This window comes from Methylocaldum gracile, from assembly GCF_053646815.1.
On sequence record NZ_CM132196.1, the window covers coordinates 1 to 56,651 of the forward strand.

51 protein-coding genes and 1 riboswitch are annotated in these 56,651 nt (G+C 58.6%); of the genes, 22 read left to right on the forward strand and 29 right to left on the reverse strand.

The window, feature by feature from the left end; genetic code table 11:
* From dnaA to thyA, 6 genes are all read left to right on the forward strand, one after another.
* On the forward strand, window positions 1-1,326 hold the full coding sequence (gene dnaA, locus ACWJJK_RS00005; protein WP_086134437.1) for a chromosomal replication initiator protein DnaA: 1,326 nt from the start codon (window positions 1-3) through the stop codon (window positions 1,324-1,326).
* A gap of 73 nt (window positions 1,327-1,399) precedes the next feature.
* Window positions 1,400-2,503: a DNA polymerase III subunit beta gene (gene dnaN / locus ACWJJK_RS00010; RefSeq protein ID WP_156879928.1), complete on the forward strand. Its 1,104-nt coding sequence runs from the start codon at window positions 1,400-1,402 to the stop codon at window positions 2,501-2,503.
* An 81-nt stretch (window positions 2,504-2,584) separates the two neighbouring features.
* Window positions 2,585-3,655 (forward strand): DNA replication/repair protein RecF, encoded by a 1,071-nt coding sequence (gene recF, locus ACWJJK_RS00015; RefSeq protein WP_156879929.1) that lies wholly within the window; start codon window positions 2,585-2,587, stop codon window positions 3,653-3,655.
* A 14-nt stretch (window positions 3,656-3,669) separates the two neighbouring features.
* Window positions 3,670-6,087: a DNA topoisomerase (ATP-hydrolyzing) subunit B gene (gene gyrB / locus ACWJJK_RS00020; RefSeq protein WP_077728344.1), complete on the forward strand. Its 2,418-nt coding sequence runs from the start codon at window positions 3,670-3,672 to the stop codon at window positions 6,085-6,087.
* Window positions 6,088-6,404: 317 nt separating this feature from the next.
* A complete protein-coding gene (gene lgt / locus ACWJJK_RS00025) occupies window positions 6,405-7,214 on the forward strand; it encodes a prolipoprotein diacylglyceryl transferase (protein WP_086134434.1) in 810 nt (269 codons plus the stop codon).
* Window positions 7,215-7,271: 57 nt separating this feature from the next.
* The gene (gene thyA, locus ACWJJK_RS00030; RefSeq protein WP_077728208.1) at window positions 7,272-8,168 is read left to right on the forward strand and encodes a thymidylate synthase; all 897 of its coding nucleotides are present in this window, start codon (window positions 7,272-7,274) and stop codon (window positions 8,166-8,168) included.
* A 45-nt stretch (window positions 8,169-8,213) separates the two neighbouring features.
* Here the strand turns inward: thyA and ACWJJK_RS00035 are convergent, their stop codons facing one another.
* Window positions 8,214-10,064, reverse strand: coding sequence for a PAS domain S-box protein (locus ACWJJK_RS00035; protein ID WP_168183835.1), 1,851 nt, complete (start codon window positions 10,062-10,064; stop codon window positions 8,214-8,216).
* Between the two features lie 141 nt (window positions 10,065-10,205).
* On the opposite strand from ACWJJK_RS00035, the gene ACWJJK_RS00040 reads away from it, so the two are divergent.
* Entirely contained in the window at window positions 10,206-10,463 is a 258-nt protein-coding gene (locus tag ACWJJK_RS00040; protein WP_166642461.1) for a hypothetical protein, read from the forward strand.
* Window positions 10,464-10,472: 9 nt separating this feature from the next.
* Here ACWJJK_RS00040 and ACWJJK_RS00045 read toward each other — a convergent pair whose 3' ends face one another.
* Complete coding sequence (locus ACWJJK_RS00045; RefSeq protein WP_077728206.1) at window positions 10,473-11,108, reverse strand: MEDS domain-containing protein; 636 nt, start codon at window positions 11,106-11,108, stop codon at window positions 10,473-10,475.
* A gap of 211 nt (window positions 11,109-11,319) precedes the next feature.
* Between ACWJJK_RS00045 and ACWJJK_RS00050 the strand changes: the two genes are divergently transcribed.
* Both ACWJJK_RS00050 and ACWJJK_RS00055 read left to right on the forward strand, forming a co-directional pair.
* A complete protein-coding gene (locus ACWJJK_RS00050) occupies window positions 11,320-12,483 on the forward strand; it encodes an alkene reductase (protein WP_156879930.1) in 1,164 nt (387 codons plus the stop codon).
* A gap of 3 nt (window positions 12,484-12,486) precedes the next feature.
* Window positions 12,487-12,975 (forward strand): dihydrofolate reductase, encoded by a 489-nt coding sequence (locus tag ACWJJK_RS00055; RefSeq protein WP_077728204.1) that lies wholly within the window; start codon window positions 12,487-12,489, stop codon window positions 12,973-12,975.
* A 69-nt stretch (window positions 12,976-13,044) separates the two neighbouring features.
* On the opposite strand, the gene moaC is transcribed toward ACWJJK_RS00055, so the two are convergent.
* Window positions 13,045-13,527, reverse strand: a complete 483-nt coding sequence (moaC, locus tag ACWJJK_RS00060; RefSeq protein WP_133716383.1) for a cyclic pyranopterin monophosphate synthase MoaC — start codon at window positions 13,525-13,527, stop codon at window positions 13,045-13,047.
* A gap of 74 nt (window positions 13,528-13,601) precedes the next feature.
* Between moaC and ACWJJK_RS00065 the strand changes: the two genes are divergently transcribed.
* Window positions 13,602-14,099, forward strand: a complete 498-nt coding sequence (locus tag ACWJJK_RS00065; protein WP_454128522.1) for a flavin reductase family protein — start codon at window positions 13,602-13,604, stop codon at window positions 14,097-14,099.
* 22 nt (window positions 14,100-14,121) lie between these two features.
* Here the strand turns inward: ACWJJK_RS00065 and ACWJJK_RS00070 are convergent, their stop codons facing one another.
* Together ACWJJK_RS00070 and ACWJJK_RS00075 are read right to left on the reverse strand one after the other, a co-directional pair.
* Window positions 14,122-14,835: a DUF2490 domain-containing protein gene (locus ACWJJK_RS00070; RefSeq protein ID WP_454128523.1), complete on the reverse strand. Its 714-nt coding sequence runs from the start codon at window positions 14,833-14,835 to the stop codon at window positions 14,122-14,124.
* A 77-nt stretch (window positions 14,836-14,912) separates the two neighbouring features.
* Window positions 14,913-15,806, reverse strand: a complete 894-nt coding sequence (locus tag ACWJJK_RS00075; RefSeq protein WP_077728343.1) for a phosphoribosylaminoimidazolesuccinocarboxamide synthase — start codon at window positions 15,804-15,806, stop codon at window positions 14,913-14,915.
* Window positions 15,807-15,971: 165 nt separating this feature from the next.
* Between ACWJJK_RS00075 and djlA the strand changes: the two genes are divergently transcribed.
* Together djlA and ACWJJK_RS00085 are read left to right on the forward strand one after the other, a co-directional pair.
* Window positions 15,972-16,799 carry a co-chaperone DjlA gene (djlA, locus tag ACWJJK_RS00080; protein WP_156879933.1) on the forward strand — a complete coding sequence of 276 codons (828 nt, stop codon included), beginning with the start codon at window positions 15,972-15,974 and terminating at the stop codon, window positions 16,797-16,799.
* Window positions 16,800-16,841: 42 nt separating this feature from the next.
* On the forward strand, window positions 16,842-17,324 hold the full coding sequence (locus ACWJJK_RS00085; RefSeq protein WP_156879934.1) for a YajQ family cyclic di-GMP-binding protein: 483 nt from the start codon (window positions 16,842-16,844) through the stop codon (window positions 17,322-17,324).
* A gap of 172 nt (window positions 17,325-17,496) precedes the next feature.
* Here the strand turns inward: ACWJJK_RS00085 and ACWJJK_RS00090 are convergent, their stop codons facing one another.
* Complete coding sequence (locus ACWJJK_RS00090) at window positions 17,497-19,785, reverse strand: nitric-oxide reductase large subunit (protein WP_454128524.1); 2,289 nt, start codon at window positions 19,783-19,785, stop codon at window positions 17,497-17,499.
* Window positions 19,778-20,455: a hemerythrin domain-containing protein gene (locus tag ACWJJK_RS00095; protein ID WP_454128525.1), complete on the reverse strand. Its 678-nt coding sequence runs from the start codon at window positions 20,453-20,455 to the stop codon at window positions 19,778-19,780. The genes ACWJJK_RS00090 and ACWJJK_RS00095 overlap by 8 nt, the downstream gene beginning before the upstream one ends.
* 146 nt (window positions 20,456-20,601) lie before the next feature.
* Here ACWJJK_RS00095 and norR (ACWJJK_RS00100) point away from each other — a divergent pair, with 146 nt between their 5' ends.
* Complete coding sequence (gene norR / locus ACWJJK_RS00100; RefSeq protein WP_454128526.1) at window positions 20,602-22,167, forward strand: nitric oxide reductase transcriptional regulator NorR; 1,566 nt, start codon at window positions 20,602-20,604, stop codon at window positions 22,165-22,167.
* On the opposite strand, the gene ACWJJK_RS00105 is transcribed toward norR (ACWJJK_RS00100), so the two are convergent.
* Together ACWJJK_RS00105 and ACWJJK_RS00110 are read right to left on the reverse strand one after the other, a co-directional pair.
* Entirely contained in the window at window positions 22,153-22,548 is a 396-nt protein-coding gene (locus tag ACWJJK_RS00105; protein ID WP_077728196.1) for a hypothetical protein, read from the reverse strand. The two genes, norR (ACWJJK_RS00100) and ACWJJK_RS00105, sit on opposite strands and share 15 nt — an antisense overlap.
* Before the next feature lie 350 nt (window positions 22,549-22,898).
* Window positions 22,899-24,473: an efflux transporter outer membrane subunit gene (locus tag ACWJJK_RS00110; RefSeq protein ID WP_156879939.1), complete on the reverse strand. Its 1,575-nt coding sequence runs from the start codon at window positions 24,471-24,473 to the stop codon at window positions 22,899-22,901.
* A gap of 506 nt (window positions 24,474-24,979) precedes the next feature.
* Here ACWJJK_RS00110 and norR (ACWJJK_RS00115) point away from each other — a divergent pair.
* Window positions 24,980-26,530: a nitric oxide reductase transcriptional regulator NorR gene (norR, locus tag ACWJJK_RS00115; RefSeq protein ID WP_077728194.1), complete on the forward strand. Its 1,551-nt coding sequence runs from the start codon at window positions 24,980-24,982 to the stop codon at window positions 26,528-26,530.
* 143 nt (window positions 26,531-26,673) lie between these two features.
* Here the strand turns inward: norR (ACWJJK_RS00115) and ACWJJK_RS00120 are convergent, their stop codons facing one another.
* Together ACWJJK_RS00120 and ACWJJK_RS00125 are read right to left on the reverse strand one after the other, a co-directional pair.
* The gene (locus tag ACWJJK_RS00120) at window positions 26,674-27,402 is read right to left on the reverse strand and encodes a 16S rRNA (uracil(1498)-N(3))-methyltransferase (RefSeq protein ID WP_454128527.1); all 729 of its coding nucleotides are present in this window, start codon (window positions 27,400-27,402) and stop codon (window positions 26,674-26,676) included.
* Between the two features lie 2 nt (window positions 27,403-27,404).
* Complete coding sequence (locus ACWJJK_RS00125; protein ID WP_347257683.1) at window positions 27,405-28,751, reverse strand: adenosylmethionine--8-amino-7-oxononanoate transaminase; 1,347 nt, start codon at window positions 28,749-28,751, stop codon at window positions 27,405-27,407.
* A 75-nt stretch (window positions 28,752-28,826) separates the two neighbouring features.
* Between ACWJJK_RS00125 and ACWJJK_RS00130 the strand changes: the two genes are divergently transcribed.
* Window positions 28,827-29,369, forward strand: coding sequence for a Uma2 family endonuclease (locus ACWJJK_RS00130; RefSeq protein ID WP_077728191.1), 543 nt, complete (start codon window positions 28,827-28,829; stop codon window positions 29,367-29,369).
* 3 nt (window positions 29,370-29,372) lie between these two features.
* Here ACWJJK_RS00130 and metF read toward each other — a convergent pair whose 3' ends face one another.
* From metF to ACWJJK_RS00150, 4 genes are all read right to left on the reverse strand, one after another.
* Entirely contained in the window at window positions 29,373-30,230 is an 858-nt protein-coding gene (metF, locus tag ACWJJK_RS00135) for a methylenetetrahydrofolate reductase [NAD(P)H] (RefSeq protein WP_077728190.1), read from the reverse strand.
* A 113-nt stretch (window positions 30,231-30,343) separates the two neighbouring features.
* Window positions 30,344-31,762 (reverse strand): adenosylhomocysteinase, encoded by a 1,419-nt coding sequence (gene ahcY, locus ACWJJK_RS00140; protein WP_077728189.1) that lies wholly within the window; start codon window positions 31,760-31,762, stop codon window positions 30,344-30,346.
* Between the two features lie 71 nt (window positions 31,763-31,833).
* Window positions 31,834-31,910: riboswitch (S-adenosyl-L-homocysteine riboswitch) on the reverse strand.
* Between the two features lie 35 nt (window positions 31,911-31,945).
* Complete coding sequence (metK, locus tag ACWJJK_RS00145) at window positions 31,946-33,115, reverse strand: methionine adenosyltransferase (protein ID WP_086134422.1); 1,170 nt, start codon at window positions 33,113-33,115, stop codon at window positions 31,946-31,948.
* A 118-nt stretch (window positions 33,116-33,233) separates the two neighbouring features.
* A complete protein-coding gene (locus ACWJJK_RS00150; RefSeq protein WP_156879943.1) occupies window positions 33,234-33,719 on the reverse strand; it encodes a hypothetical protein in 486 nt (161 codons plus the stop codon).
* A gap of 166 nt (window positions 33,720-33,885) precedes the next feature.
* Here ACWJJK_RS00150 and ppa point away from each other — a divergent pair, with 166 nt between their 5' ends.
* Both ppa and ACWJJK_RS00160 read left to right on the forward strand, forming a co-directional pair.
* A complete protein-coding gene (gene ppa, locus ACWJJK_RS00155; protein WP_077728186.1) occupies window positions 33,886-34,434 on the forward strand; it encodes an inorganic diphosphatase in 549 nt (182 codons plus the stop codon).
* 46 nt (window positions 34,435-34,480) lie between these two features.
* Window positions 34,481-35,323, forward strand: coding sequence for a 23S rRNA (adenine(2030)-N(6))-methyltransferase RlmJ (locus tag ACWJJK_RS00160; RefSeq protein WP_156879944.1), 843 nt, complete (start codon window positions 34,481-34,483; stop codon window positions 35,321-35,323).
* A gap of 117 nt (window positions 35,324-35,440) precedes the next feature.
* Here ACWJJK_RS00160 and ACWJJK_RS00165 read toward each other — a convergent pair whose 3' ends face one another.
* Complete coding sequence (locus ACWJJK_RS00165) at window positions 35,441-35,746, reverse strand: HigA family addiction module antitoxin (protein WP_077728184.1); 306 nt, start codon at window positions 35,744-35,746, stop codon at window positions 35,441-35,443.
* Window positions 35,747-35,756: 10 nt separating this feature from the next.
* Window positions 35,757-36,035, reverse strand: coding sequence for a type II toxin-antitoxin system RelE/ParE family toxin (locus tag ACWJJK_RS00170; protein ID WP_156879945.1), 279 nt, complete (start codon window positions 36,033-36,035; stop codon window positions 35,757-35,759).
* Between the two features lie 214 nt (window positions 36,036-36,249).
* On the opposite strand from ACWJJK_RS00170, the gene ACWJJK_RS00175 reads away from it, so the two are divergent.
* Window positions 36,250-36,414 (forward strand): class I SAM-dependent methyltransferase, encoded by a 165-nt coding sequence (locus ACWJJK_RS00175; protein WP_156879946.1) that lies wholly within the window; start codon window positions 36,250-36,252, stop codon window positions 36,412-36,414.
* 257 nt (window positions 36,415-36,671) lie between these two features.
* Here the strand turns inward: ACWJJK_RS00175 and ACWJJK_RS00180 are convergent, their stop codons facing one another.
* Entirely contained in the window at window positions 36,672-37,289 is a 618-nt protein-coding gene (locus ACWJJK_RS00180; protein WP_454129063.1) for an FRG domain-containing protein, read from the reverse strand.
* Here ACWJJK_RS00180 and ACWJJK_RS00185 point away from each other — a divergent pair.
* Window positions 37,242-37,388: a hypothetical protein gene (locus ACWJJK_RS00185; RefSeq protein ID WP_454129066.1), complete on the forward strand. Its 147-nt coding sequence runs from the start codon at window positions 37,242-37,244 to the stop codon at window positions 37,386-37,388. The genes ACWJJK_RS00180 and ACWJJK_RS00185 overlap by 48 nt on opposite strands.
* A gap of 729 nt (window positions 37,389-38,117) precedes the next feature.
* On the opposite strand, the gene ACWJJK_RS00190 is transcribed toward ACWJJK_RS00185, so the two are convergent.
* Window positions 38,118-39,338: a PilT/PilU family type 4a pilus ATPase gene (locus tag ACWJJK_RS00190; RefSeq protein ID WP_156879948.1), complete on the reverse strand. Its 1,221-nt coding sequence runs from the start codon at window positions 39,336-39,338 to the stop codon at window positions 38,118-38,120.
* Window positions 39,339-39,853: 515 nt separating this feature from the next.
* Here ACWJJK_RS00190 and ACWJJK_RS00195 point away from each other — a divergent pair.
* Complete coding sequence (locus ACWJJK_RS00195) at window positions 39,854-40,090, forward strand: hypothetical protein (protein ID WP_077728179.1); 237 nt, start codon at window positions 39,854-39,856, stop codon at window positions 40,088-40,090.
* Window positions 40,091-40,137: 47 nt separating this feature from the next.
* Here the strand turns inward: ACWJJK_RS00195 and ACWJJK_RS00200 are convergent, their stop codons facing one another.
* From ACWJJK_RS00200 to ACWJJK_RS00245, 10 genes are all read right to left on the reverse strand, one after another.
* A complete protein-coding gene (locus tag ACWJJK_RS00200) occupies window positions 40,138-44,256 on the reverse strand; it encodes a chemotaxis protein CheB (RefSeq protein WP_143735038.1) in 4,119 nt (1,372 codons plus the stop codon).
* A gap of 74 nt (window positions 44,257-44,330) precedes the next feature.
* A complete protein-coding gene (locus ACWJJK_RS00205) occupies window positions 44,331-46,145 on the reverse strand; it encodes a BatD family protein (protein WP_454128528.1) in 1,815 nt (604 codons plus the stop codon).
* Entirely contained in the window at window positions 46,142-48,019 is a 1,878-nt protein-coding gene (locus ACWJJK_RS00210) for a VWA domain-containing protein (RefSeq protein WP_156879950.1), read from the reverse strand. The genes ACWJJK_RS00205 and ACWJJK_RS00210 overlap by 4 nt, the downstream gene beginning before the upstream one ends.
* A 62-nt stretch (window positions 48,020-48,081) precedes the next feature.
* Complete coding sequence (locus tag ACWJJK_RS00215; protein ID WP_156879951.1) at window positions 48,082-49,062, reverse strand: vWA domain-containing protein; 981 nt, start codon at window positions 49,060-49,062, stop codon at window positions 48,082-48,084.
* A complete protein-coding gene (locus ACWJJK_RS00220) occupies window positions 49,059-49,568 on the reverse strand; it encodes a DUF4381 domain-containing protein (protein WP_156879952.1) in 510 nt (169 codons plus the stop codon). Before ACWJJK_RS00220 ends, ACWJJK_RS00215 begins: the two co-directional genes overlap by 4 nt.
* A 2-nt stretch (window positions 49,569-49,570) precedes the next feature.
* Complete coding sequence (locus ACWJJK_RS00225; RefSeq protein ID WP_156879953.1) at window positions 49,571-50,521, reverse strand: DUF58 domain-containing protein; 951 nt, start codon at window positions 50,519-50,521, stop codon at window positions 49,571-49,573.
* Window positions 50,522-50,533: 12 nt separating this feature from the next.
* Window positions 50,534-51,682 (reverse strand): radical SAM family heme chaperone HemW, encoded by a 1,149-nt coding sequence (gene hemW / locus ACWJJK_RS00230; RefSeq protein ID WP_086134412.1) that lies wholly within the window; start codon window positions 51,680-51,682, stop codon window positions 50,534-50,536.
* A gap of 90 nt (window positions 51,683-51,772) precedes the next feature.
* Window positions 51,773-52,108, reverse strand: a complete 336-nt coding sequence (locus ACWJJK_RS00235; RefSeq protein WP_077728171.1) for a hypothetical protein — start codon at window positions 52,106-52,108, stop codon at window positions 51,773-51,775.
* A gap of 91 nt (window positions 52,109-52,199) precedes the next feature.
* The gene (locus tag ACWJJK_RS00240) at window positions 52,200-52,724 is read right to left on the reverse strand and encodes a gluconokinase (RefSeq protein WP_086134411.1); all 525 of its coding nucleotides are present in this window, start codon (window positions 52,722-52,724) and stop codon (window positions 52,200-52,202) included.
* A gap of 75 nt (window positions 52,725-52,799) precedes the next feature.
* Window positions 52,800-54,143, reverse strand: a complete 1,344-nt coding sequence (locus ACWJJK_RS00245) for a DUF2254 domain-containing protein (protein ID WP_077728169.1) — start codon at window positions 54,141-54,143, stop codon at window positions 52,800-52,802.
* Window positions 54,144-54,422: 279 nt separating this feature from the next.
* Here ACWJJK_RS00245 and ACWJJK_RS00250 point away from each other — a divergent pair, with 279 nt between their 5' ends.
* Entirely contained in the window at window positions 54,423-55,160 is a 738-nt protein-coding gene (locus ACWJJK_RS00250) for a tetratricopeptide repeat protein (RefSeq protein WP_077728168.1), read from the forward strand.
* 272 nt (window positions 55,161-55,432) lie between these two features.
* Complete coding sequence (locus ACWJJK_RS00255) at window positions 55,433-56,362, forward strand: restriction endonuclease (protein ID WP_086134409.1); 930 nt, start codon at window positions 55,433-55,435, stop codon at window positions 56,360-56,362.
* Window positions 56,363-56,651 lie beyond the last annotated feature (289 nt).

The window sequence follows — 56,651 nt, forward strand, 5'->3', positions numbered from 1 at the left end:
ATGAGCGCGCTGTGGAATCAGTGCATGAGCAAGCTGGAAGGAGAATTGCCCCCGCAGCAGTTCAATACCTGGATCAGACCCCTGCAAGCCGTCGAAAATGGTTCGGAGTTGAAACTCTTGGCTCCCAACCGTTTTGTGCTCGATTGGGTAAAGCAGCATTTTATCGGCAAGATCGAAGAAGTTCTATCTGACCAAAAGATCCAGCCGCCACCCCATGTCGTTCTGGAAATCGGCACGCGAAAGCAGCAGGAAGCGTCTCCCGTCGCGCCGGCGATCAAGAGGCCGGCCGGTGTCAAGAAAGGCCTTCCCAACAATCTCAACACGGCTTTTACCTTCGATAATTTCGTCGAGGGCAAATCCAACCAGTTGGCCAAGGCCGCGTCGATTCAAGTGGCGCAGAACGTCGGACGGGCCTACAACCCCCTCTTTATTTACGGCGGTGTGGGTCTGGGGAAGACCCATCTTATGCACGCTATCGGAAATGAAATTCTAAGGGCGAACTCCTCGGCAAACATCGTCTATTTGCATTCGGAGCGCTTCGTTTCCGACATGGTCAAGGCCTTGCAGCATAATGCGATCGGCGCCTTCAAGGAGTATTACCGGACGGTCGATGCCTTGTTGATCGACGATATTCAGTTTTTTGCCGGCAAGGAACGCTCCCAGGAGGAGTTCTTTCACACATTTAACAGCCTTCTGGAAAACAAGCATCAGGTGGTCCTGACCTGCGACCGCTATCCCAAGGAAATCAAAGGCCTAGAGGAACGGTTAAAGTCGCGTTTCGGGTGGGGGCTTCCGGTGGCCATCGAGCCGCCGGATCTGGAAACCCGCGTGGCCATCCTGATGAGCAAAGCGCAGCACGCCGGCGCCGATCTGTCGCCGGAAGTGGCTTTCTTCATCGGTAAGCGAATTCGCTCGAACATTCGCGAACTGGAAGGCGCTTTGCGGCGCGTCATCGCCAATGCTCACTTCACCGGTAAGCCGATTACGCTGGAGTTTGCGAAAGAGGCCTTGCGCGATTTAATCGCGCTTCAGGACCGGATGATCAACGTCGAGAACATCCAGAAGACGGTTGCGGAATACTACAAGATCCGGGTGGCCGATCTCTTGGCCAACAAACGCACCCGCTCGGTGACGCGTCCTCGTCAAATCGCCATGGCATTGGCCAAGGAGCTGACCAATCACAGTTTGCCGGAAATCGGGCAGCAGTTCGGCGGACGGGACCACACCACGGTCTTGCACGCCTGCCGCAAGGTTCAGGAGTTAAAGGAAAGCGACAGCAAATTCGCCGAAGACTACTCGAATCTCATGCGCACATTATCGAACTAGACTTGATGGATCGGCAGTTTGAGAAGTCGGCTTTTTTCGTTCAACGAGTTCCGCATCAACATATGACCTTACTATGAAGTTCACCATAAGCCGGGAGAATTTGCTGACGCCCTTGCAACAGGTTGTCGGCGTCATCGAGCGACGCCAAACCTTGCCCATTCTGTCCAACGTTCTTTTGAAGCTGTCCGATGAGGCTTTGGAGTTGACGGGCACGGATTTGGAAGTGCAGTTGGTCACCAAGGCCGTGGTTGAAGGCAGCGATTCGGGTTCGGTTACGGTGCCGGCGCGTAAGTTCTTGGATATTTGCCGCCTTTTACCGGAAAAAAGCGTGGTGAACATCGATTGCCGGCAGGAGAAATTCGTTATCCAGTGCGGGTCCAGCCGATTCAACCTGAGTACTCTACCCGCGGAAAACTATCCGGAATTCGATGCGGGAACACCGGAGATAGAGGTCTCCATTCCGCGCAATTGCTTGAGACGCGCGCTCGAAAAGACCCTCTTTGCTATGGCGCAACAGGATGTCCGTTATTATCTGAACGGATTATTGCTGGATTTGGGCGGCCAAGTGCTGCGGGCGGTTTCTTCCGACGGACACCGTCTCGCTTTTTTTGAGCAGTCGCTGGAAAGTGGTCCGGAGCAAGGCCGGCAGATCATCGTTCCGAGAAAAGGCGTTCTGGAATTGAATCGGTTGTTGGGCGAAGGCGAGGAACCGGTAACAGTTCAAGTTGCACCGAACAATCTGCGTGTCGATTTGGGGACGCTCAGCTTTGCGGCCAAGCTGATCGAAGGGAGGTTTCCCGACTATCAGCGTGTCATGCCACGCGAGCTGACGCGAGTCATTTTGGTAGACAAGGCTGCTTTCAAAGGGGCTTTGACGCGCGTCTCGGTATTGTCGAACGAGAAGTACCGGGGCGTTAGCATGGAAGTGAGCGAAGACGGCAATATGTGCCTCAAGGCCCAGAATCCTGAGCATGAAGAGGCGGAAGAAAGGTTCGCCGTCGAACTGGAAGGCAAGGATATTTCGGTCGGTTTCAATGCGTCTTATCTTTTGGACGCTATCAACAACGTGGATTCCGATAACGTTAAATTGTCGTTCACCGAGAGTGCCAACAGCTGCCTAATCGAGGATTGCGAGGATACGCAGTTCAAATTCATCGTTATGCCCATGCGTCTGTAGCGTGGGGCATTTTTCGCTAGCCGGATATGGCGCGATTACGGGCTGATCCGTGCCTCAAGTCGTGGATGAGCGAGGACGCGTATGAGTCTGGTCAAGATTGAGGCCCATGATGTACGCAACATTGAATCCGCTGCGCTAGAGCCATCCCCGCGCCTCAACTTCATCATCGGACCCAATGCCAGCGGAAAGACCTCCTTGCTCGAGGCGGTTTATTTGTTGGGGCGAGCGCGTTCGTTTCGTACGCCCCAAATCAGTCAGGCGATCCGCTTTGGGCGAAGCGGATTAATGGTGACCGGAAAAGTTACGAGCGATACCGGCCACACGATTCCGATCGGAATTCGCATCGCTCGCGATGAGCGGGAGATCCATCTTTCGGGCAGGAAGATCCAATCCAGTGCCGAACTGATCCGTACATTTCCGGTCCTCGTCATTCAGCCTTCGAGCGGCGCTTTATTGGAGGGCGCTCCGAAGCATCGCCGCCAATTTCTCGACTGGGGAGTGTTTCACTTTGAAGAGTCGTATCTCGATTGCTGGCGACGCTACGCCAAGGCGTTGAGCCAGCGCAATATCCTGCTGCGGGAAAGGCGACTTCGCGACATTGAGCTATGGAACCGGGAGCTTGCGCGGTACGGTACAATAATACATGGTGCGCGCGAACGCTATACGGAGAGGCTTATGCCCTATTTTTTTCAAGCTGCCGCGCAGTTTTTTGCGGGCGTTAGGCTTGATTTGCACGTGCAATCGGGGTGGAACAGGAACAAGACTCTGGAAGCGGCGTTGCAGGAGGATGTCGCCTCGGACATTCGCCTCGGACATACTCAATCGGGTCCCCACAAAGCCGACTTCTCCATCGTGCTGGACGGTCGTTCGGCAAAAGCGTATCTCTCCCGCGGTCAAATGAAACTTTTGGTTTACGCGCTTTTGCTGGCCCAGTCCCTTCTGATGGAAGAGAGCGCCGGCATGAGTGCGTGCGTGCTGGTTGATGACGTGGCGTCCGAATTGGACGAAAACAACAAGAATAGACTTCTCGGTTTTTTGAAGGAGCGGCGCACCCAGTTTTTCATTACCGCCACCACGGAGGAAATGATCAAAGAGGCCATCAACGACGCCGCTGTGTTCCACGTGGAACATGGGCAAGTAAAGCAAGCGTGAATTAAGAAATGAGCATGACCAAACTCGCGAAAGATTATGACAGCTCCGCCATTAAGGTCCTGAAAGGTCTTGATGCCGTCCGCAAACGCCCTGGTATGTACATCGGCGATACCGATGACGGTTCGGGGCTTCACCATATGGTATTCGAGGTCGTGGATAATTCGATCGACGAAGCCTTGGCCGGCCACTGCAAGACGGTCCGAGTTATCGTCCACAGCGACGAATCTGTGACCGTGACGGACGATGGCCGAGGAATTCCCGTCGACATCCACGAAGAAGAGGGACGCTCTGCCGCCGAGGTTATCATGACCGTCCTGCATGCCGGAGGAAAATTCGACGACAATGCCTATAAAGTTTCCGGTGGGCTTCACGGTGTCGGCGTATCCGTCGTAAACGCATTGTCTGAGCATCTGGTCCTGGAAATTCAGCGCGGGGGCAAGCGTTACCGACAGGAGTATCGTGACGGCGTGCCGCAGGCTCCGCTGTCCGCTGTCGGCGATGCGAACGGGACCGGCACGACCATCCGCTTCAAGCCCAGCCCCATCATTTTCACCAATATCGAGTTTCATTACGAAGTTCTGGCCAAGCGCCTCCGTGAACTGTCGTTCCTGAATTCCGGAGTTCGGATTTCTCTGGAGGACGAGCGTACGGGGAAGAGCGATGTCTTCGAGTTCGAGGGCGGTATACGCGCCTTTGTCGAACATCTCAACAAGAACAAGACGCCGCTTTTCGATAAGGTGTTCTACTTCCAAACGGAAAAGGACGGTACCGGGGTCGAGGTCGCCATGCAATGGAACGACTCGTACCAGGAAAACATTTTCTGTTTCACTAACAACATCCCGCAGCGAGACGGCGGGACCCATCTCGCGGGCTTCCGCGCTGCGCTTACGCGGACCCTCAATCAATACATCGAAGATCAAGGCTTGCTGAAAAAGCAGAAGATCGCCACCTCGGGCGACGATGCGCGGGAAGGGTTGACGGCGGTACTCTCGGTAAAGGTTCCAGATCCCAAGTTTTCGTCCCAGACTAAGGACAAGCTCGTCTCGTCTGAGGTCAAGCCAGTGGTCGAATCGGCCATGGGTGAAAAGTTTCAGGAATTTCTGCTGGAAAATCCGCCGGTCGCCCGCCTGATCGCAAATAAGATGATCGATGCCGCTCGTGCGCGGGAGGCGGCTCGTAAAGCCAGGGAAATGACGCGAAGGAAAACTGCGCTGGATATCGCGGGACTTCCCGGCAAGCTGGCCGACTGCCAGGAGCGCGATCCGACTTTGTCGGAACTGTTCATTGTCGAGGGCGACTCTGCGGGTGGCTCGGCCAAGCAGGGTCGAGACCGCCGCACGCAGGCGATACTTCCGCTCAAGGGCAAGATTCTCAATGTGGAGCGGGCTCGGTTCGACAAAATGCTCTCTTCGGAGGAGGTCGGTACCCTGATCACTGCGCTGGGTTGCGGCATCGGGCGGGAGGAATATGACCCGAACAAGCTGCGTTATCATCGCATCATCATCATGACGGATGCTGACATCGACGGATCTCACATACGGACGCTTCTTTTAACTTTCTTCTATCGACAAATGCCGGAACTGATCGAGCGCGGCCATATCTACATCGCTCAACCCCCGCTCTACAAGGTCAAGAAAGGCAAACAGGAGCAGTATGTAAAGGACGATACGGAGCTCGATAACTATTTATTGCAATTGGCGCTCGAAAAGACCCGTCTGCATATCGATGAAACGACACCCCCAATACAAGGGCAGGGGTTGGAGCAGCTCGCGAGGGAATACCTGAATGTTCAGGCCCTGATCGAGCGCCTCGCCCATCGCTATGACGAGAGTTTGCTCAATCTTCTAGTTGAATATCCGGTTTTGGACGCCGCGACGATTGCTGATCGCGCGGCGTGCGAGGCGTGGTTTGCCGGTTTGGTCGCACGGTTGAATGCCCGCGATCGCAGTGCAAGCTTTACTATAGATCTGGATTTTGCGAATCAGGCCGACGGGTTTAGGGCGCATGTCAGCAAGCGGCTGCACGGCGTTCACAAGACCTTCGATATCGGCGCAGGATTTTTCAGCGGCGGCGATTACAAGCGTCTCACCACGTTCGGTCAGAAAGTGGACGGACTATTTGGTGAAAATTCGTTTATCGCCAGTGACGACAAACGGGAGCGCGTGCGGAACTTTAAGGAAGCCTTCCAGTGGATGATGACGGAAGCGAAGAGAGGTCAACATATCCAGCGTTATAAAGGACTTGGCGAGATGAATCCCGAGCAGCTTTGGGAGACGACATTGGATTCGAATACTCGCCGTTTGCTTCAGGTGAAGATCGAGGATGCGATAGCGGCCGACGAGGTCTTTTCGACGCTCATGGGCGATCAGGTCGAGCCACGACGCGATTTTATCGAGAAGAACGCGCTGGAAGTCGCGAACTTGGACGTTTGATGCGGATCGTCTTACTGGCTAGAGATCGGAACCCTTCGGCGGTTCGAAAAGGCTCCTAACCAGGAGCCTTTTTTTTGGGATACTGCAATTACTCATTAGAGCCTCGGAAACATCATTCGAGCGAGCTTGATCCGTCCGAGTTAAACAGTTTGTTCCACGTGGAACATAGAAACGAGTTACCTCGCTTTTCCACCGCACCGATGACCTACGATCACGGTATACTTCTACCAGTTATAATCTTCCGATAAGCCTCGATCGCACCTTCTCGAGCTCTAAAGCACGCTTTATCCGGACCCCATCTGCGGAGAGACAGCCAAATGTTGCCATATCCCTCTATCGATCCAGTGGCTATTAGCATCGGTCCTTTGAAAATTCATTGGTACGGGCTGATGTATGTCATCGGTATCGGCGGTGCATGGTGGCTGGCTCGCCAAAGAGCCAAAGAACCCGGTTTCCCGTGGACCCCAGCTCAGGTGGAGGATCTCATCTTTTATACCGCTCTTGGGCTGGTGATCGGCGGCCGGGTGGGATATATGCTCTTCTATAACTTTCCGGCATTCACTCAAGACCCGTTAATGCTGTTTAGAGTATGGGAAGGCGGTATGGCCTTCCACGGAGGATTGTTGGGAGCGTTAGCGGCAATGTGGATCTTTGCTCGAAAGCAGAAAAGCTCGTTTTTTGCGGTGACCGATTTTGTCGCGCGGTACGTGCCGATCGGACTTTTTACGGGCCGCATCGGGAATTTCATCAATGGCGAGCTTTGGGGAAAACCAACTGATGTGCCTTGGGCGATGGTGTTTCCGGATGCCGGCCCGGAGCCGCGCCATCCTTCCCAGCTCTATGAAGCCTTTCTGGAAGGTATCGTTCTTTTCGTGGCACTACACTTTTTCAGCCGTCGGTCGCCGCCGACAATGGCGGTAAGCGGCTTGTTTCTGCTCCTCTATGGCATGTTCCGCTTCATGGTCGAGTTCGTTCGTCTACCGGACGCTCACATCGGTTACCTGGCCTTCGGCTGGCTCACCATGGGGCAGGTGTTGAGCTTTCCCATGATCATCCTGGGTATCCTGCTTCTCGTTTTGGCCTACCGCCGTCCGATGGCCTCTGGCCTGAGGACTGATGAGTCCTGAAATCGAAGCACCGTACGAAACGGAAGACCGGCTTAAACAACGAAAACGCCAGCCATAATGTCCCATCCCGAAGAGCAATATCTCACTTTACTTCGAAAACTGATAACCGAAGGGGATGAGCGAATCGATCGAACCGGGGTCGGGACGCGCGCTCTGTTCGGCTATACGATGCGATTCGACCTCGCGGCGGGATTCCCGCTGTTCACGACCAAGCAGATTTTTTGGAAGACGGCGTTCAAGGAGCTTTTGTGGATGTTGTCGGGCGGTCGGAATATCCGGGAGCTTCTCGAACAGAACGTGCGTATCTGGACGGATTGGCCCTTGAAAAAATACCGAACTGCGACGGGTGAATCGATAAGCCAAGAGGATTTTGAACGCCGTATCTTGAGCGACGATGAATTCGCCGCCCGCTGGGGCGACTTGGGACCGGTGTATGGGCATCAATGGCGCCGTTGGCGGGATTACGATGGGAAAGAGATCGACCAGGTGCAGCTATTGGTCGATGGACTGAAGAACGATCCGACCTCACGCCGGCTGCTTTTCGAGGGTTGGAACGTGGCCCAGTTGGACGAGATGGCGCTTCCACCCTGCCACAAAACCTATCAATTCTTTGTTAGCCAGGCTACGAACACTTTGTCGGGAGCCTTGATGCAGCGTTCGGCGGATGCCTATCTGGGGCTGGGTTGGAATGTCGCCAATCTAGCCTTGTTGACCCATCTGCTCGCCGATCATTGCGGGTATACGCCTGGAGAGATCGTTTGGTTCGGTTGCGACGTGCATCTATATCGCAATCATATCCCGCAGGCACAGCTTCAGGTAGAGCGACAGCCGCGTCCATTTCCCCGGTTGCACATCAAACGCAAGGCAGCCGATATATTCGGATATCGAATCGAAGATTTCGAAGTGGAGGGCTATGATCCCCATCCCCACATACCGGCCGAAGTGGCGGTTTGAACGCTCCGACGCGGCGGCACGCGCAGCAGGCGAAAACGAATCGATTTAGTTCCGCACTCGGCCGCCGGGCGCCGTTCGGTTTCCAGGCTGTTCAGGCGTCATTTCCTGCCGAGCATTCATCGCGGTGTTGTCTGACAGCGGCAATCTAACTACGAACTCGCTCCCTTTCCCCGGACCGCCGCTCAGGGCCTCGATGCTTCCACCGTGCATTTCGACCAATTTCCGCACCAAAGTCAACCCGATACCGAGCCCGCCTTGAGACCGGTCCAATGAGCGTTCGGCCTGCGTAAATAGATCAAATACGTGCGGCAGGAGTTCGGGCGAAATGCCGATACCGTTGTCCTTTACAGACAATATGAGTTCCCGTGCATTTGGGATCGCCGTTAGCTGAATGTGGCCGCCGTGAGGCGTGTATTTGGCCGCATTATTCAAGAGATTGGTAACTACCTGAACCAGCCTGACCGCATCCCCTCTCAGCAACACCGGTTCCTCGGGAGATGAGATAGAAAGTCGATGCTGTTGGGAATCGATAATGGCTTCGGTAGCTTCGACTGCCCGGTCGATGAGGACGGACAGTTCGATAGGTTCGTTTTTGAGCGTAATCTTGCCGCGGGTGATGCGCGATACATCCAGGAGATCATCGACCAAATGAACCAAATGTTTGACCTGGCGATCGATCATGTCTTTAACCCACAGCAATCGCGAATCGGTCAGATTCAGCAGTCCCATCACCTGAACCGCATTGCGAATGGGAGCCAAGGGATTACGCAATTCGTGGGATAGCATTGCCAGGAATTCGTTCTTGCGCCGATCGGCTTCTTCCAAGGCATCCTGAACCCGGACGAGTTCGTCGATGTCGGAGCAGATTCCGAACCACTTGGTGATGCGACTGCTCGCATCACGAATCGGGCGAGCGCGAACCTGAAACCATTGGTAGGATCCGTCGGTCGAGCGAAGACGATACTTGGTTCGGAACGGCTCACCCGTTGTCACCGCATGCTGCCATTGCAGCCTAGTGCGCTCTTCGTCATCCGGATGTATGGCCGCAACCCATTCGGTGCTTTTCGAATCCGGCGGTAAGCCCGAATACTCATAGAATCGGGGGCTGATATAGTCGATAAACCCGCTCGAATCGCTGGTAAACAGGATATCCGGCACCGTCTCGGCCATGGCGCGGAATCGCGCTTCGCTCTCCCTAAGCGCCGTCTCGGCCCACTTGCGCTCGGTAATATCGCGTATGATTCCTGTGAACTTTGTTTGCCCGCCGATCTGCATCTCGCTGACGGTAAGTTCGGCCGGAAAAATAGAGCCGTTTTTGTGTAGTACATCGACATCCCGACGGATGCAGATGATGGTCTTCGTGCCCGTGGCTAGATAACGTTCGATGAAACTGTCATGGCGTTCGCGGTCTGGCGACGGCATGAGAATTCGAATGTTTTTCCCGATAACTTCAGCAGCGGTATAGCCGAATAGCCTTTCCGCAGCGGCGTTGAAAAGCTCGATGTAGCCGCCGCTGTCCGTGGTGATGATCCCATCGACGGCAGTAGTGATAATGCTTTGGAGACGTTCTTCACTGAATTTTAGGGCTGCGGTACGTTCTTCGATTCTCCTTTCCAACTGCTCGTACGCTTCATGCAGCGCCGACTCGGCCGCTTCCCGCCGCTGGATTTCCGCCTCCAGTCGGGCGTTCTTTTCCAACAAATCGGCAGTACGAGCGGCGACTTGATTCTCCAGATCATCTAGCACCTGCTCCAACCGTTCCTTGGTTTCCCGTTTCTCCATTAAAGTCGCCACGAAATTGGCGGTGTTGAGGATATAGGGAGCATAAGGCGTGAACGCCTGCAGGTTTGCGATTCTGAGGATGAGAAAGCCGAACAGCGTCGTGTTCGTGCGCAACGGGATACACTCATGCCCGGCATCGGGAATGGCGCCACAGCGTTTAAGTCCAATGGACGGTGTGGTGTTCGTACAATGATCGCACGTAGAGAGGCCGGCACCTTTCCGCTGTTCGGATACGAATGATCCACAAAAGCAAAAGTGGACATTCTCGACCCCGGGGATGTCACGCAATGCGCGGCAAAGGAAAGCGGCCTGCTCTTCCCTTGCGGACAAAATCCCGAGCGTTTGTTGCACGATCAGCAGTTTCCCCAATATTTCGGGCTGCGGCTGAAGAACGACCGTTACCGGACTCGTCATAACGCTGTTTCCACCTTCAGGTGGATGATGGGGCCAACTCAAGCTCAGGCAGGAGCGCGGAGTATGCAAGGCAAAGCCGAAAAAATGACCGTGCGCTAAGGGTAACGATCATCTTGAAGCCCGGAGCCGGGACAGATATTGCTCGGGTGCTTCGTAATAGGGGTTGTGCAGAATTTGCCCCTGAACGATCATCAGAGGATGCACCCTTAGAATTTCGTACAGATTGGCACCGCCCAGTCGGTTGGCATCGTACTGGCAAATGATGCTGCTAAAAGGGACCTCGTTTACAACGATGTTGAGCATCGACTCGTATTCGAACCACCGCTCCAGCCCAGGATGCTCGTTGCTGGTCCAGCCGGTTTCACCAGTGGCGCGTATTCCCAAAAAGCCTTCATCGATACTCTGCCGATACATCGACCGCCAGGTGTCGATCATCCGTTCCGGCAGAAAGGCCCCGTCGGGGCAATACGTCTTTTCAGCTTGGCTCAAAATGAACTGGCCCGGCCGGAGATGCTCGGGTAAATTAATGCCCAGTCTAGCGATATACTGTTCGAGTTCGTCGCCCGATGACACATCCGCCAGATAGGCGACCTTTTCTCCGGATACCAGACCGCTCTCCACGAATTGCGCCATCGTGCGGGAATGCTCTTCTTCATCGGTGTAGATGTAGCAGAGGTGACTGCCTGAAGGGAGATGCTGATCGGTGAAGCCGAACGCCGCATCCTTTTTTTGCGCGTAACACATAAGCTTTTTCAGGAAATTTCTGTCCGATCTAAATCAATGCTAACCCAAGTCATTTGTCAGAAAAAGACCGCGACCATTTTGTACGTACCGAAGTCGAATAGAGCGAATAACCAACTGAGACAGAGTTGACACCGGAAAGCGCCTATATGTTCCCCACCGCGATCGCCCTTTGTGCTCATTCTTCGAACCGTAGCCAGACCGGGGGCGAACCATGAACAACCCGATCTTCGAACCTTACGCATTAGGGCCTTATAAACTGAAGAACCGCATGGTCATGGCGCCGCTGACGCGTTCGCGGGCCGGGCAGCCCGGAAATGTTCCCACCGATCTGAACGCACTTTACTATGCGCAACGCGCATCCGCAGGGCTCATCATTTCCGAGGCTACGCAAGTCTCGCAGCAAGGCCAAGGATACGCGTGGACGCCCGGCATACATAGGCCGGATCAGGTCGTCGGTTGGCGTTCGGTTGCGGAAGCCGTACATCGAGCCGGCGGCCTTATTTTTATGCAGCTATGGCACGTGGGCCGCATTTCTCACCCTGCCTTGCAGCCGGATGGGCAGCTTCCGGTCGCGCCTTCAGCGATTCGGCCATCGGGTACGGCCTTCATCGTCAACGAGCGAGGGGAAGGCGAAATGGTTCCGTTCGTCACTCCCAGAGCGATGGCTATCGAGGAAATGCCCTATATCGTGAAGCAATATGCGCACGGTGCGAGCAATGCCCTCCACGCAGGTTTGGATGGCGTCGAGATCCACGCCGCCAACGGCTACCTGTTGGACCAATTTCTCAACACAAGTTCCAACCACCGCACCGATGAGTACGGCGGACCGGTGGAAAACCGCGCCCGGCTGCTAATGGAAGTGGTGGCGGCCGTCTGTCGGGTATGGGGACCGCAGCGTGTCGGTGTCCGTTTGTCGCCGCTGGGCAGTTTCAACGATATGGGTGATGACGACCCGGAAGCGCTTTTCCGTCACGTCGCGGAACAGTTAAACCGCTTCAATCTCGCTTATCTTCACATTGTCGAGCCAGAAATGGCCCGCGATCCTGCCTCCCCGTCGTTTGATCCGCGGGGACCGGCGATGATGAAGCTGATCCGCGCCAAATACAGCGGTACTCTGATCGTTTGCGGCGGATACGATTACCGCAAGGCTGTCGCGTGTCTTGAGGAAGGGCGGGCGGATTTGGTGGCGTTCGGACGCTTGTTCATCGCCAATCCCGACCTCCCGGAGCGCTTTCGACAGAATGCCGAGCTGAACCCGCCGGATGAATCGACTTACTACGGCGGTGGCGCCAAAGGGTATGTGGATTACCCGACGCTCAAGCAGCTAAGAGGGGAAGAACCGATGACCGCGATCGGCACAGCGGAGAAAAGCTGAGTGATGAAAATTTCTCTTATCGTCGCCATGGGCGAAAACCGGGTGATCGGCGTGGATAACCGGATGCCCTGGCATTTGTCCGCGGACCTCAAGCGTTTCAAACAGATCACCATGGGAAAGCCTTTGGTCATGGGTCGCCGGACTCACGAGTCCATCGGTCGGCCGCTACCGGGCCGGAAAAATATCGTGCTTACTTCCGATCGGGCGTACGTCGCACCGGGCTGTGTGGTGGTGCATACGCTGAGGGATGCACTCGGCGAGGCGGACGCCGACGAAGTCATGGTCATCGGCGGTTCATCTTTGTATGAGACATTATTGCCGAAGGCGGATCGGCTTTATCTCACGCTCATTCACCGCGAGTTCGTGGGAGATACCTTCTTTCCGGAATTCGAATGGAAGGAATGGTCTGAAATTGAGCGCCTCGACGTGACGGACGATCCGGACAGCGGCCTGAGCTACAGTTTCTTGGTGCTCGAAAGGAAAGCACCGTAATCCGAGCGACGAGGGCGTTTGATCGAGTTCTCTTCCTGCATTTTCGCAGAAAGAGTTCTCGGCTCGCGCCTAGCCTTTTTCTCGCTGCCAGTGCCCGGATTTTCCGCCCGCTTTCTCGAGCAGGCGAACCGACTGAATCGTCATTCCGCGATCCACCGCCTTGCACATGTCGTAGATGGTGAGGAGCGCCACTTGCACCGCGGTCAGCGCTTCCATTTCGACTCCGGTTTGCCCGACGGTTTTGACGGTGGCTTCGCAGCGCACACGGTGGCGCTCCGGCTCCGGTTCGAGGATCACGTCCACACTCGTGATCGCGATCGGATGGCATAGCGGGATCAGCTCCGAGGTCTTCTTGCTGGCCATGATGCCGGCGATACGGGCGATACCCAGCACATCGCCTTTTTTGTGGCCGCCTTGCAGGATCAACGCCAGGGTTTCGGAACGCATCTCGATATAACCTTCGGCGATCGCCACCCGTTGCGTGGCCGATTTGCCGCCGACGTCGACCATATGGGCGGCGCCCGATTCATTGAAATGAGTAAGCTTGCTCATGCTACGGTAGTCTAAAGCCAAGATGACGCTATTATAGAGCCGCGATAAGCCAGTTCGGGGGCAAAGAGAGAATCATGAGTCAAGCCATAGCCGATTTATTCAGACGAATCACTTGTGGTGTCTACGTGATCGGTGTCGCCGTCGGCGAACGCCACAACGCCTTCACCGCAGCCTGGGTTATGCCCGTATCCTTCGACCCTTTGCTTTTGGCGTTGAGCATCAATCCCCGTCATTCCTCCTATGAACTGCTCAAGCAAGGGAAATCGTTTTCGGTGAACGTGCTGAGCCGGGAGCAGATGGATGTGGCGAGACATTTCGGAAGTCCGGCCAGCACCGATAAACTCGCTTCGGTGGCCTGGCGGAGAGGGCGCGACGGTACGCCGCTATTGGTGGATGCCCTAGCCTGGTTCGAGTGCGAGTTAACCGGAGAATGCCCGGCCGGAGATCATGTGTTGGCGCTTGGCCGGGTAATTAATGGAGCTTTGCTGAAGCCGGATGCAGCACCCCTGACGTACCGGGAGACCGGCGATATGGATGGCGCGGCGGCGATTTTTCCGGATCGTTTTTCCTGAAATGACGCCGCGCGCCCGGACATCAGTAATTCAAAAAGAGGCTGACCGACAATACATGGCTGATTCGGTCGGGAGCCTCGGCTCTCCGGATATATTGATTCATGTAGCCGATTTCGGTCCTGATTTCTTTATTGACGTTGTAGCCCAATCCTACGAAGAGCCGGTTCTGATCAAGCCCATCATCCCCGCTCCAGTCGGCTTTGTTGATTCTGACAAACACCTCTTCCCAGCCCACCAGGCTGAAGTCCGGTGCGAAGTCGAGCGGGACCGAAAGTTTTACGAATTGCCGGAAGCGCCAGCCGACATCGCTGCCGGTTTCGGCGAAGCGCTGCTCTAGCCGGGATCGGCTGGTGAAAGTGCCGAACGAAGTAGGCTGTGTCCACAGGAATTGCTGCCAGATACGATTTTCGTCGAAGCGCCGCCCGGTAAACGGCCGATCGGTGAAAATCCAGGCATAGCCCAGCCACACGCTTGCATTGTCGTTGAGCGCGTAACCCAGCGCGGGCCTCACCATGCTTTGTGACAAGCGGGAAGTATCCTCGCCGAAACGCCCCTGGCCTTCCAGCCAATAGCGGAAGCTTTTGAACTTCGGATCGATAACCCCGAAGCCGCCGACGGCGGTGACATTGCCCCAGGTTTGGAAATCTTCGAGCGATTCGGCTGAGGTAACGTGCGGCCCGGACAAAAAAATTGCCGGCAACAGCCAGCGGAGGCGCTGATTCGATCGGTATTTCATCGTCTACCCTGTCTCTTGAAAGCAAGTCGGGTATTATCGGGTCAAAACTATCTGCGTCAACCCGTTTTCGCGACGACCTACGGCTTGGTCAGACGTTCCTCCGCTTCCCGATATTTTTCGGCCGTTTTGGTAATCACTTCAGGCGGCAAATGAGGGGCGGGAGGCTGTTTGTTCCAGGACAGAGTTTCCAAATAATCCCGTACGAATTGTTTGTCGAAGCTGGGCGGGCTGATGCCGACCCGGTACTGATCCACCGGCCAGAAACGGGACGAATCCGGAGTCAGCGCCTCGTCGATGAGATAGAGCTGGCCGGCATTATCCAGGCCGAATTCGAATTTGGTGTCGGCAATGATGATGCCCCGATCGAGGGCGTAGGCCGCCGCTTCGGTGTAAAGCTTAAGGCTGATGCGTCTGATTTGTTCCGCCAAATCTTTTCCGATCAGTTCGACGGTTTTCTCGAAACTGATATTTTCGTCGTGGCTGCCGAATTCCGCCTTGGTCGACGGTGTGAAAATGGCCTCAGGCAGTTTCTCCGCAAGCTGCAATCCCGGCGGTAGCGCGATACCGCAAACCGCTCCGTTCTTTTGATAATCCTTCCAGCCCGAGCCGATCAGATAACCGCGTACGACGGCTTCCACCGGAAGGGGCTTGAGTTTCTTGACGACGATTCCCCGCCCTTCTACCTGGGCGCGTTCGGCGGGATCGGAAATGACCCGATCCAGCGTCAGGCCGGACAAATGGTTGGGGACGATATGCTTAAGCCTTCCGAACCAGAAATTGGAAACCGAGGTGAGTACCCTGCCTTTTCCGGGAATGGGATCGGGCAGAATGCAATCGAACGCGGACAGGCGGTCGGTCGTGACGATCAACATGTGATCGTCGTCGATGTCATAAATGTCGCGGACTTTGCCGCGGCCGCGGAGGCTCAAGCTTTTCAGCGAGCTTTCGTATAGGGTGTCCGGGGCGTTCATCATTCCTCTTCGGCAACTGTGGTTGAAACGGACTATGGTCAAGACCCGATCGGCGTCTTGGCAGGCCGTAAAGCACGGACTGCGCCAACGTTGTGGGCTTTATGAATAACCGCCAATCATGTAACTTTGTGGCTTTCACTGCAAGAATAAAAGACCCTTTCAATCATGACTTGGCTCGGCAAGGTCGTCGGCGGGACGTTCGGTTTGTTCATGGGTGGACCGTTATTCGCTATTCTGGGCGCTGCCCTGGGGCACCAGTTCGACCGGGTCATGGGCAATGTCGGTCTGCTGCAAACGGATTTCGTTCCCGGTACGCAGAGTCGCGTGCAGATGGTCTTTTTCACCGTCACCTTTTCGGTGGTGGGGCACATCGCCAAAGCCGACGGACGGGTGTCGGAAGCCGAAATCAAATCCACCCGGGCCATCATGGATAGGATGGGGCTTTCGGAGGACATGCGCAAAACGGCCATCCGGCTGTTTAACGAAGGTAAGCGCGCCGATTTCCCGCTGGATGACACTTTGGATCAATTTCGAAGCGAGTGTCGCCGCCGATCTTCGCTGCTGCGCCTGTTTATCGAGTTGCAGCTGGAGGCGGCCTATGCCGATGGCGTCCTTCATTCAGCGGAGGAACAGCTGCTGCTCCGAATCTGCGACCGGCTTCAGTTTTCCCGCTTCGAGTTTCATGCCATCAAGGCCCGCATGGAAGCGGAACTGCGCTTTGCCCGCACGGGGAGCCAGTACTCTCAGTGGCGCCGAGAACGAGCCGCGGGCGCGCGCCGACCGTCGGCCGCCGATGCCTATGCCGTTCTGGGCATCACCCCGTCGGCCAGCGACCAAGAAATCAGGCGTGCTTACCGGAGGCTGATGAGCCAGCACCATCCCGACAAATTGGTCGCCAACGGCTTGCCCGAGGAAATGGTCAAACTAGCCACCGAAAAAACCCAGCAAATCAGGAGCGCTTATGACGTTATCGCCAAGGCACGCAAGTTCTGAGCGCTCGCGGCACTTTTCAAACACGTTCTGAGAGGACACGTCATGCCATCTTTCGACATCGTATCGGAAGTCAATCTGCACGAAGTGAGCAATGCGGTCGACCAGGCCAACCGCGAAGTCGGCACACGCTTCGATTTCAAGGGTTCCGACGCCCGTTACGATCTCGCGGAAGCCGTCGTGACCCTGCACGCGCAGACCGAATTTCAGCTTCAGCAAATGATGGACATCCTGCACACCAAGTTGGCCAAGCGCGGGGTCGACATCGCCTGTCTCAAAATCGATCCGCCTCTGGTTTCCGGCAAGGAGGCGCGTCAGACCGTGACCTTGCGCCAAGGGATCGATTCGACGCTGGCCAAGACTATCGTCAAGCTGATCAAGGACAGCAAACTGAAAGTGCAGGCCGCGATTCAGGGCGAACAGGTCCGGGTGACGGGCAAGAAGAGAGACGATCTGCAAGATGTCATCGCATTGCTGCGCGAGGCCAAGCTGGAGTTGCCGTTGCAGTACGTCAATTTCCGGGATTGAGCGGTTTCGGCGTGGCACGGGGACCGCTCCCGCAGTATTCAGCGCTTGTATGCCAGGTGCGGTCGTGCCCAATTCTGATATGTGTGCGAGTGAATCTGCGGTTGTTACCGACCAGCAAGGCCGCCTTCCGACGCGTTTCGTCGGCAGGCGGCTTTCGGCAATCCTTTTGGGATCAGTTTCGTTCCGTTGCGAACGCGGGCTCTTCATCCTGCGGCGATAGCTGACTCGATCGCTGCAACAAGCCGCTGACGACTTGCCATGCGATCGACAACGCGCCAACGATGAAGACGACATCGCCAAACGTGCGCACCCAGCGCAGCGTCTCGAGGACGGGTTGTTGCAGAAAGGCTTCGCTGCGCGCATACCACAGGCCCTGGCTGACGCTGGCATGGAATTGGAACAGTCCGATAGGTAAGAGACTGGTGGCGATCATCAGCACCAGCCCTGCATTGAGCCACCAGAAGCCCGTCTTCATCAGCCGCTCGCTGAACACCAATTCCGGACGCACATAGCGCAGCACCAGCAGGGTAAAGCCCAGCGCCAGGAAGCCGTACACGCCGAACAGCGCGGCATGGGCGTGCACCGGCGTGGTGTTGAGCCCTTGCACATAGTAGAGCGAAATCGGCGGATTGATCATGAAGCCGAATACGCCCGCACCCAGCATGTTCCAGAAGGCCACGGCGATGAAACACATCAGCGGCCATTTCAGATGCGTCATCCACGTCGCGCGATCCTTGAGACGCCAGTTTTCCCAGGCTTCATGGCCGAGCACCACCAGCGGAACCACTTCGAGCGCGCTGAAACTCGCGCCCACGGCCATGATCGGCGTGGTCGTGCCGGAGAAATAGAGGTGATGAAACGTGCCGGGCACGCCGCCGAGCATGAACAGCGAGGCCGAGGCCAGGCTGGCGGTCGTCGCCATGCGCACGGAAACGAGGCCAAGCGTGGAGAAGACGAAGGCCAGCGCCGTGGTGGCGAACACTTCGAAGAAACCTTCGACCCAAAGATGCACTACCCACCAGCGCCAGTACTCCATCACCGACAGGTGCGTCCGCTCGCCGTAGAAAAACCCGGCGCTGTAAAAGAGGCCGATGGCCACGACCGAGGCGGTGAACAGGACCAGCAGGTTTTTGTCGCCCGCCCGTTTGAATGCCGGCACGATGCCGCGCAGCATCAGCACCAGCCAGAAGGCGACGCCGGCAAACTTGCCGATCTGCCACAGCCGGCCGAGATCCACGTACTCGAACCCTTGATGGCCGAGCCAGAAGTTGAGCTCTTTCGGCATGATTTGCGCGATCGCCAGGTAGTTGCCGATGAAAGAACCGAGCACTACAACCACCAGCGCCCAGAACAGGATGTCCACGCCTATCTTCTGATAGGCCGGGTCCTTTCCGCCGTTGATGAGCGGCGCGAGAAACAGGCCGGCTGCCAAGAAGCCCGTGGCGATCCAGAACAAGGCGCTCTGGATATGCCAGGTGCGCGCCAATGAATAAGGCAGCCATCTCGAAATATCGAGTCCGTAGAACTCTTGCCCTTCCACCGTGTAATGCGCGGTGAGGCCGCCCAAGAGGACCTGGAAGGAGAACAGCGCGACCACCAGGAACAGATATTTCCCCACGGCCCGTTGCGAGGGCGTGAGCGCGATCAGGGACAGGGGATCGCGCGCCGGGGCTTTCGGGTCGCTTCCATCGTGCTTCCGCAGGAACGCCCAGCCCCAGATCAGGAAGCCGACGCCGGCGATCATGAAGGCAACGCTGGCGATCGACCACACGATGTTCTCGCCGGTGGGCCGGTTGCCGATCAGCGGTTCGTGCGGCCAGTTGTTGGTATAGGTGGCGCTGGAACCGGGGCGCTCGGTCGCGGCGGCCCAGGCGGTCCAGAAGAAAAAGGCCGAGAGGTCGCCACGCCGTTCGGCGCTCGGCAGCGTGGCCTCTTTCATGGCGTAGCTTTCGCGGGTGCTCCGTAGCTCGGGCGCATCGCCGAACAGCCGGTCGTAATAAGCGGCAGTCCGTGCGATCGCTTCGGCTCGCTGCACCGAGACCGTCGCGGTGCCGGTCGCTTCATCGAAGGTATTGTGCCGATATTCATGCTTCAGGCGCGCCGTCAGTATCGCCTGGCGTTCCCCGTCGAGAGCGTCGAAGCTCATGCCGTATTCTGCTCGTGCGGCCAGTTCCAGCCAATTCGACAGCTCCCGGTGCAGCCAGTCGGCGGTCCAGTCCGGCGCCTGATAAGCGCCATGCCCCCAGATCGAGCCCAGCTGCATACCGCCTACGGACTGCCAGGCGGTCTGTCCGTCGAGAATGCGCTCCTGTGTGTAAAGCGTTCGACCTTCGTCCGTGATGATGCGCTGAGGAACCGGCGGCGCGCTGCGATAGATCTCGGCGCCGTAATATCCGAGCAAGGTGAAGGTCACGGCCAGTACGCCGATCAGCGTAAACCAGAGTTTGCGGTAATTACCCATGAGAGGCCTCCGTTTTTTGTATGGGTGTCGCGGTTTGGAAGAGGACCTTGTCCTCCAGATAGACGTGCTCCATCAGGTCCACGCATAGCGCCGCCAGCCCCAGATACAGCGCACGCCAAGTGTTGCAGGCGGCGGGAGGGAGAGTGAGGCCGCCGGTGAGTTCGTTGAGGCGCTCGAGCGCTTCGCCGTGATGGCGATCTTCCATGCGCATGACCAGAATCAGCGTGCGCGCGGAGGTTCCTTCGCCCCGAGCCATGAGCGGGAACAGCACCTGCTCCTCCGTTTGCATGTGATTTTCAAGTTCCTGCCGCAGGCTATCGAGGGAGTCCGCCAGCCCGCGCGGGCTGGCGTGATGCTCGCCGTGTACCTGTTCGACCTTGCGCGCCAGGCGGATCAGTTCCGGCAGTTGCTGGCGGTGCCGTTGGTGAAAGCGTTCCAGAATATGCACGATGAGTTCCGACGGGGGCGCATCCTCCCATGTGCCGGCCCTCGAAGTCCGCTGGCTCGCGTTCCTCTCGAACTCGTCATCGACCTCCTGTGCCCGCCGCCCTTTGGCCCGGGCCGCTTCGCGGAGACTCTGTCCGTCGGGGCGACGGAATTTCGGTGCGTATTGTTGAAAGATCCGCGTAGCTCCGGCGAGACTGCCCGGAGGTTGGTCGAGTGTGTTCATGATCGGCTCCACTAAGAATCTCGATATTCCCTTAGCAAGCTGCAGGCCACATGAAGTTTGCAATAGACTCATATACTTAGATAAGAAACGGTAATTTTTACCGCGATGTGATATGGTTCTTCTTACCATATACGGTAGAAACAACCATGATTGAAACCATGCTGATCGCCGACCTGGCGGCCGACTTGCCGCAGGCCGTGCGCTTGCAAAGACTGGTAACCGCCTTGCGGGCTCAGTTTCGCTGCGGGGCGGTGGCGTTATTGCGTTTGGAGGAGGCTCATTTGCGTCCGGTCGCCGTCGACGGCCTGGTGCGCGATGCCTTGGGCAGGCGTTTTGCGATGAGCGAGCATCCACGCCTTGCCGCCATTCTTTCGCGCCGCGATCTCACGTGCTTCGATCACGACAGCACGCTGCCCGACCCTTACGACGGGCTGATCGAGACGCATGTCGGCGAGCCTCTGCCGGTGCATGACTGCATGGGCATCAGTCTGTTCGTGGAAGATCAGCCGTGGGGCGCGGTCACGCTGGATGCCCTGCAGGTCGGGGTGTTCGACGACATGGCGCGGGATTGCCTGCGCCAATATAAGGCATTGATCGAAGCCTCCATACGGGTGACCCGGTTGGAAGCCGAAATCCGTAAGTTGCGGCTTGCTCAGGAAAAGGGATCGCTCGCCGCATCGCCGTTGGAGGACGACGGCGAGATCGTCGGTCAGAGCCAGGCCATCACGCAATTGCTGCGGGAACTCGATGTGGTGGCCGATTCCGAACTCCCGGTGCTGTTGTTGGGCGAGACCGGCGTGGGCAAGGAATTGTTCGCGCGTAGGCTGCACCGCCTGTCGCGCCGCCTTGCCGGACCTCTGGTTCACGTCAACTGTGCGGCCTTGCCCGAATCGCTGGCCGAGAGCGAGCTGTTCGGCCATGCCAAGGGTGCGTTCTCGGGGGCGGCGGTCGAACGGCCGGGCCGCTTCGAGGCCGCCGAGAACGGCACGCTGTTTCTCGACGAGGTCGGCGAATTGCCGCTCGCGGTTCAGGCCAAGCTCTTGCGCACCCTGCAGAACGGCGAGGTTCAGCGCCTCGGCGAGGACCAGCCTCGGCACGTGAACGTCCGGGTGATCGCCGCGACCAATCGCAAGCTGCGCGACCAAGTACGTGACGGGGCTTTCAGGGCGGACCTTTATCACCGTCTCTCGGTTTATCCGGTGCACATACCGCCCCTGCGCGAGCGCGACAACGACGTGCTGCTATTGGCGGGCCGCTTTCTCGAACTCAATCGCGCACGGCTGGGCTTGCGCAGCCTGCGGCTCGCTCCGGAAGCGGAAACTGCTCTCAGGCAATATCGCTGGCCGGGCAATGTGCGCGAACTGGAGCATGCGATCAGCCGTGCCGCCTTGAAGATCATGAGTCGTGGCGTCGATCGAAACGATATCGTCACCCTGCCCGTCGATTTGCTCGATCTCGACCTCGATCAGTTCGAACCTGGTCCCAATGTGGACTCCACGGCTTCGGTTCACGAACCGGCGGTGGTTTTCACGCTGCGTACGGCGGTTGAGGAAAGCCAACGCCGCTGCATACAGCACGCGCTTCGCTTGTGCGGCGGAAACTGGGCCAAGGCCGCGCGCCAGCTGGACGTGGACCCGAGCAATCTGCACAAGCTCGCGAGGCGGCTAGGTTTAAAGCCGGACGACGTACGAACGGGGCTAAGAGAAAAATGAGAACGTCGCGAGCAGAATGGCGCCGGCGATCACCCAATACCTCGGGCGAACCTTGTCGGCCCACTGCCGCGCGGTGACGAGTTCTTTCAGCCACCACGCCTTGGCAGCCGCGACAATCCCGCCGAGGATCGCCGTGATCTTTCTGACGATGAAGGGCGATAGACCCAGAAAAACCACCAGGCCAAACCAGGCGGTGACCATTTGCGCGCTTCGGGTAGATAGCCCGAAGTGTGTTTCCAGCAGGTGTTCGGACGCGAGCTCCACGACCTCCACGAAAAGATGAAGTCCTTCCAATAGGAAGGCAAAAACAGCATCGCCCTGAAACGCGATGACCAACAGAACCAGGGTGATCAGACTTCTGATCTGAATTTCTTTTCCCATGCTTACCTCGGGTGGATCGAGATGCTTCCGTCAGCATTCCCGGCGCGCATCTCCGAGCGACGATGGCTCGCGGAGATTGCCAAACGGTTGACGGTTTTATTGGGGGATAGCATTAGAGGAGTCCGTGATAGCCATACATCACTCGATTGCAGGTTGCCGTCCCGATTCGGCGCGGCTCGGCCGAGCCGTTCCGGAGACGGTTGCTCCGTAGCGGAGAGCCTGGGCGCGGCACGGTTCGCCTCTAACGAATCATTTTTCGGTACCAGATCGGCCATGGTGATTGCCTCTGCTTGTTGCGTTGCTCAACAGGACAGCGTCGGCGCTTGGTTCTCGTTTCTGCCGGCGCGCTCTCAGTCGGCGATCGATTGGGGGCGCGTGATGTCGGCGTTGTTCGTATATCCCCCGCCCAGGGCTTCGATCAGATCGGTCATGGCCACGAGTTGGTTGGTCTCCAGGCTCTTCAGCACATATTCCTGATTCAGAACCGCGTGCCGGCTCTGGAGTACCGTGCGGCGGTCGTCCAGTCCGGCTTGGAGGCGCGTCTGCGCGAGGTCGAGATCTTCCCGCTGTGAAACCAGGAGACGCAGGTGCGCCTCCAATATGTTGCGCGTCTCGCGCCAGCTGCTCAGGCTGTCTGCGACCTCTTGTATCGCCTGCACCAAGGTGTCGTTGTAGAGCTCGACCGCTCCGTCGTACTCTGCCCGCTGCGCCGACAGCTCGCCACGCAGGCGTCCGCCCTCGAACCAGGGCAGCCTGAGCCCCGGCGCGATCCCGTAAGCGAAACTCGAACCCGAGAACAGAACGTTGGCCAGGGAGCTCGCCCCTTTGGTGGTGAGCCTCAGGGCATTCACGCCGACGAAAGCGGTGAGATCGACCGTGGGCAGAAAGCGCGCCTTGGCCTCTTTGATCCTGTGCGCCGCCGCCTCGGTCCGATGGAGGGCGGCAGCCAGGTCCGGCCGATGCGCGAGCAGGCCTATGGGAAGCCGGGTGGGCAGCGGAATTCTTTCCGGGATGGTCACCGGATTGGCGAACAGTTGGCGGGTTTCGTCCGGGCTGGTACCCATCAGCCGGGCCAGTAGATTCCGCTGCACGTCCAATTGATCCTCGGTACCGGCTTCTCGTTTTTGGGCCGTTTCCAGGGCGATGTTCGCCCGCTTCACCGAGCTGGCAGACGTGAGGCCGCTTTCGAAGCGGGTATCGGCGAGCTCGAGCAGCTCATGACGCAGCTCCACCATTTCCCGGGCCAGATCGAGCTGCCGCTTGAGCGCCGCTCCGCGGAAGTAGGCTCGGGCGATGGCGGTCGTCAACTGCAGACGGACTTCCGCCTGTTCGGCCGCGGTCGCTTCCGCCTCGCCCAGCGCCGCTTCCAGCGCCGCTCGATTCTTTCCCCAGAAATCGAATTCGTAGCGGAGACTTACGGGGTTGATGCTGGCGAAAATGACGTTCGCGCCTGCCGCCTCTTCGCGATTGAGCGCGGCGAATACGCCGTTCTCCGAAATCCGTTCGTTGGCGAACTCCACGTCCGCGTCCAGGAAAGGCAAAAGTCTCGCGCCTTCCACTCGGGCCATGGCCTGCGCCTGGCGCAGCCTCGCCGCCGCTGCCTTGAGGCCGGGATTGTCCTTGAGTGCCACCGCCATGAGACGATTCAGTTCGGGACTATCGAACTGCCGCCACCATCGGTCTTCGGGCCATGCTCTCCTCGGCGTCAGGGGCTCCTTCTCGCGGGCTTCGGATAATCCATGCGCCATGTCGGGGGCGGGCATGAACTCCGCGCGCTTTCCGCCGGGCGGAATCCAGGCACACCCTGCGGCAAGGAGTACGCATCCGACGGCGAGCCCGGCCCAAAGGCTTCGACCTCTAGCAAACGCGGGAGTGGACAAGTTGAAGCGCCAGCTATGCAGGCGCCCTGAGAAAATCACTAGCATCCACTGTCCTCGCAGTAAACTTTTATCGGCGCCCCGGTTTGCCGAAATTGCTCGCGGCACCGGGCCTGTTCATTGGTCACCTGAAGCTGGCGTTTGCGCAGGGTCGTTCGACACGCATTCGGAAAAGTCGGCGATGACCGATTGGACGAGACCGGCCGTGAGTACCTGACGGATTCACACGGGTTGCTGCCGATGGTGAAGCATTCCGGATGACGGGGGGCTTCTCGGGAACGCCAGGCATTAGGCTGCAGGCGGCGAACCCTAGGCACCGTTTCGGCCGGTCCTGTCGGCTAGACAGTGGCAGGATCAGTGCCAATTTGTAACTAACTGAACTAAATGAGAAACTTTCAAACGCAATTCTGAGCAAAATTGTCAGATACAGTCATTTTGACTACATGCACTCGTCAGTCATCAGATAAGTTACTGAGCTACAAACAAATCGTACGAGAAAGACTGACCGACTCATCGTTGTCATTTCGCCACACAAAATGATTTGATTAAGAACGATGTCATTTTTACTCGATACGTTTGGCGATTCGCAGAACGCTCTGCTCGACACTGTCCTGGATTTGACCGCGTGCCTGCCGTCGAGAGAGAGATATACCCGGCTCCTCGCCGCGTTGAGCCGGGTGGTTGGGAACGATGCCTGTGCCTTGTTGCGCTGTCAGGGCGATGTCCTGGTGCCTACCGCCTCCCAAGGACTTAACGCCGAAGTCATGGGCCGGCAGTTCCGGCCCGAAGAGCAGCCACGCCTGGCCGCTGCTCTCGCTTCCCGGAAGCCGGTCCGCTTTCCGGCCGACGATTCGCGGCCGGACCCTTACGACGGGCTGCTGCTCAATGATTCCGGAGGGCGATTGCAGGTCCACTCCTGCGTTGGGTGCGCCCTGTATTCCGAAGATGACTTATTCGGTGTATTAACGGTCGACTCCCTGGCGCCCGGCGCCTTCGACGGGATCGAAGACCGGGTATTCGAGATTTTCGCCTCGATAGCCGCCGTGGCGATGCGCTACGAAACCTTCATCAACGCGCTGGAAGCCTTGGCGAATCATCGCGGGCTGGTCAGCCGGGAACTGGTGCGGGAAGCCTTGCTGCGCGGTGGTCGAATGCTGGGCGAAAGCCCGGTCATGCGGGACCTGAACCGAGAGATCGATATCGTCGCACGGTCCGATCTGACGGTTCTTCTGACGGGGGAAACCGGTGTCGGCAAGGAGGTGGTGGCCCGCACTCTCCACGCGCGTTCGCGGCGCGCCGACCAGCCTCTGGTCCATGTCAATTGTGCGGCGCTTCCGGAGACTCTGGCGGAAAGCGAACTGTTCGGACACGTGCGCGGTGCTTTTAGCGGCGCGAACGCCGACCGGTCCGGCAAATTCGAACTCGCGGACGGCGGTACCTTGTTCCTGGATGAAATCGGTGAACTGCCGCTCTCGATTCAGGCGAAGCTGCTACGGGTATTGCAGTTCGGAGAGATTCAGCGCCTGGGATCGGACAAGAATCATCGGGCCGATGTCCGCATCATCGCGGCGACCAATCGTCATTTGGCGGAGGAAGTGAAAGCCGGCCGATTCCGAGCCGATCTTTACCATCGGCTGAGCATCTATCCCTTGCATGTACCTCCGCTCCGGGAGCGGATCGAGGACATACCGTTGCTGGCGGGGCATTTTCTGGATCAGGCACGGGTGCGCCTGGGCCTTGATCGGGTGCAGTTGGCGTCTTCGGCCGTCGAGGCCCTGACACGCTATAGCTGGCCGGGAAACATACGGGAACTCGAGCATGTGATCCTCCGGGCAGCGTTGCGCGCTTCCAGCCGGGGGAGTTCGGTGATGCTCCAGGTCGAAGATCTCGCGATTGGGGGCATGTCGGCGCCAAAGCGAGTGCCAGAGGTCGAGTCGGCCAGCGGCACGTCGCGGTCTCTGGCGGAAGCAGTAGCGGACCTTCAGCGGCAGGAGATACGCGCCGCTTTGGACCGCTCCTCTCAAAACTGGTCGGAAGCTGCGCGGCGGCTGGGACTCGACCGCAGCAATCTGTACCGCCTGGCGAGGCGACTGGGAATCAAGTAGGCCAGCCGTGCAATCGGGTGCGTAGCGGCTTCACCCAAACGGTGAGATCGGTAGCAGGTAGGACGGTCACAATTCATACGGCTTTTCTATTCCTTCTAAGCGGTCAACTGCCGTTTCTAGGACGATGTGCTCGCGCGACCGCATCAGCCTAAATCGCCCCAAATCGCTTGTATCGCCGACAGTGCGGCGAGTACGGCGGTTTCGGTCCGGAGGATTCGGGGTCCCAGCCTAACCGGGATGAACCCCGCTTCCCGGGCCAGCGTGCGCTCCTTCTCCGCGAAGCCTCCCTCGGGTCCCGAAAGGATACTTACTAAGCCTCCCGGCGGCGGAAGATTCTTCAGTCCGACCGCGCCTTGCGGGTCGAAAAATAGCCGCAAGCCTTCGCGTCCTACCACCCAATCCTTAAGCTCGATCGGTTCCTCGACCTCGGGTACGCGGTTCCGGCCGCATTGCTCGCAGGCGCTGCGCGTCACTCTCTGCCAGTGCTGGCGCCGGTTTCCGCGTCGCGTATCGTCGAGGCGAACCACGCAATGTTCGGTGAACAAGGGCGTAATTTGGCTCACTCCGAGCTCCACCGCTTTCTGGATGGCGAGATCCATGCGTTCGCCGCGCGAGATGCCGAGGCCGAGGTGAGTGGTGAGCGGCGATTCGACTTCGCGGTTTCGCCCGTCGCCGATTTCCACGTGAACCTCATCGCGTCCTATAGCCGAAACCCGAGCCGAATATTCGCGCCCGTCGCCGTTGAACACGGTCAGGTCGGCCCCTTTTTTGAGCCGAAGCACGGTGCGGAGATAGTGGGCGCTTTCCTCGTCCAGCCGAAGGACCGCGCCTTCTTCGAGCGTTTTCTGAAGATAAAGCCTGGAAACACGCATAGCTAATCTTTCGTTGCGATATCGATGGCTTCGCCCGCGACATCCGCCATGAAACGGATTTGGTCGGGGGTGATGACGTATGGCGGCATGAAATAGATGACGTTGCCCAGAGGACGCAACAACACGCCCCTCGTCAGCCCGTGACGATACACGCGAAGCCCGCGCCGTTCCTGCCAGGGGTAAGGTTCGCGATCGGCCTTGTTCCTGACCAGTTCGATGGCCAGAATCATCCCGGTCTGGCGGACTTCGGCGACGTGCGGATGATCCTCGAACGCCGCGGATTCGGCCATGGCCTGTGCCAGCCGTTTGTTGGCCACCAAAGTGTTTTCCCGCTCGAACAGATCCAGCGTCGCCAGCGCTGCTCGGCAAGCGAGAGCGTTTCCGGTATAGCTGTGCGAATGCAGGAATGCCTTGAGCCTGGCATATTCATCGTAAAAGGCGGCGTAGACCGCCTCGGTGGTCAGCACGCAGGACAGCGGCAGGTACCCGCCCGTCAGCCCTTTAGACAGACACATGAAATCCGGCCGGATATCCGCCTGCTCGCAGGCGAAGAAAGTGCCGGTACGTCCGAAGCCGACGGCGATCTCGTCGGCGATCAGGTGCACGCCGTGGCGGTCGCAGGACTCCCGCAAGAGCTTCAGATAAACGGGGTCGTACATGCGCATGCCGCCCGCGCATTGAACCAGGGGCTCGACGATGACCGCGCAGGCCTCCGCCGCGTGAGCCGCGAGTGTCCGTTCCATCTCGGCGAATTTCCGCCGGGAATAATCCGCCCAGGTTTCTCCCGGCTCCCGATGATAGCAGTCGGGACTCTCGACGGTGATGGGTTTCAGCAAGAGCGGCTCGTAGGTCTCCTTATAGAGCGCCACGTCGCCGACGGCCAAGGCGCCCAAGGTTTCGCCGTGATAGCTGTTGCTCAAGGCGATGAAGCGGGTCTTCTCCGGTTTTCCGGCGTTTCGCCAGAAATGGAAGCTCATTTTGAGCGCCACCTCGACCGCGGACGAGCCGTTGTCGGCATAGAAACAGCGGGATAGTCCTTTCGGCGCAAGGCCGATCAGCCGTTCGGCCAGCCGGACCGCCGGTTCGTGCGTGAATCCGGCCAAGATTACGTGTTCCAGCGTTTCGAGCTGATCCTTGAGCGCGGCCTTGATGTAAGGGTGGCCGTGGCCGAACAGATTCACCCACCAGGAGCTGATGGCGTCGAGATAACGGTTGCCTGCGAAGTCTTCCAGCCACACCCCCTGCCCGCGCTTGATCGGTATCGGCGGCAGGGCTTCGTGGTCCTTCATCTGAGTGCAGGGGTGCCAGAGGACGGCGAGGTCGCGGCTGGACCAGTCGTGGTTGTTCATGGTCGAATACAGGAATCAAGTGAAAATGGCGTTGATCGCATAGGAGATACAGTCGTGAGCCGGCCTCATACTCTGATGACTCCGAATCCTTACGAACGCTTGCTCGCGCTGCCGGAAAACCTGGTGGGCGAAGTGCTCGACGGCGAGCTGTATACCCAGCCCCGCCCCGCCGGGCGCCACGCCGCGGCGGAGTCCGGTCTGCAGAGCAAAATCGGTGGGCCATTCCGCTACGGCGACCCCGGCGGGTGGTGGATCCTGGTGGAACCGGAAGTCCACTTCGTTCGTGACACCGAAGTCGCCGTGCCCGATCTCGCCGGCTGGCGGCGGGAACGGATGCCGACGCTGCCCGAAGACCACCGTTTCGAAGTGGTACCGGACTGGGTGTGCGAAATTCTTTCGCCCTCGACCGAGCAGAAGGACCGTGCCCGAAAGCTGCCATTGTACGCCCGTTACGGGGTTTCCTACGCCTGGCTGGTCGACCCTCTGGTACATACCCTGGAAGCCTTCGCGTTGCGCGAGGAAGGCTGGTTGCTCATCGCGACGCTCAAGGACGACGATCCGGTCAAGGTTCCGCCCTTCGACGCTATCACCTTCTCGCTGGCGGATTTGTGGGCGTGAGGCTCAATCCGCCGCAATCCCCATATTCCTCCAAATCCCCAACACCGCCTCGGCACGATTCAGCGTGTAGAAATGCAGTCCTGGCGCGCCCTGCTCCAACAGCCGTCGGCACAGGTCGGTCACCACTTCCAGCCCGAAGGCGCGGATCGATTTGCGGTCATCGCCGAACACCTCGAGCCGTTTCCGTATCCAACGCGGGATATCCGCTCCGCAGGCGTCGGAAAACCGGGCCAGTTGCGTGTAATTGGAGATCGGCATGATGCCGGGCACGATGGGAATGTCGATGCCCATTTTTTCGCAGTCGTCGACGAAGCGGAAATAGGCTTCGGGATTGTAAAAATACTGGGTAATGGCGCTGTCGGCGCCGGCCTCGACCTTGCGCTTGAAGTTGCGCAAATCGGCCTCCATGCTGGCCGCCTGGGGATGCATTTCCGGGTAGGCCGCCACTTCGATGTGGAAGTGATCGCCTGTTTCCCGACGGATGAATTCCACCAGTTCGTTGGCGTAACGGAATTCTCCCGGTGACAGCATGCCGGAGGGCATGTCCCCGCGCAGCGCGACGATATGCCGGATGCCCTGATTTTTATAGGCTTCCAGAACCTCCCGCACGCTAGTCTTGGTGGACGCGATGCACGAGATATGAGGAGCCGCCTCGATGCCGGTATTCCGCTGGATTTCGACCACCGTCTCGAAGGTCTTCTCCCGCGTCGTCCCGCCCGCGCCGAACGTCACAGAACAGAATTTCGGCTTGAGCGCGGCCAGTTTCGCCAGGTTCGTGCGGAAAGCGTCTTCCGCTTCATGATTCTTCGGCGGGAAGAATTCCAGGCTGAAGATTCTCGGATATTTTTTTTGCGATTCCATGGGAGTCATCGTATCTCAGATAGAAGAAATCCTGCACAAGGCAGGATTTCTTCGTGGTCAGAACGGTAAGCGTAGGGCAAACGGTTTTCTACCCTATTTGCTGCCTCGCAGGATCAATACCGGTAATGATCCGGTTTGTACGGACCGTCCACCGGTACGCCGATGTACGCCGCCTGTTCCGGCGTCAACTGCGTGAGCTGTGCGCCGATCTTCTTGAGATGCAGGCGCGCCACGTGCTCGTCCAGATGTTTCGGCAGCACATAAACCTTGTTCTGGTACTTGTTGCCATGGCAGAACAGCTCGATCTGGGCCAAGGTCTGGTTGGTGAACGAGTTCGACATGACGAAGCTCGGATGACCCGTGGCGCAGCCGAGGTTCACCAAGCGCCCTTCGGCCAGCAGGATGATGCGCTTGCCGTCCGGAAAGATGACGTGGTCGACCTGCGGCTTGATGTTTTCCCAGGTGTACTTCCTGAGACTCGCGACCTCGATTTCCGAGTCGAAATGGCCGATGTTGCAGACGATGGCGTTGTTCTTCATCTTTGCCATGTGATCATGGCTGATGACGCCAACGTTGCCGGTGGCGGTGACGAAGATGTCGCCCTTGTCGCACGCGTCGTCCATGGTGACCACGCGGTAGCCTTCCATCGCCGCCTGCAAGGCGCAGATCGGATCGATTTCGGTGACCCATACGGTGGCGCCGAGGCCACGGAACGCTTGGGCGCAGCCCTTGCCCACGTCGCCGTAGCCGAGGACCACGCAGATCTTGCCCGCAATCATCACGTCGGTGGCGCGCTTGATGCCGTCCACCAGCGATTCGCGGCAGCCGTACAAATTGTCGAACTTGGACTTGGTCACCGAATCATTGACGTTGATCGCCGGGAACGGCAAGCGGCCTTCCTGCTCCATCAGGTACAGGCGGTGTACGCCGGTGGTGGTTTCCTCGGTCACGCCCTTGATGTTGGCGAGCACTTTCGAATACCAGCCCGGCTGGGAAGCCAGACGCTTCTTGATGGCGGCGAACAGTACCTCTTCCTCTTCGCACGTCGGCTTGTCCAGGAGCGAGGGGTTCTTTTCGGCGCGAGAACCCAGCGTGATCAGCAGGGTCGCGTCACCGCCGTCGTCGAGAATCATGTTCGGCGTGCCGCCGTCGTGCCACTCGAAGATGCGGTGAGTGAATTCCCAGTATTCTTCCAGGGATTCGCCCTTGTAGGCGAACACCGGGATGCCGGCGGCGGCGATGCCCGCAGCGGCGTGGTCCTGGGTGGAGAAGATATTGCAGGACGCCCAGCGCACTTCCGCGCCCAGAGCCACCAGGGTCTCGATCAATACGGCGGTCTGAATGGTCATGTGCAGACTGCCGGCGACGCGGGCGCCCTTGAGCGGTTGCAGTGCGCGATACTCCTCGCGCACCGCCATCAGGCCCGGCATTTCGGTTTCGGCGATGGCGATTTCCTTGCGGCCCCAGTCGGCCAGGGAAATATCGGCGACGCGATAGTCGTTGGATGAATCAGGATTTGCGACAGCGTTCATGTTTCATGCTCCTCATTGCGTGAATTTCTCCACCGGCCACAAACACTGGTCAGGTGTCCCGACCAGCGGAGATGAACCGAGCGCCGTTGACATAACAGTTGCGCCGACCGAGCCTGGCGGATGTCCCGTCGCAGCGCTCCTCAGCCCGCACAACACCGCCTCACCCGGCGGCCGGGTAAAACATTACAGAGCGGATAAGCCGGCCGCTTCGCGCAGTGCCTCGGCCTTGTCGGTCTTCTCCCAGGTAAACGTGTCCTCGGTGCGGCCGAAATGTCCGTAAGCGGCCGTGGGGCGATAAATCGGCTGCAGAAGATCCAGCATGCGGATCAGCCCCTTCGGCCGCAGATCGAAATACTCGCGCACCAGCTGCACCAGGCGTTCCTCGGCGATGACCCCCGTGCCGAAAGTATTGACGCTGATGGAGGTCGGCTCGGCCACCCCGATGGCATAGGACACCTGAATTTCGCAGCGTTCGGCCAAACCTGCGGCGACGATGTTCTTGGCCACGTAGCGGCCCATGTACGCCGCCGAGCGGTCCACCTTGGACGGGTCCTTGCCGCTGAATGCGCCGCCGCCGTGCCGTGCCATGCCGCCGTAGGAATCGACGATGATCTTGCGGCCGGTCAGTCCGCAGTCGCCGACCGGACCGCCGATGACGAACTTGCCGGTGGGGTTGATGAAGTACTTGGTGTCCTTGTGCAGCCATTCTTTCGGAAGGACGTGGAGGATAATTTCGTCCATCACCGCCTCACGCAGGATTTTCGGATCGATATCCGGTGAGTGTTGGGTGGACAGAACCACGGCATCGATGGCGACCGGCTTGTTGTCCTCGTAGCGGAAGGTCACCTGGCTCTTGGCGTCAGGACGCAGCCAGGGCAGAAATTTCTTTTTTCTCACTTCCGCCTGGCGCTGCACCAGCCGGTGGGCGTAAGTGATGGGAGCCGGCATCAACACATCGGTCTCGTTGGACGCGTAACCGAACATCAGGCCCTGATCGCCGGCTCCTTGTTCGTGGTCGTCGGATTCGTCGACGCCCATGGCGATGTCGGGCGACTGTTTACCGATGGCCGTGAGCACCGCGCAGCTTTCCCAGTCGAACCCGATCGACGGATCGTCGTAGCCGATTTCGCGCACGACCTGGCGTACCAGCGTCTCGGTATCCACCCAGGCCGATGTGGTAACTTCGCCCGCCAAAATCACCATTCCGGTCTTGACCAAGGTTTCGACGGCCACTCTGGCCCTCGGGTCTTGTCTCAGCATTTCGTCCAGAACGGCATCGGAGACTTGATCGGCGATCTTGTCCGGATGGCCTTCGGAAACGGATTCGGAAGTAAAGATAAAGTTGTTGCTCACAGTATGACCTTCCTTAAAAACGGTGATTACGAGCGGGCCTAAAAGCCCGCCATTATAGGGTAATGGGATAGACCGACCAAATTTTTGCGGCAAAAGTCAATGGGCATCCGGCGCAGTCTCAAATCACCCGGAAAACCGCATTCAGCCCGAGCAGCAGAAAGCTAAACGGAATCGATGCTAACAGAAGAAACAAGGAGACGACGAGGCCGGCGCGAATGCCGATCGGTCGTCCAGTCCGATCGAAGCGGACGCCAAAGCCGTAAAGAGCACCGAGCATCTGTGATGCCACCGCGATTACAAAAATCAGGATATACCGTTCTTCCAGGCGAAATGCATGCGCCAGTATGTCGCTCGACACCGTGAGCATCAGCGGTGCGTAAACCACGGCGGACGGCAAGGCGAGGCCGTAAGCGCGGGGGAGCGTCAGGCGGATTCCGACCGTTCGTCGCACCGCGAACCGCAATGCCGCCATCCACGGAAGATTGATGATGAGGTAAATCAGGACCAGCCTGGAAAAATCGTCGACCGAGTACGCGGACGGGCGGAGTACGAGATCGACTGAAAGATACAGTAAAGGGTGAGCCTTAAAAAGCAAAGGGTCCACGGTTTTATGCCCAAAAATTAGACATCATCCAGGAAATAGCCTATTTGATGGCTGATCTTGCCGGGAATGTCGCATCATATCGTCCACAGTTCCTTACCAACCGGCCGACCAGCAAACATTGCTATAATCCCGCAGTTTTACCTCAGCTAAAGGAGTATCCGACCCCATGTCTTTGATGAAAGTCAGTTCCGGCAAGAGCGTTCCGAACGACATCAACGTGGTCATCGAAATCCCGGCGTACAGCGATCCGGTGAAGTATGAGATCGATAAAGAAACCGGAGCGCTTTTCGTCGACCGCTTCATGGGCACGGCGATGCAATATCCCTGCAATTACGGTTACGTTCCGCACACTTTGTCGGAAGACGGCGACCCCGTGGACGTGCTGGTGGTCGCTCCCTGGAAACTATTGAGCGGATCGGTGGTTCGCTGCCGGCCGATCGGTCTATTGAAAATGACCGACGAAGCCGGCGGCGACTGCAAGATTATCGCGGTTCCCCACGACAAATTGACCCCGCTTTACAGCAAGGTCAACTCCTTCCGCGACATTCCCGACAGTCTGCTCGCCCAAATCGCACACTTCTTCGAGCACTATAAGGACCTGGAACCCGGCAAATGGGTCAAGATCGACGGCTGGTACGACGGCGAGGAAGCGAAGCAGGAAATCACCAGCAGCATCGAACGTTACAACTCGGCCAAGAAAAAGCCGAATTTCTGATCAGTCTCCGACCGAGAGCCCGTCCTCCAATCAAACGTCGTAATCCATGCTGAGCTACCGCCACGGCTTTCACGCCGGCAATCATGCCGATGTATTCAAACATCTGGTTTTGACCCTGCTAGTCCGCTCGCTGCTGCGCAAGGAAAAGCCGTTTTTCTATCTGGACACCCATGCCGCGGCCGGGCGTTACGATCTCGGCTCGGCGATAGCCCGCAAGAATCGCGAGTACAAAACCGGCATCGGTCCATTGTGGGAGGTTAAAGACGCGCCCGAGGCGATCCTGAACTATCTCGGAGCCGCGCGAGCTTTGAATTCCGACGGCAAACTTCGCTTTTATCCCGGCTCGCCGCGTATCGTCCGGCACTATCTGCGTCCGGGCGATCGGATGGCGCTTTCCGAACTTCATCCCAACGAAGTCAAGGTACTCGGCGAGGAATTCGCCGGCGACAAGCAAGTCAAGATCCATCATCTCGACGCCTATCAGGCGCTCAAGGCGTTGCTGCCGCCTTCCGAACGGCGGGGCCTGGTGCTGATCGATCCGGCCTTTGAGCTCAAAGACGAGTGGCGGCGTCTGCTGGACGCCGTGAAGGAGGCTTATCGGCGTTGGGCGACCGGTATTTTTGCAGTCTGGTATCCGATCCAGGATCGCGCCACGGCGGACGATTTTCTACGCCGTTTCAAGAAATCCGGCATCCGCAAGGTATTGGTCGCGGAATTCTCGATCCTCGACCCTGACGAAACCCTCCGCCTGAACGGCAGCGGCATGGTCATCATCAACCCGCCCTGGAAACTGGAAGAGGAACTGCGCAGTCTGCTGCCTTGGCTGTGGGAAAAACTGGCGGTGGACGGCCAAGGGACGTGGCGGGTGGAGTGGTTGGTTGAGGAGTGAGCCAAGGGCGAAATATCGTGCACCGTATGCAGACGTTCCATTCGGCGCATTACGTCAACGCTAATGCGTCCTACGCGGTCTGTTGGGCGGTCAGGTTGAGGGAAGCGTCAGACCGAATTATGAATCCGGGTGCGTTTCAGCCCAAGGCCGAATATGTGCGAGGGTTTCGGCCATCGTCTCGCGCGCGATCATAGTGTCGTAATGAGCTTGGGCGCGGAGCCAATAACCATCGGACAAGCCGAAAAAACGACACAATCGAAGATCGGTATCCGCGGTAACGGAGCGTTTTCCAGCGACTATTTCTCCGATGCGGCGTTGGGACACGCCGATCTCCTTCGCCAACCTGTACTGGGTGATACCCATCGGATTCAGGAACTCTTCGAGGAGCAGTTCGCCGGGAGAAACAGGAGCAATATCGCGCATAAGTATCCTCTCAATGGTAATCGACTATCTCGACGTCGAAAGCCTTGCCGCTCTCAAAGCGGAAACAAACGCGCCACTGGTCGTTAATGCGAATGCTCCACTGATCCTTTCGGTCACCTTTCAAGGCTTCCAGCCGATTTTGGGGAGGGACTCTCAGGTCCTCCAAGCGCCCCGCGACATCAAGCTGCGTCAGTTTTCGGAGCGCCACTCGTTCGATATTGACGAAACGTGGAACTCGCTCACCTCTGAACAGGGCCTCCGTTTCGCCGCATTTGAACGATTCGATCATGATAACAATGCTGGCGAGAGGCGTTAGTATTGTCAAGCGCCACTATTGCTGGGTTGGATCTCGTAAGATTCGTAAGATAAGAGCACCAGTTACCCGGAGCCCGCGTAGGATGTGCCGACGTAGGAGGCGCATCGATCGCGAATTTGAACGATGCGGTTCCTGCGTCACGGCATCCTACACGTGCTATGCGGACTGATATCCATAAAAAACGTCCATGACGTATCACGACTCTGGAATGATGGGTTTCGCTTCGCTCTACCCATCCTACATGGGCTGGAAACTGGAAGAGGAACTGCGCAGTCTGCTGCCTTGGCTGTGGGAGAAACTGACGGTGGACGGCCAAGGGGCGTGGCGGGTGGAGTGGCTGGTTGAGGAGTGAGCCGGCACGGTCACGTATTGGCCCCGCAGTCCGTGTAGGGCGAAATAGGGTACTCCCGTATTCCAATCACAAACGGTCATCCGGGGAAGGGGGCTGGCCGGCGCTCCCGGCCAGGCCGTTTGCGATTGGAAGGGCGGCTCCGGCGCTCCCGAACCGATCGTTTGCGATTGGAGCACCCGGATGACCCTTCCACCGCATCGGGACATTCCATTCGGCGCATTACGCCAACGGTAATGCGCCCTATGCGGGCTCGTTCCTCACATCGTCCACTTCCACCTTGAACTAAGTGCATGGGTAACGTTGTCGATAGTCGGCATGAGATGCGCTCTGGACACTCCCCTAAGCCACAGCAAACGTAGCAACTCGCCGACCTCAGAATGAGGAAGCGTCAGTACTCGGATAACTGGCTCCGATGAATGCGACTGCGCGTCCAGAGCAAAGGTCTGGAAATCTGGAAACGTTCCGGCCGCAGCAATATGCGCGCATCCATAGACGGGATGTATGAACAAGCCCTGTTGCGACCGAAGATATGGGTTCTCGCTATTAGGGACCGTGTGCCCCAAGAATCGCGTGTATTGCGAGTTGTAGCGCTCGTGACGCCCAAGCTCTAGCAGCAGATCTGGGCGGATTGCCCAAATCGCGATTTGCGCCTTTGTGTCAGCTACTTCGACTTCACTGGCGGCGAAGTAAGCGGCATACAGAGGGTTCCGAGTCCAATCTAGTGACCTAGTGGGGACCCCATGATGTTGAGCTAACGCCGCTGCCGCATTCAGCTCCGGCAGAAACCTGACAAGGGGATAGCTCTGAACGTCGGGAAGATAGTTGTGATGAGCGAGTCGTCGGTAGATGTCAACGTCGGGAACCCGATGTCCCAACTCATCGGCGAATGTGACAAAGTCAAGCAGGAGCGAGAACTCCGCTCGGCCCTGCGCATAGGCTTTCACCACAAAGTCAGCGTTAGCGCAGCGCGTTAACGGATTCCGATAAAGCAGCTCTCGGATGCCCAGGCCAAAGCGCTCTTCAAACTCAACTCGAAGCCGCGCCAGCCGCTGGAGTGGAACCGTAGATGGATTCCGCCACGCGCTTGGCGTAAGGTCCCATGATGCATCGCGTTGGCCGCGAAACACCCATGGACACGTCCATGACTTGCAATTCGTCCACAGTCGGAGCTCGAGCGCTGACAGCAGTGACTCTGCGTTTGAATGTCCCTCTCGATTAACAGCGTTCGTCATGAGTTCTGGAAGTTGCGAAAGGGTGCGGCTGGTGCTTGAAGGGTCTAATTACAAATAGCCACTCCAAAAGGCGCAAAACTTACGCCTTGAAGGTGCATAAAAAACTGCGATCCTAAAGCCGACGCGCTGTTCGAGTTAACCAAAGTCATTCTTACACCCTAGATTCCAAATCGATTACGTCTTCGGTGTCCGGATCGGGAGGCCATGCCTGTGACTGTAGTTCTGGGAGGCCGGGTTGCGGATTTCGGGCATACGGAGAACCGAGGCGCCGCGATAGTGAATCGTTATTGCGACATCCGTCAAGTCAACTAAAGCTTACAAATCGGGCCGGTATTTGATCCGATACGACATTGGGAATCCGGCGCCACACATCTCCGCGTCTAGTCTAGGTCGGCGGTGGCGAGGAGATGCATCGGGCGGCGAGAAGTGTCCTGGCCTGAAAGCTTTTCCAGGATTCGCGATCAGGAAGACTCAATGAGACTCCTCGGCCGCCTCACTGTCGTCGCCGACGGGCTCCAGGCTCAGATTCATCGTGCCGAATGGCGACTCGCCGGTTTGAGCGCTCTCGGTTTTTTCGCTGCTCTGATCTTGAGGAGACTCCGTATTTTCCGGCGATGTGTCCTTGGGAGCACGCTGCTGGCCCAGGCTGATTTTCAATCTGACGTTATTGGCCGAGTCCGCATTGCGGATGGCTTCTTCGGCGGTAATCCGGCCCGCCTGGTACAGCTTCACCAAATGGCTGTCGAAAGTTTGCATGCCCAAACCTTCGGATTTCTCCATGACTTCCTTGATCGCGTGGACTTCGCCCTTCCGGATCAAATCGCAGACCAGGGGCGTTCCGAGCAGAATCTCGATGGCCGCCGCGCGTTTGCCGTCCACCGTCGGCACCAGGCGCTGCGAGACGAAAGCCCTCAGGTTGAGGGACAAGTCCAATAACAGCTGATTCCGCCGTTCTTCGGGGAAGAAATTGATGATTCGGTCGAGCGCCTGGTTCGAGTTGTTGGCGTGCAGGGTCGACAGGCACAGGTGGCCGGTTTCCGCGAAATTGATGGCGTATTCCATCGTGTCCTGGGAACGGATTTCGCCGATCAGGATGACGTCGGGCGCCTGCCGGAGCGTGTTCTTGAGCGCGTCTTCGTAAGTCTGGGTATCGACGCCGACCTCCCGCTGATTCACCAGGCACTTTTTGTGGGGGTGCATGAATTCGATCGGGTCTTCGATGGTGATGATGTGCCCGGCGGAGTTGCTGTTGCGATAGTCGATCAGTGCCGCCAGCGAGGTCGATTTGCCGGAACCGGTGGCGCCGACGAACAGAATCAGTCCCCGTTTTTCCATGATGACCTTTTTGAGGACTTCCGGCAGACCCAGATCATCGACCTTGGGAATGTTGACTTTGATATTCCGCACCACCATCGCATGCGCATTGCGCTGTTTGAAGATGTTCACGCGAAAACGCCCCACGCCTTCCTCGCTGATGGCGAGATTCATTTCCGGACGCCGCTCGAAATCCCGCCGCTGGCCTTCATCCATGACCGAATAGGCGGTCTCTTTGATCATGTCGTCGGTCAGTTCAATGGTATCGACAGGCGTCAGCTTCCCCTGAAATTTGGCTGCGGGGGGAGCGCCGGCTGTGAGATAAAGATCCGAGCCGTCCTTGTAGACCAGGAGCTTGAGGTAATTCTTGAACTTCATAGGCATTCTTCCTCGGCTGAAAGGGTAGTTTGATAACGACCGCGGATTTGCGTCCCGCATCATCGAAACGCTGTCGTTACGCCGAGAACCTCGTTTCATGTATCGCAGTCCGGCGCCGACACTCCAGTGATCCAAGTATAGATACCGAATCCTGCCCGACCGTGAACTGAGCCGCACAAATCAAGCGGCTTCGCGCCTTGTTTCAAAAATCAATTCGTAACCGGAATACGGGGGTTGACACCGAAATGAGAACGATTATCATTTGTGGCGTGTTCATTAGTTTCGGGAGTCGTGCCGTGAACTCCGTCGACCGTACGGTTTTTCAATCAGTCCGCCGACGGCATGCGGCTGCAAAGTCCGCCATCACGCTGGTCGCACTACTCGAGAACGGAAATCGGCACGCCGAGGATTTCCACTGTCTGGATCTGCCTTCGAAAGATTTTTCCAGACGCCTGTTGCTGTCGGCCGGCTTGAATACGGGTCGGCACATTTGTTGAAACGCCGGGGAGAGATACATGACCGTCAAAAGCCGCGCATGCGCCGATGCGGCGCCATCACCCGATTTGCTGGAGGAGAGTTTGCGTTTTCTGCTGATGCGGTATGCGAGAAATCCGTCGCCATCGACAGCCGGGCATATCGCCGCCTGCTTGGACGGACTGCTCACTCATCCCGAGTTTAAAGCGGCTCCGGACGACCGCTGCACGTATCGTCGGATGCGGTGCTATTGGCGGTTGGTCGAGCGCCTGGGTTGAGACAGGCGATACCCTTTTGGCGGACTGTAACGAACGGTGTTATCGGCTTAGATAGGACCGATTTCGGGGGTCCGAGATTTTTCCGCTACGGTGGCCAATAAGCCGGCCAGCGCATCGGGATCTACGGGTTTGACCAAGTGGCAGTCCAGGCCGGCTTCCTCCGAGGCACGGCGATCGTCTTCCGTGCCATAGCCGCTGATTGCTACCAAGAGCGCCTTTTCCATGCCGGGCAAGCTCCTAAGACGCCTGGCCAGTTCATAGCCGTCCATTCCGGGCAATCCGATGTCCAGTAACGCGACCTCGGGTTTGAAATTTGCCGCGATATTCAGCGCCATGGGCCCGTCGTAGGCGACCTCGACCGTATGTCCGGAGGCGCTGACGATCAGCGCGGTACTCTCGGCGGCGTCGTGGTTGTCGTCGACGATAAGAACCCTGCGCGGCACCAATACCATTTCGGATTGCAGCGCGGTGATGTCTTGGGGGCTTTCGTCGATTCCCTGCCATAACGGCAGATACACCAAAAATTCACTGCCGAGGCCGAGTCCGGCGCTTTTGGCTTCCACCCGGCCGCGGTGCAGTTCGACCAGCCGGCGCACCAGCGTGAGCCCGATTCCGAGCCCTCCCTCCATGCGGTCCAAGCCTCTCTCCGCCTGCACGAAAAGGTCGAAGATATGCGGCAGCGCCTCGGGGCCGATGCCTCTGCCGTCGTCGCGGACCCGCAGCACGGCTTCATCGTTGACGATATGGAGACTGACCTCGATGTGGCCGCCCGGCGGAGTGTATTTTGCGGCGTTGGCGAGCAGGTTTTCGACGACCTGCTCCATGCGGGTGGGGTCCACTTTGACGAACAACGGACGCCCCGGCAGATCCAGGGCGAGCTTGTGCTGGCGCGAGTCGAGCTGATATCTGACGATTTCCAGAACATGAACGATCAGAGGCACGAGATCGATCGTTTCTTCGCGCAGCTCGATTTGGCCGCGGGTGATGCGCGCCACGTCGAGCAGATCGTCCACGATGCGGGTGAGCTTGGTGAGCTGCCGGTCCATCATCGCGTGGATCTGCTTGACGGGAGTCTTGTCGGGGTTGGCCCTCTGCAGGATGTGAAGCCCGTTACGGACCGGCGCGAGAGGATTGCGCAGTTCGTGGGCGAGCATGGCCAAGAATTCGTCCTTTTGCCTATGGGCTTCGCGCAAGGACTCCTCGATATCCTTGCGCTCGGTGATGTCGCGATTGGTCTCGAGCACGAGCGGCGGCTTGTTGCGCTGGACGACGACGGTGTTGCGGCTGTCGACGATGATGCGTTTTCCGGTGCGGGTGGTATGGACCACTTCGCCGACCCATTGCCGGTCCCGGGCGAGTATGCGTTCGAATTCCTCGGAGCTGATGCCGCGTTCGGTTTTCAGCAAGGTGTGGCTGATTTTCCCTATCGCCTCGGAACGCTTGTAGCCGTACAGTTCCTCCGCGCCGCGGTTCCAATACCGGACCGTGCCGCCGAGTTCCCACATCAGGACAGCTTCGTGGGCCTGGTCCAAGATTTCGCTCCGCTGCCTCAGGGCCGCTTCGATACTGCGACGCTCGGTGACATCCTGAATCGTCAGTAGGATCAGATCGTTCAGATGATCCTCTCCGAGCAGTTTGTAGGCGCTCAGGTTCAGGATGCGTTCGCCGATTTCGGGATGCGCCTGGATGATCTCATAATCCTCCAGGGTTCTCCCGCCCTGCGACACGATCTGGAGCGACTCTTTGATCTCCCGCCTATCCCACAGCCCGTTGCCGGTGTCGTAGAGGCAATTGTTCTGGATGGCCTCCGGTTTGGTCCGGAACATTTCGAAATAGGCCCGATTGGCGCGTTTTACCCGGAGATCCCGATCGAGCACCACCAAGGCGTCGCGCATGGTTCCCAGAATGGCCTCGTTGAATTCCTGCGCGTTCTTCAAGGTGAGATTGACCTGGCTCAACTCGTGATTGCGGACCCTCAGCTCTTCATTCGCCGTGGCGAGTTCCTCGTTGGCCGACTGCAATTCCTCCTTGGCGGTTTCGAGCTCTTCGTTCGTGCTCTGGAACTCCTGGTGAGCGGACAAGAGTTCTTCTTCCAGCGACCTCAGTTTTTCCTGGCCGGCTTTGTGGGCCTCGATAACGGATTGCAGATGGCGTTGCGTGGCATCGAGTTCTCGTCTCAACTCCGAGAATTGGAACTGCCCTCCAGCTTGCGCGGACTTGAAAAGCAGGCCCACTTGTCGCGTCAGAACGGAGGAAATTCGCCGAAGCCAATCGGCCGGGGCATGGATTGGAAGCCGGGACGGCGAATTTTCGAAAAGAATCAGGAAGAATTGCGCGGTGCCCTCGGCGTCGTTGAGCGGCAGGACCTCGAATTGAACATACCGTTCTTTCCCGTCGGTGCGGATGCGGATGTTTTCCCGTCGGACGGATTGTCCGGTCGACCGCGTCTCCTGAACGGCCTCCGACAGTTCGATGAAGAGATAGGTTTGGGTCAGGCTTTTTAGGTTCAGGCTTGCCGAACCCTGTTGATGCTCGAGAAACTGTCCGGTATGGCCGCGAAACTGGAGAACGTTCAGATCGTCATCGATCAGCACGCCGGCCGGCGCGTAACGTGCGAGCAGGATGTTGTCGGCCTGTCGCTGAACCAATCCGGGGTTTTGCAGTGGCGCAGCCGTTTCTGTCAGCGTTTTTTCAGGCTGAAGTGTCCTTTGTTCCTTCCCGCCGAAGTTCAGCAACATTCGGCCGGGAACGTTCTTCCTCACGTAGATGCTCCAATTTTTGTTTAAAGGTTCGAAGAGATGCGAACCTTGGGGACCGATATTTTCGGATGGCCCGAGCGCGAGAAATTTACCCGGATTGAGCGCGTAATGAAAGGTCGACATGACATGTCTCTGCAGTTCCGGATCCAGGTAGATGAGGAGATTGCAGCAACTGATCAGATCGAGCTTGGAAAAGGGGGGATCTTGCGCCACGTTATGTTCGGCGAAGACGCACGATTCCCGGATCGCCGGAATGACTTGATAATGAGCGTCGGCTCGGATGAAGAAGCGTCTGAGCCGCTTTTCCGAGATATGAAGCCTGATGTTTTCGGGATAGCGGCCGGCCCGTGCCAGGCTGATGGCCTGCGAGTTGATGTCGCTGCCGAAAATCTGTATCGGGATACTGACCTTCTTCTCGTCCAGAAACTCGATGAGCGCCATGGCGATGGAATAAGCCTCCTCGCCGGTCGCGCAACCGGGCACCCAAATACGAATCGGATCGTTCGGAGACCGGCCTTGCAGCAGCCGCGGAAAGACTTCTCTCGTCAATCCACGGAATGTCTCCGGGTCCCGAAAGAACGCGGTAACGCGGATCAGGAAATCCTGGCATAGCGCCTCGACTTCGGTCGGTTGATTCTGCAACAGGGCGAGATAATCGGAGAGGCTATGGATCTTGTTAAGCGCCATTCGGCGCATGAGCCGCCGTAAGATGGTCTTGCGTTTGTACTGGCTGAAATCGAGCCCGCAAGTGACGAGAACGACACGGAATATCTGCTTCAGATCCTGTTGCCGGATGGCCAGGGTCTCCAGATCGCCGGCGGCGGTCCCGGCTCGCTGGCCGAGGTTTGTGAGCTCCCGCGCGATCTCCTTGGGCGGCAATACGTAGTCGACGCATCCCATGCTGATGGCGCTGCGCGGCATCCCGTCGAATCTGGCCGAGGACGGATCTTCCGCAAACGCGATTCCGCCGCCGGTCTTGATCGCCTTGAGCCCCTTCGCTCCATCCGACCCGGTCCCCGACAGCACGATTCCGATTGCCTTTTTCCCCAGCTCGCGAGCCAGGGAAAGAAACAGATGATCGGCCGGCAGATGAGGCGACGGACGTCCGTGCCGGCGCTGAAGGTTCAGGCAACCGACCGAAACGCTTATATCCGCATCCGGAGGAATGACATAAATATGATCCGCCTGTATCGCCATCCCCTCGCGTGCCTCGATAACCGGCAATCTGGCGGTATTGGCCAGGATTTCCGCCAGCTTGCTGTCATGATCGGGCGATAAATGCTGGGCGATCAGGAAGGCGAAGCCGATGCCGGGCTCGATGGCTTGGAAAAGATCCAGCAGCGAGTTCAGACCTCCCGCCGAAGCGCCTATACCCACCATGGCCGGAATAGTCTCGGGCGATCTCAAGCAGCCACCGTCCGGTCTTGTCGTGTCGTGTCGTTTCCGGCGTTCATCCGTCGTATAGCGCACTCACTCACGGCCTAGAGCTTGTACAACGGCTCCAGATCCGCGGCTACGGACGGTTTGCCCGCCTTGGACGAGATCATCGGGTCGGATCGAAAAGCCGCCCAAAGGGCCTGCCCTTGCCAACCGGGTTCCGGGTGTCGGTAAAGTGTGCGGTTCAGCCGCTCGATTTCACGACCCAATTCGCCTTTGCAACGCCGCTCCAGGTCCTCCAAACCCATAACGCGAGCCGAAGGCCAACGCTGTCTCGCCCAATCCAAGAGAGCCTGCCGCGCCGCGGCGGGGTCGTTCTTCCGGCAGGCTATTCTCAAGGCGTTTGCGGCCGAGCGCTCGGACCGACCGTCGTCGTATGACTGCGGGACCGGCGTCTTCCGGGGCCTGCCGCTGAGCCACCAGGCCGCGGCGGTTCCAATCCAGCCCAGCCCGAATAACAGAGCCAGCCAAAACCAGAGCCCGCTTGCAGGACCTGCAGGTAGCGCCTCGCTCGGCAGCGAAGATTCCGGTCGTGCCGGAGCGGCGGACGATCCCGAACGTGTCGTGGGCAAAGCGGGTGGGGTGGATTCCGGCGATTGGGCTCCCGGCAGCACGGTCAGGGTGCGCTCGGGAACCCGCGCGGCCTCCATCCGCTCGGTCTTGGTGTTCCACCAGGGGATTTCGATCGGCGGAATCCGGTAGGTTCCGGAACGCGCGGGAATCAGGGCGATTTTTTCCTGCCGGACGCTGGCCAGTCCGGTCGTCAGTTTTTCCTCGTTCAGCAGCGGTTGATCCGGGTAACGCTTGATGTCCGCCGGGGATTGTCGAGAGGCTTGCGGCTCCAACTCGGGCAACAGGCCGACCGTCGTTCCATCGGCCCGCACGGTGATGGTCCGGGTGATCGGTTCGCCAACCGTGGTTTGAGGGGCATTCTGCGACCAGGAATCGTCGATTTCCAGGTGTTCCGCCGGCAGCCAGTGTTTGCCGGAAAAAGCCGCCGGAATCGGCCGGACGTCCAATCTCACCGAATCCGAATGCGCGCGCAAAATGTGAGTCGAGTGATTGAAAAACTGATTGAAGAGGGATCGCCCGCCGGCCGCGCTTCGGGCTTCGAGCGTCAACGGTTCCAAAAGGAGAGTCCCGCTCTTCTGCGGAAAAATCGCATACTTACGTTCAATTGCCGTGTACTGGAGGCCGCTGCGATGGGTGGTATAGCGCCGGTCGTCGCCCAGCCTTTGAATCAAGGCATCCTCGGCCGAAGGCTCGCTGAGATTTGCAGCGCTGAAATGGACGCGGCTCAACACTCGAACCGTGTAGATCACCTGGGCCTGGACATAGGGATTCTTCGGTTCGGCCTCGACTTCCAGGAAAAAATCCTCGCCGTTGCCACCCGCCAATGGCGGGGGCGATCCGGCGACCTGGAGAGTCAAGGGTTGGGATCGGTCGGTTCCGAAGGCGATGGGCGGGACGGTCAGCGTGCCCGTCCGTTTCGCCATGACCGTGACTTGCCATTCCGTCCGCTTGCTGAAACGGCCGTTGATGAGCGAAATCTGGCTGCTTTGCGATTGACCGAGGACATGGAAATCCTTTTCCAGTGGCGCGAAGTCCGGATCGTCGTCCGGCGTTTTTTCCGCCGAAAAGATGAGCGTGAAGGATTCGCTCACCGGTACCGGGTCGCGGTCGGCGGTCACGCTGATCGCCGCGGCCGAAGCGCTTCCCGCATGGAACAGAAAGATCAAGGGCCATAGGCGAATCAATCGGCGCAGAACGGATAACACCCGATTGGAATCCGGGTTCAACCTTGGGTCAGAGCGATGCGCCCAGAGAAAACACGAATATGAAAAAAAGAGTTCGCTCATGGTCTAGGCTCCGCGCCTTGAGTCCTTTGTCGTTGACGGTACTGGTAATAAAACTTGCGTTTTAGAAGGCCGCCGGGATCGTCCGGGATACGCCGCAGCCATTGCTCCTCGGCCTGGCGGGTTTCATCGGTCTTACCCGTTTCCGCTGTCGCCGCAGCGGCCTCCCGCTCACCGCTTTCGTCGGGCCGTCTATCCTGTGCTTGGCCGGCGGTCTGTTGCGGGTCGGACGCGTCGTCGGGCGTTTTTTCGCCATTCTTATCCGGCCGATCTTGCGCCTTGCTTTCCGATCCGGAGGCGGCGTCGGCGCTTTCGGGCGAACTGTTTTCACCGTTCGAGCCATCGTCCCGCGGCTGGGCGTCCTGTTCCTTGCCCGCTTGTTCGTGTGGTTTTTCCTCTTCGTTTTTTCGATCCTGACCGTCCGATGGCCCTTGCGGCGATTGCGAAGACTTGGATTCGGATTCCGAGCCCGAATCCTTCTGACTTTTCTGCTGTTCTTCGTGCTGCTTCTTCTGCTGTTCCAGGGCTTTTTCGACGAGTTCCTTGTTGTAGCGGGCGTCCTCATGGCCAGGATCCAGCTCCAGGGCTTTCTGGTAAGCCTTGATGGCCTCGTTGTAACGTCTCTGCCGGGCCAGGGCGTTGCCGCGATTATAATGGCCGGTCGCCGAATGCGACTCCTCTAAGAGTTTGGCCGCGTCCTCATAGCGTCCGGCCTTATACTGGGCGGCCGCTTTCCATTCGGAATCTTGAAATTTTTTCGCCGCTTCATCGTAATTCTCGGCTTGAAAGGCTTGCCGAGCCTGTTGGTCGGGCCTTTGCCACAGGTTATGCCAGTCCAGCGCCTGGGCATCGTTCGGAACCGGGGCTGCCAGAACCAACAGCCAGGCGGCGAGCCATCCGCGCCGGAACGACAAGGCCGCGAGCGGCAGTAGGGCCAGCAGCAGCCAGACACCCTGTTCCTTCCATTGGTCCACGTTCAGGGTCTTTTCGTTCTGCGTATCGGCGGCGGCATGCTGTTCGAAAAATCCCAATAGCGCATCGAGATCGCCCGCAGTGGCGGTGAGATTCCGATAGATGCCGCCCCCGGCTCGGGCCAGCTTCCGCAGCGCGTCGGTATCGAGCCGCGGAACCACGATATTGCCGGTATCGTCCTTCAAGAATCCGCCTTCGGGCATGGGAACCGGCGCGCCCTCCTCGGTGCCGACGCCCAGCACGGAAATGCGATAACCCTCGGTTTTCAGCCGGTGCGCTGCCTCCTCGGCCTCCGCCGCCCGTTCTCCGGCGGTGACCAGCAGGATATCGCCGGACCGCAGGCCGGCTTGCCTCAAGAGCCGCGCAGCGGATTCCAGCGCAAGATCGATGCGAGTTCCCTGTACGGGCATCAGGCCGGAGTTTAGGGCGAAGAGTTGCGCGGCGATGGTGGCCGCATCGTCGGTCAGCGGCGTGACGGTGAACGCATCGCCTGCATAGACGACCAAAGCGGTTTGACCGTCCTTGCGCGTCTTCAGGATATCGGCAATCTTGTAGCGGGCACGCTCCAGACGGGTCGGCTTGAGATCGACCGCCTCCATGGCCGAAGAAAGGTCGAGTACGATGACCACGGCCGCGATATTGCGAAAAGCCGGTGCGGGCAGACGCTCCCAAACCGGCCCCGCCAAAGCCATGATGGCGACGATGCCGCCCAAGGCCGCGGCGAACAGCGGATGGCGGCTCGCTCGGCCGTCCCCGCCGATGAGTACGTGGGGCAGCAGCGCATCATCGCAGATGCCCTTCCAGTCTCCGGTGCTCCGGCGCCGCCGGTACAACCCCCAAAGTATCGCCGCGAGCGGGAGGACGGCCAAAAGCCACCAGGGCCTCAAGAAATGAAACTCGTTCATCGGCAATCGTTGTCGCGATTCATGGATTCAGCGTTGTAGCCCATCATCTCCGGCCCAAGCAGTCATTCCCGCAATTTGCTTACCCCCAGCACAGCCGCCAATAGCAGCGCGGCGGCCAGGGGCCAGTGATAGAGCTCGGTCCTCGGCCGGTAAAAATGCTTTGTCCGTTCCACCGGCTCCAGTTCGTCCAACAGTGCGTAAATATTCTCCAATTCGTTGGTATCCCGCGCCCGGAAGTAGCGACCGCCGGTTTTTTCGGCGATGGCGTTCATGGTTTCCTCATCGAGGTCCTGAGACGGATTGACGCGCCGTGTGCCGAAAAGATCGTTGACGATCATCTGATCGGCCCCGACGCCTATGGTATAGATTTTTAGCTTCTCGCGCGCCGCGACTTCGGCCGCTTGCAGGGGGGAAACCGCGCCGGCGGTGTTGGCCCCGTCGCTGAGCAGTATCAGAACCCGCTGTTCGGCGGGATTGTCCCTAAGGCGCTTGGCGGCGAGGCCGATGGCGTCTCCGATGGCGGTCTTGTCGCCGGCGAGTCCGATGACCGCTTCGTCCAGCAGGATGTGCACCGTGGTGCGGTCGAAGGTCAACGGGGCTTGCAGGTAGGCTTGCTCGCCGAACAGGATCAAGCCGATGCGGTCGCCCACGCGCCGTTCGATGAACTGGCCGGCCACCCATTGGGTTGCGGTGAGGCGATCCACTGCCCGGCCATGGAGGAAGAAGTCCTCGATTTCCATACTGCCGGAAAGATCGACCGCCAGCATCAGATCGCGGCCGCTGACCGCCTGCTCGATAGGCTCGCCGAGCCACTGCGGGCGGGCCGCGGCGCTGACCAGCAACACCCAGCCGGCGACGGCGATCCAAATGGCATGCGGCTTGGTTTTCGTTACGCCCTGGCTTGACGGAAGGCTATCGAATTCCTCGAGAAACGGCGTCCGCAGCGCCGCGCCGCCCGGCTCCGGCGCGGCGGGCAGCCAGCGGCGGATCAGCCAGGGCAAGGGCAAAACCAGAAAAACCCAGATCCAGGCGAATTCGATCATGGTTCGGTGGCGGCCTGCTGAGGCGCGGAATTTTTCCGGGGCGGCACGACGGTTCGAGGCAGGGCCTTAAGCCAGTCGCGGCACAGCGTGATCAGGCGATCCATATCCGCATCGCCCACCGGGCGGTACGGCGCATCCAGCAACGCCCGGCCGACACCCCGAGAAAAGCGGGGCGTTCCGAGCGGCCGGTCCAGCCATTCGAGCCAGCCCTCTCCGGTCAGCCCCGCCACATCTTCTCGAGGGTAGGCGCTCAAACCGGCCCGGCGCAGCAGGATGGACAGTCTTCTCAATTTTTCGGTCATGCCCAGCGTCGAATCCTTTTGCAGCGCGTCCAGCTCCCGCAAGGCGAGCTTCGCCACCGTGACCTGCCGCCAGCGGCGAATAAGCCATGCCGCAGTCGCGATCAGCAAAACCGCCGCGACCGATACGATCCACCAGCCGATCGCGGGCGGCCACCAGCTTATCGGGTCCGGCAGATGAATATCGCGTAGCGGCAAGGTTTCCATGATCAGGCGTGGAAAAGCGACGGGCGGCTGCTCTGCTGCAAAACGAAAAAAGGCTCGTCCGTGGTGCGGCAGGCAACGAAGCGTATGCCGTGCCGGCGGGCCAGCTCGCGCAACCGTTCCTCGCGGACCCGGAACGAATGTTCATAGACGTCGGCGGTCCGCGCATCGGCATTCAGCAAAACATCGCGGCGGCCGTTGCTGAACCGGTGAGGTCCCAGAGGCAGGCGTTGCTCCAACGGATCGAAGATGAACACCAGCACCAGATCGCAGTGGCGGGACAACCGGCTCAGGCTCGCCTCGCCGGCGGCGGTCAGATGCCGGAAATCGCTGAACACGAACACCAGGCTGCCCGGTCGCGCGTGGCGCGGCAGACGAATCAGTGCGTCTTGCAAGGCAGTCTCCGGCGTGTCGTCGCTTCGGGGGGACGCTTGGTCGACCAGCATTTTGAGGAGTCTCAACACCGCACGGTGGCCGTGCTCAGGTTTGAGCTCGATGCTTTCCGCCTCGGAGAAAATCTGTCCGCCGACGCGATCGCCATGCCTTCGGGCGCTCCAGGCGATGAGCGCCGAGAGCCTGGCCGCCATCGCCGATTTGAACATGCCACGGGTTGCGAAGAACATCGCCGATCGGTAGTCCACCGTCAGAAAAACCGGCCTTTCGCGCTCTTCGCGGAAAAGCTTGGTATGCGGCTTGCCGGTGCGCGCCGTGACGCGCCAGTCCAGGTTGCGGACATCGTCGCCCTGGGCGTAGAGCCGCGTTTCGTCGAACTCCATGCCGCGCCCCTTGAAAGCCGAGAGATACTGCCCGCTCTGCAAGGCGCGTACGGTCGGCCGGGCCAGCGTCAATCCCGCCGCGGGCTGGCTGAGCCGGATCAAATCCTCGAGCGTCGGCCGGACCAGCGAGTTGTCGGGCTTCGTCGTAGCCAGCGAGCTTCCGGATGATGGGGTGGGCATGGAGGTAAAGGGTTAATTCAGAAAACGCTGCAACACATTATCCAGGAAATTCCAGCCGGTGTCGGTGCAGCGAATGGCACCGTCGCGCCGTTCGACTAATTCGGCGGCGATGCAGTCGGAAAGTTCCGGTTCCAGGGCAGCCAAGGGTAACCCGGTGTATTTGCCGAACGCCGCTTCGGCGAAACCTTCCCGGAGGCGGAGGTGATTCATCAGAAATTCGAACGGCAGGTCTTCCCTCGGGACCGCGGCCCGCCCGCCCTGCCGATCCGGTCGGCCGGCGAACTCGAGATAATGCTGCGGGTGTTTGATCTTCCAGGTCCGCATTATGGATTGCTCCGCCGCGTTCGTAATCTTGCCGTGAGCGCCCGCGCCGATGCCCAAGTAATCTCCGAAACGCCAATAATTGAGATTGTGCCGGCAGCGGTACCCTTCCCGAGCATAGGCGGATACCTCGTACTGGCGATAGCCATGATCCGCCAAAAGCGCCTGACAGCTTTGCTGCATGGCCCAGATGCGATCGTCCTCCGGCAGGCGTGGCGGGTACTTGTGGAACACGGTGTTGGGTTCCAGGGTGAGCTGATAGAACGAGATATGGGTCGGGTTCAGGCCCACTGCGGTTCGAATGTCCGTCAGCGCCTCGTCCACGGTTTGGTTCGGCAGCCCGAACATCAGGTCCAGATTGAAGTTCTCGAATCCCGCTGAGTGCGCGATTTCGGCGGCGAGCCGCGCCTCTCGGCTATCGTGGATGCGGCCCAGTTTTTTCAGATGCGTGTCATGAAAGCTCTGGATGCCGATCGACAAGCGGTTCACCCCGGCCTCGCGAAAACCCTGGAATTTGGCGATCTCCGCAGTGCCGGGGTTGGCTTCCATGGTGACCTCGGCATCAGCCGCTATGTCGAGCCGTAACCGAATCCCCTCCAAAAGAGCGCGGATCGCGGCCGGACTAAAAAGGCTGGGGGTGCCGCCGCCGATGAATATCGTTTCCACCCGTCGCCCTGCGACGGAAGGCGCTTGTTGTTCGAGATCGGCAAGCAGCGCCTTCGCGTATTCGTGTTCGGGCAGCGCGGTGTCTGCCGCGTGCGAATTGAAGTCGCAATAAGGGCATTTTCTTACGCACCAAGGCACGTGGATGTAAAGGCTGAGCGGGGGTGTCGAAAGCATGGTTTGGGGGTATTTTAACCCGAGATCCGAAGAATAAATGGGCGGGAGGCTGCGTCGGCACCCCGGAATTCGCTGTGCCGACTGCCCGGATCAAGTCCGCAGTGCGTAATAGGCAAGCAGTCCGTAGCAAGTGGCGGCGGTTCCGCCGTGCAGCAGAATCAAGGCCCTAGGCTGAATGCCTTTGGCCCGTTGAAACGAAATGTACAGTCCGGCGGCGATAATGACCAGCGCCAGGCCGATAATCACGTAGAGCCGGGTATCGCCTTTCAGGGCGACCATGATCACCAGAGTCGATCCCAGCAACGCCAAGCCGCCGTGTATCAGGGCGTACAACCGGGAACTGCCCCTTCCCTTGAAGGCGTCGATTCCCATGCCCGCCCCCATGAACGCCACCAAAGTAAAAACCGCAACCGACAACATCAGCATGATCTTCTCCTTGACAACCGGATGTTGGACAAGGTTTCGATTGTAGGGAGGGGACGATTGAACGGCAAGTCGCGCCGGCCGTTCAAATTACTTATTCCGCGGAAAGCCCCGTGAGTCGGTCTTCGAGACGGCGGACGATGGTCTCCACGATCGCTTCCGGCGTTTGCCGAATATCGATCGTGATGGCGTCGGAGGGTTCCTCGAGTGCCGCGAACTGGCTGGGAAGAAGGTCTAGCGGCATGAAGTGCTCCTGCCGGCGCGCGAGTCGTTCGCGGATGAGTTCGAAAGAACCTTTCAGATACACGAAGACCACTTCGCGGTGTCCTCGCGCGAGGCGCTCCCGGTAGGAATGCCGCAGCGCGGAGCAGGCGATGACGGCGGAACGCCCAGTCGCTATGGACGTTTCTATCAGCTCGGCGAGCCGGTCGAGCCAGGGTTCCCGGTCGGCATCCGTCAAAGGCTGGCCTCGCGCCATTTTCTCGATGTTTTGCACGGGATGGAAATCGTCCCCGTCGAAGAACGGCCAACGCAGGCGCTCGGCGAGCCGCTGGCCGATGGTCGATTTTCCGGAGCCCGAGACTCCGAGGAGTACGACGATGGCGATTGGACGGTCCATTATTAAGCTTGACGAAGCACGATGGCCATCGACGGCTCGACGAAACCAGCGGTAAAGGAGTCCACCGTTCTTGCCTCAGTTCGCCTGCGAACCGGAGTCCGGAAGCGTTTGCAGCACTTTCCCATAGCGTTCTTCCAGATCGGCGCGGTCGCTGGCGTCCGGCAGATTGGTCAGCGTGTCCTTATAGATCAAGCGCGCGTGCCGTGCCAGAGCGTTACGATAAGGCTCGGGCAGTTCGGCCTCGGCCAGAACGGCGATCATGTCCAGGAGGCGAATCGCCACGGCCTCGTTCTTCCTGGCGTGCTGGCGCAACTGATTGAACGCTGCATCGAGGATGCCTTCGTAGGTGTAAGGATCGGTCACGACGCAGATGCGCCCGTCTGCACCGCGGCAGAGCGGGGAAGTCAGCTTCCGGCCGGCGAGAAACGACAGCGCCGCTCCCAGCCAATCGATACAGTTGACGGCGGTGAAGGGATCGTTGATGCCGGGCGAAAGAGCGCGGACCGCCACTTCCACCAACTGGTCGACGGCAAACTCGGCATCCTGGATCAACGTGCGCTGAGGTCCTAAAAGAAAGCATTCTCCGATCTCTTCGACGATCGCCTCCGTTACCGCTTCGCGCGGCGAAGCCAAAGCCAGCACATGGCCTTCGATGATGAACTGGCCCGGCCGTTTGAGCAGATGCACGAGCAGATTGTGCCGCTCGGCAATGTCCCGAATCCGCTCCAGTTCGATGGCGTCCAGGTAGCCGTTGCCGGGCGCCGGAATGCCGGAGGCGTGCTCCGCAAAATCGGTCGGCAGTTGCCGCTCCTCGTCCGCGGGATTATTCCGCCCGCCGGGATCGGAAGCTTCCGGAAACAAGTTGCCGAAAGTCTCGATCAAGCGTGCGCCGACATTCTCGACGATGTTCGGCGCCTGTATGAATGTGGCGACCCGGTGGATGAAATAGATCAGCAGCCCGAAACTGAGCACCCCGAGCACCAGAGCGACGCTGACCGAAAGATGGGGAATTTCCGCCCCGTCATCGGTCGAACGGACTCGGGTCAGCACCAGAATGGCGTAGATGAAGGTCGCGATGAACCCGCCGAAAACGATCTGCGTACCCCCTTGCCGCATGAAGTTCGGCAGCAGGCGCGGGCCGAATTGCGACGAGGCGTTGGAGAGCACCAGCATGGCGATGGAAAACACCACCCCCGCCACCGTGATCGCCGAGGACGCCAACGTGGACAAAATCGCTTGAGCCCCCGGTGCGTCCATCACGTAAAGATCGGAGAGAAACGGCAGATATCGCTCGCGGGCCTCCTGATCGACCAGAAACAGCAAGACCGCCAGGATCGCGGCCGTAACCGACATCAAGGCGGGGACGAACCAGTAGCTCGAGCGGAGCGTCTCCCAGAGCTGGACCAGGCGAAGTTTCATGGTTGTTTGGACCGCGCGGGAGCGCCCGCGATTCCGTAACGGTCTGGCAAGCGCTTCATCGGATGCATCGATACGTCCCGGTTTCGTTGTATCCCATACATGGTACGATCAGACTTTTGTCCTTGTCTTCATCGCAAGGAGCTCGATAAGCGCCGGATCGACCGCCAATAAACGATCCTTCCGAAGATCGCGCGAACCAAGCGCGCCGTTTCCTGTCCATCGAGTGGACTTGCTCGCCGGGTCCAATTCCTTGCTGAACAACAATAAACGAGACATCTGATGGAAATTGCCGGAATCTTCATGTTGCTCATCCAGATCGGATTCGCCGTTCACGCGATCCGCCACGGCCATCCGATTTTCTGGGTATTTCTAATTATCTTCCTGCCCTTGCTCGGCTGCATTCTTTATTCGGTGATGGTGCTGCTGCCCGAAGTGATCCAAAGCCGCACCGCCCGGCAGGGTTCCAAGGCCCTGCTGAGAACGCTCGATCCACAAAAGGAGCTCCGAAAACGCCGCGAAGCATTGGAGGTCTCGGACACCATAGGCAACCGGAGCGCACTGGCACACGAATATCTCAGGCATGGCATGCTCGACGAAGCCATCGAACTTTACGAGAGCTCCCTCACCGGGATGTACCGCACCGATCCCGACCTCTTGCTTGGCCTGGCCAAGGCGCTGGTGGAAGCGAACAATTTCGGACGGGCGCGGGAAACGCTCGAAATGCTGTTCGGGGCTAATCCGGAATTCGAAAACCAGGAGGCGCATCTGCTTTACGCCCGCTCGCTCGAAGCGCTCGGCGAACTGGATCGGGCCTTGGACGAATACCGGGCACTGGCTAAATATTCCGCAGGCGCCGAAGCCAAATGCCGCCATGCCCTGCTGCTGAAACGCATGGGAAAAACATCGGAGGCGCGGGCGCTGTTCGAGGACATCCTCAAGGACGCAAAGATCGCATCCAGGCACAGCCACCGGTTGAACAAGGAGTGGGTGGATATCGCGAAGCGGGAGGTGGCGTAGGTCAGTCCGGTTTGAAGGCTCGAACGATGCGCTTCGTGCCTCAGGGTCATAGGATGTGCTGACGAAGGAAGCGCATCGTTCGCGATTGATGCGCTTCACTTCGTTCAGCACCTACTTGAACTATTGGGGTCTTGAACGGCTTAATCGCTTCGCTTGCAAGGTTTTTCGCCAGCGGGTTACTAAGTTATACATCTCAGGGCGGAGTAAAGTTCTCCGGCACTTAGAGTAGTTAGTAGTTAGCTAATAGCATCAATGAAGAAAACAAAACAAAAATGGCAGTTCCAACTTACGACAAGTTTATCGAACCAATACTTCGATTTTTAGCCTTACGGCCAAATGGGGCGCCTGCACGAGAGGCTCATGAATCTGCAGCTAGCGCACTCGCCATTTCGGAAAGCGACAAGCAGGAACTGCTGCCAAGCGGAACGCAGCCAGTTTATAAGAACCGCGCAGGGTGGGCTCACGACAGGCTGAAAAGAGCAGGGCTTTCCAGTAGCCCTCGCCGTGGCTACTGGCGGCTAACTGCCGACGGGATGGCATACGCTGCGAGTCATCCCACCCCATTACCTCCCGAGGAAGTTGAGAAACTTGCGATTGGGTTTATGGACGTTAGACTTCGCCAGCCTCTGGGTTCAGACGCACTTAGCCCTTCAGGGCAGACCACCACGTCTTCGATCTCGGCCGTAGCTAGCCCTGACGACCGTCTCGGCGAGGCGATCGCCGAGCTTCGTCGCTCAGTCGCAGCGGAACTGCTCGAATCGCTTTCCGTTGTTTCTCCGAAATTCTTTGAAACCATTGTCCTTGATCTTCTACATCGCATGGGATACGGCGCGAGCCGAGCAGATCTTCAACGGGTTGGGGGCTCCGGCGACGGTGGAATCGATGGGATCATTTCGCTAGACAAGCTCGGATTGGAGAAGGTTTATGTTCAGGCGAAGCGTTGGCAGCAAGCGGTTGGTCGCCCGGAAGTTCAGGCCTTTTATGGTGCGCTCGCTGGGCAACGCGCTAATAAAGGCGTATTTATTACAACTTCATCCTACACAACGCAAGCAGTAGAGTTTGCAAGGTCGGTTGAGCGCATCGTTTTAGTCGACGGAGCGCGGCTTGCAGAGTTGATGATGGATTATGAAGTCGGGGTTTCATCCCGCACCGTCAAGGTGCCAAAGCTTGATAGCGACTACTTCGATGAAGAATCGACCTAATTCGTCATGCCCAAGCGGTAAGGATTCACAGGACCATAGGATGCGCTGACCAAAGCACGGGCCAATTACAGGGCCGTTCGCGATTGATGCGCTTCACTTCGTTCAGCACATCCTACGCAAGGTGGTTTGAATCGCCGCCGCTTCGTTTCCCTCACCGACCTGAGGCCTAAAGCCTCCGATTCGATCGTCACGCTTCCTCGTGTACCGGCAATACTGACGGCAACCGACACCTTGCCATCGACCGATTGCTCCGATGAATAAGCGTTGCGCTCGATCGGACATGATGGTT

Bases quoted from the DNA above. Each gene is read 5' to 3' on its own strand.
- ACWJJK_RS00065 (WP_454128522.1), top strand. From the start codon at position 13,602: ATGAGTCAAGCCATAGCCGATTTATTCAGACGAATCACTTGTGGTGTC.
- ACWJJK_RS00250 (WP_077728168.1), top strand. From the start codon at position 54,423: ATGGAAATTGCCGGAATCTTCATGTTGCTCATCCAGATCGGATTCGCC.
- ACWJJK_RS00130 (WP_077728191.1), top strand. From the start codon at position 28,827: ATGACTCCGAATCCTTACGAACGCTTGCTCGCGCTGCCGGAAAACCTG.
- ACWJJK_RS00170 (WP_156879945.1), bottom strand. From the start codon at position 36,035: ATGATCGAATCGTTCAAATGCGGCGAAACGGAGGCCCTGTTCAGAGGT.
- ACWJJK_RS00185 (WP_454129066.1), top strand. From the start codon at position 37,242: ATGAGCGAGTCGTCGGTAGATGTCAACGTCGGGAACCCGATGTCCCAA.
- ACWJJK_RS00125 (WP_347257683.1), bottom strand. From the start codon at position 28,751: ATGAACAACCACGACTGGTCCAGCCGCGACCTCGCCGTCCTCTGGCAC.
- ACWJJK_RS00075 (WP_077728343.1), bottom strand. From the start codon at position 15,806: ATGAACGCCCCGGACACCCTATACGAAAGCTCGCTGAAAAGCTTGAGC.
- ACWJJK_RS00240 (WP_086134411.1), bottom strand. From the start codon at position 52,724: ATGGACCGTCCAATCGCCATCGTCGTACTCCTCGGAGTCTCGGGCTCC.
- dnaN (WP_156879928.1), top strand. From the start codon at position 1,400: ATGAAGTTCACCATAAGCCGGGAGAATTTGCTGACGCCCTTGCAACAG.
- ahcY (WP_077728189.1), bottom strand. From the start codon at position 31,762: ATGAACGCTGTCGCAAATCCTGATTCATCCAACGACTATCGCGTCGCC.
- ACWJJK_RS00205 (WP_454128528.1), bottom strand. From the start codon at position 46,145: ATGAGCGAACTCTTTTTTTCATATTCGTGTTTTCTCTGGGCGCATCGC.
- metF (WP_077728190.1), bottom strand. From the start codon at position 30,230: ATGGAATCGCAAAAAAAATATCCGAGAATCTTCAGCCTGGAATTCTTC.
- ACWJJK_RS00245 (WP_077728169.1), bottom strand. From the start codon at position 54,143: ATGAAACTTCGCCTGGTCCAGCTCTGGGAGACGCTCCGCTCGAGCTAC.
- ACWJJK_RS00110 (WP_156879939.1), bottom strand. From the start codon at position 24,473: ATGCTAGTGATTTTCTCAGGGCGCCTGCATAGCTGGCGCTTCAACTTG.
- ACWJJK_RS00190 (WP_156879948.1), bottom strand. From the start codon at position 39,338: ATGAAGTTCAAGAATTACCTCAAGCTCCTGGTCTACAAGGACGGCTCG.
- gyrB (WP_077728344.1), top strand. From the start codon at position 3,670: ATGACCAAACTCGCGAAAGATTATGACAGCTCCGCCATTAAGGTCCTG.
- moaC (WP_133716383.1), bottom strand. From the start codon at position 13,527: ATGAGCAAGCTTACTCATTTCAATGAATCGGGCGCCGCCCATATGGTC.
- ACWJJK_RS00070 (WP_454128523.1), bottom strand. From the start codon at position 14,835: ATGAAATACCGATCGAATCAGCGCCTCCGCTGGCTGTTGCCGGCAATT.
- ACWJJK_RS00195 (WP_077728179.1), top strand. From the start codon at position 39,854: ATGACCGTCAAAAGCCGCGCATGCGCCGATGCGGCGCCATCACCCGAT.
- norR (WP_454128526.1), top strand. From the start codon at position 20,602: ATGATTGAAACCATGCTGATCGCCGACCTGGCGGCCGACTTGCCGCAG.
- ACWJJK_RS00210 (WP_156879950.1), bottom strand. From the start codon at position 48,019: ATGAACGAGTTTCATTTCTTGAGGCCCTGGTGGCTTTTGGCCGTCCTC.
- ppa (WP_077728186.1), top strand. From the start codon at position 33,886: ATGTCTTTGATGAAAGTCAGTTCCGGCAAGAGCGTTCCGAACGACATC.
- thyA (WP_077728208.1), top strand. From the start codon at position 7,272: ATGTCCCATCCCGAAGAGCAATATCTCACTTTACTTCGAAAACTGATA.
- ACWJJK_RS00095 (WP_454128525.1), bottom strand. From the start codon at position 20,455: ATGAACACACTCGACCAACCTCCGGGCAGTCTCGCCGGAGCTACGCGG.
- ACWJJK_RS00255 (WP_086134409.1), top strand. From the start codon at position 55,433: ATGGCAGTTCCAACTTACGACAAGTTTATCGAACCAATACTTCGATTT.
- ACWJJK_RS00045 (WP_077728206.1), bottom strand. From the start codon at position 11,108: ATGTGTTACGCGCAAAAAAAGGATGCGGCGTTCGGCTTCACCGATCAG.
- ACWJJK_RS00055 (WP_077728204.1), top strand. From the start codon at position 12,487: ATGAAAATTTCTCTTATCGTCGCCATGGGCGAAAACCGGGTGATCGGC.
- norR (WP_077728194.1), top strand. From the start codon at position 24,980: ATGTCATTTTTACTCGATACGTTTGGCGATTCGCAGAACGCTCTGCTC.
- hemW (WP_086134412.1), bottom strand. From the start codon at position 51,682: ATGCTTTCGACACCCCCGCTCAGCCTTTACATCCACGTGCCTTGGTGC.
- ACWJJK_RS00215 (WP_156879951.1), bottom strand. From the start codon at position 49,062: ATGATCGAATTCGCCTGGATCTGGGTTTTTCTGGTTTTGCCCTTGCCC.
- ACWJJK_RS00105 (WP_077728196.1), bottom strand. From the start codon at position 22,548: ATGGGAAAAGAAATTCAGATCAGAAGTCTGATCACCCTGGTTCTGTTG.
- ACWJJK_RS00120 (WP_454128527.1), bottom strand. From the start codon at position 27,402: ATGCGTGTTTCCAGGCTTTATCTTCAGAAAACGCTCGAAGAAGGCGCG.
- lgt (WP_086134434.1), top strand. From the start codon at position 6,405: ATGTTGCCATATCCCTCTATCGATCCAGTGGCTATTAGCATCGGTCCT.
- djlA (WP_156879933.1), top strand. From the start codon at position 15,972: ATGACTTGGCTCGGCAAGGTCGTCGGCGGGACGTTCGGTTTGTTCATG.
- ACWJJK_RS00225 (WP_156879953.1), bottom strand. From the start codon at position 50,521: ATGCCCACCCCATCATCCGGAAGCTCGCTGGCTACGACGAAGCCCGAC.
- ACWJJK_RS00050 (WP_156879930.1), top strand. From the start codon at position 11,320: ATGAACAACCCGATCTTCGAACCTTACGCATTAGGGCCTTATAAACTG.
- ACWJJK_RS00085 (WP_156879934.1), top strand. From the start codon at position 16,842: ATGCCATCTTTCGACATCGTATCGGAAGTCAATCTGCACGAAGTGAGC.
- ACWJJK_RS00160 (WP_156879944.1), top strand. From the start codon at position 34,481: ATGCTGAGCTACCGCCACGGCTTTCACGCCGGCAATCATGCCGATGTA.
- recF (WP_156879929.1), top strand. From the start codon at position 2,585: ATGAGTCTGGTCAAGATTGAGGCCCATGATGTACGCAACATTGAATCC.
- ACWJJK_RS00090 (WP_454128524.1), bottom strand. From the start codon at position 19,785: ATGGGTAATTACCGCAAACTCTGGTTTACGCTGATCGGCGTACTGGCC.
- ACWJJK_RS00165 (WP_077728184.1), bottom strand. From the start codon at position 35,746: ATGCGCGATATTGCTCCTGTTTCTCCCGGCGAACTGCTCCTCGAAGAG.
- ACWJJK_RS00175 (WP_156879946.1), top strand. From the start codon at position 36,250: ATGACGTATCACGACTCTGGAATGATGGGTTTCGCTTCGCTCTACCCA.
- dnaA (WP_086134437.1), top strand. From the start codon at position 1: ATGAGCGCGCTGTGGAATCAGTGCATGAGCAAGCTGGAAGGAGAATTG.
- ACWJJK_RS00220 (WP_156879952.1), bottom strand. From the start codon at position 49,568: ATGGAAACCTTGCCGCTACGCGATATTCATCTGCCGGACCCGATAAGC.
- ACWJJK_RS00235 (WP_077728171.1), bottom strand. From the start codon at position 52,108: ATGCTGATGTTGTCGGTTGCGGTTTTTACTTTGGTGGCGTTCATGGGG.